This is a genomic window from Pseudomonas sp. UBA4194 (genome assembly GCF_002379585.1).
Taxonomy (GTDB): domain Bacteria; phylum Pseudomonadota; class Gammaproteobacteria; order Pseudomonadales; family Pseudomonadaceae; genus Aquipseudomonas.
Window position 1 is genome coordinate 1 of the sequence record NZ_DFUE01000039.1, and the last position, 56,775, is coordinate 56,775.

Here is a 56,775-nt window from a genome sequence, read left to right on the forward strand (position 1 = left end):
TTCCGGTCTATACCCATTCCGGCCAGATGAACCGGGCGGTGTTGGAGCGGGTGCAGGGGCTGTTTTGATCGGGGTGGTTTGATGTGGGATTGGTGGTGGATGGTCCCCTCACCCCAGCCCTCTCCCTGAGGGAGAGGGGGCTAAAAGCGGATCGCCGCCAGCCGCCACACCACCGTCCGGCCCCTCTCTCGCTGGGGACCGGGGGCTAGAAGCGGATCGCTGCCAGCCGCAACACCACCGTCCGGCCCCCTCTCCCTCAGGGAGAGGGCTGGGGTGAGGGGACCATTCACCACCGATACCCCCCAACCCCCCAACTTTCCATCCACCCGCCCAACTAATCCCTGCTCCGCATCGGTGCACCCGTTCCCGAGCGAGCGGCCCGTCCCCCTCCCGCCCTTTGCACCCCGTGCCCTGCACACCCTGCACCAAACCAGCCCGGTTTCGCCCTCCAATGAAGCATTTAATTCATTTAATTTATCTGTTGAATTATATGATTCACCGTCCTACTCTCACCCTCGACACGCCTGATCAATCAAGCAGGCGGCCTTCTGGAATGACTTGAATCGGGGAGCTAGACGTGAACGTGAAAGTACTCTTGAGCATGGCCATCGCCACTGCGTTTTCAGCATCGACCCTGGCCGCCGACTGGACCGTGGGGGCGAACGTCGGCAACGTGCCGTGGGAGTTCCAGGATGCCAAGGGCGACATCGTCGGTTTCGAGGTCGATGTGGTCAAGGAAGTGGCCAAGCGCGCCGGCAAGAGCGTCGAGTTCGTCAACATTCCGTTCAATGGCCTGTTCAGTGCGGTGCAATCCAAGCGCGCCGATATTGCCATTTCCTCGATCACCATCACCCCCAAACGGCTTGAATCCGTAGGCTTCGCCCAGCCGTACTACGACAGCGATCAATCCCTCTCGGTGCTCACCAAGTCAGGTATCAAGGGCCTGGACGGCATGGCGGGCAAGGTGGTGGGGGTAGACACCGGTTCCACCGGCGACATGTGGGTAGGCGCGCACCAGGCCCAATACAAGTTCAAGGACGTGTCGCGTTACGAGGGCTTGTCTCCGGCCATGCTCGACCTGGCCTCGGGCCGCATGGACGGTTACATCAGCGACATCCCCGCAGTGCTCTATTACATCAAGGACAAGCCTCAGTACGCCGTGGTAGCGAAGATTCCCACCGGCGAAAAATACTCCCTGATGCACGCCAAGGGCTGGGACCAAAGTGCGCAGGTCAACGACATCATCACCGCCATGAAGAAGGAAGGCGTGATTGCCGACCTGCACAAGAAATGGTTCGGCGCCGACGCCGACCCAGAGTCCAGCACCGTCAAGGTGACTGAAGCGCCGAAGTAAGCAATCCCGACCCTCGTCCACCACCAAGGTATCGCCATGGAGCTGCTACAGACATTCTTCAACTGGAGCGTGTTCATCGACGCGCTGCCGCTGATGCTGCGCGGCCTTGGCGTGACCGTGCTGCTGGGCGTGGTGAGCATCATCCTGGGGCTGGTCGGCGGCTTGCTGCTGGCCATGCTGCGGCTCTATGGCTACACCCCGATTCGTTGGCTGGCGCGGGTCTACATCGACGTGCTGCGCTCCATACCCCTGTTGGTGCTGCTGGTCCTCATCTACTACGCCTTGCCGTTCGTGGGGATCCGCCTTTCATCCTTCGCCGCGGCCGCAGCGGCCCTGTCACTGGTGTCCTGCGCCTATTCGGCGGAAATCTTTCGCTCGGGGATCGAAGCCATCCCCCGTGGCCAGTTCGAGGCGGCGGCGTCTCAGGGCATGAGTTTCTTCAACACCATGCGTGACGTGATCCTGCCCCAGGCCATGCGCATCGTGTTGCCGCCGATGACCAGCAATTGCATCAACGTGATGAAAGACACTGCCCTGGCTTCGGTCGTGGCCATGCCCGACCTGCTCAAGCAGGCGACCCAGGCCCAGGCGCTGGCGGCTAACCCCACACCCCTGGTCGGCGCAGCGGTGATGTACCTGCTGCTGTTGCTGCCGCTGGTGCAACTGGTGAGCTGGGTCGAACGACGCAACGGCGCAGGAGGCAAGCGCGCATGAATACCGTGATCGAGATCGAGCACCTGGACAAGTTCTACGGCCGCTTCCAGGCCTTGAGCGACATCAACCTCAGGGTTGAACAGGGCGAGGTGGTGGTGATACTGGGGCCCTCTGGCTCGGGCAAATCCACCCTGATTCGCTGCATCAACTTGCTCGAACCCTACCAGGGCGGCGATATCCGCGTGGCCGGTCAGCGCGTCGAGACCGGTCCCAAGCTGGCCGGTATTCGCTGCGAAGTGGGCATGGTGTTTCAGAACTTCAATCTCTACCCGCACCTGACGGTGCTGGCCAACGTCGCGCTGGCGCCCGTGCGGGTGCGTGGCATGAACCGCCGCGACGCCCAGGAGCGCGCCCGCGGCTTGCTGGAGAAAGTCGGCATGGCTGGGCACGCCGACAAATACCCCAGCCAGTTGTCCGGCGGCCAGCAGCAGCGAGTGGCCATTGCCCGCACGATGGCCATGGAACCGCGGGTAATCCTGTTCGATGAGCCGACCTCGGCCCTCGACCCGGAAATGGTCGGCGAAGTGCTGGACGTCATGCAGAACCTGGCGCGTTCCGGCGTGACCATGATCGTCGTTACCCACGAGATGGGTTTCGCGCGCAAGGTCGCCGACCGAGTGATCTTCATGGAGACCGGCCGCATCATCGAACAGAACCCTCCGCAGGCGTTCTTCACCGCGCCACAGGAACCCAGAACCCAAGCTTTTCTGCAGGCCATCCTGCACCACTGATCAATTGGGAGACCGACCTTGACTGCCCTCGATATCGATTACGTTCGCCTTCAGTTCCCGGCCCTGGCCGACGGCTTCGCCTACCTGGACAACGCCGGCGGCTCGGCGGTGCTCAAACCCGTGGCCGAGCGTATCAGCCAGTACCTGCTCAACCATGCCGTGCAGTTGGGTGCGTCCTACGGCCCCTCCCAGCAGGCGGGCGCCAAAGTGCTGGAAGCACGGGCTTCGGTCGCGCAGTTGATCAACGCGGTTCATCCCGAAGAGTGCGTGATGGGCGGCTCGACCACCCACCTGTTGCAGATATTGGCGCGCGCCATTGCCCCCTCGATTCAGCCGGGCGATGAAATCATCGTCACCCACAGTGATCACGAAGCCAACATCGGCCCGTGGCAACGGCTGTGTGCCGAGCGCGGTGCCACCTTGAAAGTCTGGTCGGTGGACGTCGACAGTCTGGAGCTCGAGCTGGCCGATCTGGACACCTTGCTCAGCGCCAACACACGGGTGCTCGCCATGACCCATGCCTCGAACATCCTGGGCAGCGTCAACCCGGTGGCCGAAGTGGCGCGGCGGGTTCATGCCGTGGGTGGCAAGCTGGTGGTCGATGCCGTCGCCTACGCGCCCCATCGCCTGGTGGACGTCCAGGCCAGCGGCGCCGACTACTACGTGTTCAGCTTCTACAAAGTCTTCGGTCCGCATTTCGCCGTGCTGTGGGGCAAACGCGAGCTGTTGCTGGCACTGCCCAGCCTCAATCATTTTTTCATCGGCCAGGACGTCATTCCCTACAAGTTGCAACCGGGTAATCTCAACTACGAGCTGTCCTATGGCTGCATCGGCATCAGCGACTACCTGCAGGATATCGGCACCCGGCTCGGCAGCCAGGGCACTGCGAGGCAGGTCATGCAAGCCGCGTTCGACGCTTTCGAGGTGCAGGAAAACCTGCTGGCCGAAACGCTGTTGGCCTATCTGCGCGAGGCCCACGGGGTGCGCATCATCGGCAAACCGCGGGTAACGGCGGGGGATCGGGTGCCCACCATCAGCTTCGTGGTCGACGGTGTGCAGTCGGAGGCGATCGTGCGGCAGGTCGATACAGCCCGTATCGGCATCCGTTTCGGTGACTTCTACGCGCGTCACCTGATCGAAGCATTGGGCCTTGCGCCTCAGGGTGGCGTAGTGCGGGTTTCCATTGCCCACTACAACACCCTAGATGAGATGACGCGGCTGGTCGACTGCCTGGACCGCGCCATCGCCCAGCTGCGTCGCAGCTGACTTTGACCGAGCCTCTACCTATGTCACTACCCCACACCCTGCAGGAGCTGCGCAGCGCCATTGCGCTGGGTCAGGACAAACTGACCGCGCGCATGCGCGACGCCGCCCAGTACGTCATCGAGCATCCCCACGACGTGGCGCTCAACACCGTTGCTGCACTGGCGGCACGCTCGCAGATTCCGGCCTCGGCGTTCATCCGTCTGGCCCAGGCCTTGGGCTATGGCGGCTTCAGCGATCTGCAGCGGGTTTGCAAAAGCCCCTTGGAAAACGCCGGCCAGGGCAGCTTCAAGGAGCGCATTCGGCACTATCGCGGCGAGCAATTGCTGGACGATCCCACGGATATCGGTGCCATGCTCGGCGCCTTCAGCCGGGCCAATATCATCTCCCTGGAACACCTGGCCGAAGGTCAGCAGGTGCAGGCACTGGAGCAGGCCATTGCCCTGCTGCAGCAGGCACGCACCACGTTCGTGGTCGGCATGCGCCGTTCCTTTCCCATGGCCGCCTACCTCAGTTATGCGCTGAGCCGGGTAGGGCGCCGCGCGGTGCATATCAGTGGCCTGGGCGGCAGCCTGCGCGAGCAGGTCGGTGCGCTGCACGGCGATGACGTGCTGGTGGCGGTGAGCTTTCCGCCCTATGCCCAGGAAACCATCGACGCCTGCAACCAGGCGGTTGCAGTCGGCACGCCGATCGTGGCCATCAGCGACAGCGTACTCAGCCCTATTGGCCAGTGCGCTTCGGTGATGATCGAAGTCAACGATGCCGAGTTGCTGGGCTTTCGCTCGCTGACCGCGGCCTTCTGTATCGCCCAGACCCTGGCCATGGGCCTGGCTTTCGGCGACAGCGCCGGTACACCCGATCACGAAGCCTTGAAGAACATCGACTGCTGAGGCTCCGTGCCCGGCGCTTAGCCCCACTTGCAGGAGAGTATTGGCATGACGTTACCCCTCAGAGAACTGGTCGGCTATGGCCAGCAACGTCCGCAAGGCACCTGGCCCAACGGCGCGCGACTGGCCATCAGCGTGGTGATCAACTACGAGGAAGGCTCCGAGCGTTCCCTGGCCATGGGCGATCCGGATCAGGAAAGCATGACCGAATGGGGCAGCTACCAGTTCCCCGAGGGCGTGCGTAACCTGGCCATGGAATCGATGTACGAATACGGCTCGCGGGTCGGTATCTGGCGCATCCTGGACATTCTGCAGAAGGCGGGGGTGCCGGCGACCTTTCATGCCTGCGCGGTGGCCTTCGAGCAGAACCCCGACGTGGCCAGGGCCGCGGTTGCCTTGGGACACGAGATCTGCAGCCACGGCTACCGTTGGGAAGAGGTCTTTCGCCTCACCGAAGAACAGGAGCGCGAACACATCCGCCTGGCCATCGAGTCCTTCCAGCGCACCTGCGGCAAGCGCCCGGTGGGTTGGTACTGCCGCTACGGCGCCAGCGTGCGCACGCGGCGGCTGGTGGTGGAAGAGGGCGGCTTCCTCTACGACTCCGATGCCTATAACGACGACGTGCCCTATTTCGTCGAGGTCCAGGGCAAGCAACACCTGGTAGTGCCTTACACCAGTGACGTGAATGACTTCCGCTACTGGAACTCGCCGGGTCTGTCACAAGCGTCGGACTTTCTGGAATACATGAAGGAAAGCTTCGAAGTGCTCTACGAGGAAGCCGCCGATGGCCTGCGCATGATGTCCATCGGCTTGCACCCGCGCATGGTCGGCCGCCCAGGACGGATCCGCGCGCTGAAGAAGTTCATCGAGTATGCGCAAGGCCACGAAGGCGTCTGGTTCGCCACCCGCGAACAGATCGCCCAAGCCTGGCTAACCCGCGTAGCAGCGGCGTAAGCCGCGTCCCCGCCGCCCACCCCACCAGCGAGGCCCGATATGCAACCCTTCGACACGGTCATCCGCAACGCTCGTGTGGTCACCGCCGCAGACATCTTCACCAGCGACATCGGCATCCGCGACGGCCGTATCGCAGCGCTGGGGCTGGACTTGCCCCAGGGGCTCAGGGAGATCGATGCCGGCGGGCGCCATGTCACCCCCGGTGGCATCGACAGCCATGTGCACTTGGATCAACCCACCGGCGACGGCTCGGTAATGGCCGATGACTTCTTCAGCGGCACCCTGTCCGCGGCCTGTGGCGGCACCACCACCGTCATCCCGTTTGCCTGCCAGCAGAAGGGCCAGACCCTGCGCGCGGCAGTGGACGATTACCATCGCCGGGCCGGCAGCAAGCCGGTGATCGATTACGCTTTTCATCTGATCGTCACCGATCCCACCCCGCAGATCCTGCGTGATGAATTGCCGGCGTTGATCGCCGAGGGTTATACCTCGTTCAAGATCTACATGACCTACGACGCGTTGAAACTCGATGATCGGGAAATTCTGGAGACCCTTTCCGTGGCGCGCCGCGAAGGCGCGATGGTGATGCTGCATGCCGAGAACAGCGACTGCATCGCCTGGCTCACCGAGCGCCTGTTGGCGGCCGGGCTGAGTGCGCCGCGCTACCACGCCACCTCGCGGCCCATGTTGGTGGAGCGCGAGGCGACTCACCGCGCCATTGCCTTGGCGGAGCTGGTCGATGTGCCGATTCTGATCGTGCATGTGTCGGGTCGCGAGGCCGTGGAGCAGATCCGCTGGGCCCAGAGCCAGGGCCTGAAGGTGTACGCCGAAACCTGCCCGCAGTACCTGTTTCTGACCGCCGATTCGCTGGGCTGCGATGACAGCTTCGAGGGCGCCAAATGCATCTGCAGCCCCCCGCCACGGGATGCCGCCAACCAGCAGGTGATCTGGGACGGGCTGGAGAATGGCGCATTCGAAATTTTTTCGTCTGACCATGCGCCGTTTCGTTTCGATGGCCCTGATGGCAAGAAAGCCCACGGCGAGCACGTGGCCTTCGACCAGATCGCCAATGGCATTCCCGGGGTGGAAACCCGCATGGCGCTGCTCTGGTCCGAGGGGGTGCGCACCGGGCGCATTACCCCGCAAAGCTTCGTTGCGCTGACCGCTACCAACGCTGCCAAACTCTATGGCCTCTACCCGCGCAAGGGCAGCATCGCCATCGGCGGCGATGCCGATCTGGTGATCTGGGACGAAGGCCAGCCACTGACCCTCAGCAACGACAAGCTGCACCATAACGTCGACTACACCCCCTATGCCGGGATGCAATTGACCGCCTGGCCAGCCATGACCCTGTCCCGTGGTGACGTGGTGTGGGACGGCCAGCCTCGCGGTGAAGCGGGTCGCGGCCGGTTTTTGCAGTGCGAACGGCCCGCCCCTGCCCAGGCACGTCGGCGCCAGACCGAGCTGCCGTTGTGAATGCCGTGGAGCAGGTGGCGGCCCGCCTGCTTCGTGCCCGGCGCGACGGGCAGCGTCAGTCCACCGAGGGCTTGCGCTTGGACAGCGAGGCCCAGGCCTACGAGGTGCAGGCGCGCGTGGCTGCGGCCATGGGCTGGTTTGCTCGGGCCCCCGCCCGGGCATGGAAACTGGGCGGCGCGCCAGGGGGCTTGGTCAGTGCCGCAGGGGTACCGGCCGATGCTGTTCACACCTCAGGTTGGCAGATACCGCCAGGCCACTGCCATTGCGTCGGCATCGAAGGCGAGGTGTTTGCGCGGCTATCCCGAGACCTGGACGAGCACACCGACCTGGCCTCAGCCTACGCCGCGATCGATACCTGGATGTGCGGCATCGAACTGTGCGACACGCGCTGGGTGGATGGGGATCGCGCCGACCCGCTGTTGCGCCTGGCCGACCAACAGCTCAATCGCGGCCTTATTGTGGGAGAGGCGGTGTCGCTGGCTTCGCGGCCGCACTGGTTTGCGCAGACGGTTCAGTTGACGGTCGATGGTGAATCAGTGGCGTCGGGCATCGGCAGTCATCCGTTCACCGACCCCTTGAGCTCACTGCCGTGGTTGGCCCGACATGCAGCAGCATCGGGTAACCCATTGCGAGCGGGTGATCTGATTGCCACGGGGAGCTGGACGGGGATCCATTGGGTACCCGTGGGCGCGCGGGTAGAGGTGGTGTTTGCAGGGTTGGGGGCGGTGCAGGTGTTGACGTGATTCAACGTCCGTCACGACCCGGAGTCTGGCTTGAGGTCAGCGGTGAATGGTCCCCTCACCCCAGCCCTCTCCCTGAGGGAGAGGGGGCCGTACGGTGGTGCTGCGGCTAGCGGCGATCCGCTTCTAGCTCCCTCTCCCTGAGGGAGAGGGGGCCGTACGGTGGTGTTGCGGCTAGCGGCGGTCCGCTTCCAGCTCCCTCTCCTTGAGGGAGAGGGGGCCGTACGGTGGTGTTGTGGCTAGCGGCGATCCGCTTCTAGCTCCCTCTCCCTCAGGGAGAGGGCTGGGGTGAGGGGACCATTCACCACCGATCCCCAACCCCACCCCCAAACCTGAACACCACCCGTCACCCCCCAAGCATTCCCGGAAAAAAAAGAGTACAGTGGCGCGCTTTTCCGCTATGCCCAAAGTTTTACATGAAAACCTCCCCACCCGCCGCACCCAAGCGCTTCACCCTCAAAGTCGCCCTCTGGCTGCTCGACAGCCCCCGCCTGGGCCACAAGGCGAACGTCAAACACCTGGCCGGCCGCCTGCTCAAACAACCCGCACGCGAAGGCGTCGTCATCGCGCAAAGTCGCCTTGGCCAACTGATGTGCCGGGACTGCGGCAACTCCCGCGACCAGCGTATCGGCCAGGAGCTGCTGCGTCAGGCCGCCCGCGCCGGCGACCCGGGTGCCCAGACTGCATTGAGCCACCTGCGCCGCGACTGACAGCCCGGTTTGCCCCCAGCGGCCAATGGCCTCAGACTGCCCAGCATTGAAACCGCAAGAGTGAGCATTCCATGGCGTTGGACATGACCAGCCTGATGATCGGCCTGCTGGCGGCCGGCCTGCCGTGTCTGGGACTGGCCTGGCAACTGCAGCGCAAAGCCGCTTGCGCCCAGGCCGAAGCGACGTTGCTGGACGAACGCCTGGCCATGGCGCAATTGGCCCAGGACGGCCTCAACGCCCAGCTGGATGCCAGCCGCGATGAGATCAGCGACCTGAGCCAGGCCAATTCCGCCAAACAGGCCGAACTGGCCGGGTTTCGCCGGGAGGTCGAGCTGCTGCAGATGGACCGTGACAACGCCCGGGATGCAGCCCATGCCTGGAATATCGAACGCACCGCCCGCGAGGCCGAACTGCGGCGCCTTGACGCCCAGTGCGCCGGTCTCAACGCCGAGTTGCGCGAGCAGCAGGACAGCCACCAGCAGCGCCTTACCGACCTGCAAGGCTCGCGCGACGAGTTGCGCGCACAGTTCGCCGAACTCGCGGGCAAGATCTTCGACGAGCGCGAGCAGCGCTTCGCCGAAACCAGCCAGCAGCGCCTGGGTCAGTTGCTCGACCCGCTGAAGGAGCGCATCCAGTCGTTCGAGAAACGCGTCGAAGAGAGCTACCAGACCGAAGCCCGCGAACGCTTTTCCCTGGGCAAGGAGTTGGAGCGCCTGCAACAACTCAACCAGCGCCTGAGTACCGAAGCCACCAACCTGACCCAGGCCTTGAAAGGCCAGAAGACCCAAGGCAACTGGGGCGAGCTGATTCTGGAACGGGTGCTGGAGCACGCCGGGCTGGAGAAGGGTCGCGAATACCAGACGCAGGTCAGCCTGAAGGGCCCCGATGGCGAGCGTTTTCAACCCGACGTGCTGATCATGCTGCCGGGTGACAAGCAGGTGGTGGTCGACTCCAAGGTCAGCCTGACCGCCTACCAGCAATACGTGGCTGCCGACGACACGGCCATTGCCCAGGCCGCGCTCAAGCAGCACGTGCTGTCCCTGCGCAACCACGTCAAAGGCTTGTCCGGCAAGGACTACAACCGTCTCGATGGCCTGCACAGCCTGGACTTCGTATTGCTGTTCGTGCCCATCGAAGCGGCATTTTCGGCGGCTTTGCAGGCCGAGCCCAACCTGTTTCAGGAAGCATTCGATCGGCAGATCGTCATCGTCAGCCCTACCACGCTGCTGGCCACCCTGCGGGTCATCGACAGTCTCTGGAAGCAGGAGCGGCAAAGCCAGAACGCCCGGGAAATTGCCGAGCGGGCAGGGTGGCTTTACGACAAGTTCGTGTTGTTCATCCAGGATCTGGACGAGGTGGGCAATCGCCTGCAGCAGTTGGACAAAGCCTACAGCGCGGCACGCAACAAGCTCACCGAAGGCCGCGGCAACCTGGTCAGCCGCAGCGAGCAACTCAAGTTGCTGGGCGCCCGGGCCAGCAAGAGCCTGGCTCCGGACCTGCTGGAGCGGGCCATGAGCGAGAGCCCGGACAGCGCCAACGCCCAGGCCGATGCCGATGGCGTGTCAGTGCCGGCCGAGGTGCCGGTTGAGTAGGGCGCGCAAGGCCGCCGGTTTGACCGGTTTGGCCAGGTAGTCCAGACCCACCGCGTGCACCTGGGCCAGGGTCTGCGCGCGGCCATCGGCGCTGATCACGACGCCCGGTACCGGTTCCGCCAGTTCTGTGCGTAACCAGGCCATCAGCTCGGTACCGGTGTCGCCCTGATCCAGGTGATAGTCCACCAGTACCAGCTGCGGGCGTTTGCCCTCTGCCAGTAACGCGGCGCACTCCTGGCGGTTGCGCGCGGTCCAGACCTCGCAACCCCAACGGCTCAGCAAACTGTGCATGCCGAGCAGGATGCTGTCTTCGTTGTCGATGCAGAGCACGCGAGCGCCGCTCAATGGCAGGCTTGCCGGCGCACTGACAGGTGCCGGTGCCTGGCTTTGGGCGCCAGCCAGCGGCACGCTCACGCTGAACACGCTGCCCTTGCCTGGCCAGGAACGGACATTCAACGGATGGCCCAGGACCCGGCACAACCCGTCGGCGATCGCCAGGCCCAGACCCATGCCTTTCTCGGCGCGGGTCTGGTGACTGTCCAGCCGTTTGAACTCCTCGAAAATCACCTGCAGTTTGTCGCTGGCGATACCAGGCCCGCAGTCCCACACCTCCAGACTCAAGGCGTCGGGCTTGCGCCGCACCCCCAGCAGGATCGGGCCCTTGCCATAGCGAAAGGCATTGGTCAGGAAATTCTGCAAGACCCGTCGCAACAGTTTGATGTCGCTGTCCACGCGCAACTCGCTGCCGCGCAAGCGGAAACGCAAGCCTTGCTCCTGCGCCTGGGCCTTGAATTCCGGGCCCAGGCCGTCGAACAGCTCGTTGAGGGCGAAGGGCCGGCGGTCGGGGCTGATCTTGCCGTTTTCCAGCCGTGAGATATCCAGCAGGTCGCTGATCAGGTCTTCAGCCGAGCGCAGCGAGCTGTCCATGTGCTGCACCAGCTGACCAGCCTCGCTGGACAAGCCTTCAGCCTGATGGGAGAGGGCGGCGGAGAACAACCGCGCGGCGTTCAACGGCTGCATCAGGTCGTGGCTGACGGCGGCGAGGAAACGGGTCTTGGACTGGTTGGCCGCTTCCGCGTGAGCCTTGGCTTCGGTCAGTGCCAGGTTCAGTTGCGACAGCTCATGAGTGCGCTCTGCGACCCGCTGCTCGAGGCCCTCGTTGTACTCCTTGAGGGCCTGGGCGGCTTCGCGGTAGGCGGTGATGTCGGTGAAACTCATGACGAAACCGCCGCCGGGCATGGGGTTGCCGATCAGTTCGATGACTCGACCGTTGGGGAACAGCCGTTCGGAGGTGTGGGCACGGCCCTGACGCATCCAGTGCAGGCGGCGCGCCACGTGTACTTCCGCTTCGCCTGGCCCGCACAGGCCACGCTCGGCGTTGTAGCGGATGATGTCGGCGATGGGCCGACCCACGCTGATCAAGCCTTCGGGGTAATTGAACAGTTCCAGGTAGCGCCGGTTCCAGGCCACCAGGCGCAGCGACTGGTCGACCACACTGATGCCCTGGGTGATGTTCTCGATCGCGCCTTGCAGCAGTGCCCGGTTGAACTGCAACACTTCGCTGGCTTCGTCGGCGATGCGCACCACGTCCTCGAGCTGCATGTCGCGGCCCTCGATGGCGGCCTTCACCACCGCGCGGGTGGACGAACTGCCCAGTACGCCGGCCAGCAAGCGCTCGGTGTGGGCGATCCATTCGCTGTCAGCGTTCTGATTGGGGTTGAAGGCTTTGCCCTGGCGGTAGGCGAAACGGGTGAAGCTTTGTAGCGCCCGCTCCTCACCGACGAAACGTGCGGCGAGGCTGAGCAGGTCGTCGATCTGTACCGCCAGCAGCGAGCGGCTGTTGGGTCGCGGGCTGATTTCCTGACCAATGAAACGACCGGCCTGCCAGTGCTCGCTGACCCGGGTACGTGACAACACCGACACCCAGGCAAACAGGATGAAGTTGCCCGCCAGGGACAACACCACGCCTTGAGTCAGGGGGGTGATGGGCAGGCCGAGCGGGTTGCCGTGCAACCAGGCCAAGCCGGGAAAGGTGCTGACGGGCAGGTTCAGGCCGTGGGCGGCGACCGGCAGCACCAGGGTGTAGAACCACAGGAATGTGCCCACGGCCAGGCCGGCAAACACGCCGCGACGGTTGGCCTGTTTCCAGTAAAGGGCGCCGAGCATGGCTGGGGTTAGTTGGGTGACGGCGGCAAAAGCAATCTGGCCGATGGTGGCCAGGCTGGCCGTGGAGCCCAGCAGCCGGTAGCTGACGTAGGCCAACAGCAGGATGACCACGATGCTGACGCGGCGCACGCTGAGCATCCACTGACGGAACACCTCGAACGGGCGCTCCGCACTCTGGCGCCTGAGCAACCAGGGCAGCAGCATGTCGTTGGAGACCATGGTCGACAGCGCGACGCTGGCGACGATGACCATGCCGGTGGCTGCCGAGGCGCCGCCGATGAACGCCAGCAGCGCCAGTGCAGGGTGGGCTTCGGCCAGGGGCAGGCTGATGACGAAGGAGTCCGGGATCACCGAGCTGGGCAGCAGCATCTGCCCCGCCAGGGCGATGGGCACCACGAACAGCCCGGCCAGGATCAGGTAGGCAGGAAACACCCAGCGTGCCAGGCGCAGGTCTTGCGGGTCGGTGTTTTCCACCACGGTGACGTGGAACTGCCGGGGCAGGCAGATGATCGCCATCATCGCCACGCCAGTCTGCACCACCAACGAGGGCCAATTGACGGTCTCTTTCCAGTACTCCTCCAGCCGCGGTGCAAGCATGGCCTGGCTGAGCAGGTCATCGAAGCCGTCGTACAGGCCGAAGGTGACGAATGCGCCCACGGCCAGGAAGGCGAACAGTTTGACCAGCGCCTCGAAGGCGATGGCCAGCACCATGCCGCGGTGGTGCTCGGTGACGTCCAGGGTGCGGGTGCCGAACAGAATGGTAAACAGCGCCAGCACCAGCGTGACCACCATGGCGGTATCCTGGACACGGGTGCCAGTGGCGTCGGCGCTGGCACCAATCAACAGGTTGACGCCCAGCACGATGCCTTTGAGTTGCAGGGCGATATAGGGCAGTACGCCGACCAGGCAGATCAGTGCGACGACGATCGCCAGGCTTTGCGATTTGCCATAGCGGGCGGCGATGAAGTCGGCGATGGAAGTGATGTTTTCCTGTTTGCTGATCAACACCATCTTTTCCTGGACCCAGGGCGCCAATAGCATCAGCAGCACCGGGCCCAGGTAGATCGGCAGGAATGCCCACAGCTGTTCGGCGGCCTGGCCGACAGCGCCGAAGAATGTCCAACTGGTGCAGTAGACGGCTAGCGAGAGGCTATAGACCCACGCCCGCAACCGAGGCGGCAAGGGCTTGGCGCGCCGGTCGCCGTAGAAGGCGATGGCGAACATCACGGCCATGTAGGCCAGGGCAACGGCGGCGATCAGCCCGCTGGACAGCGACATCGAGAACTCCGAATTGGGGTACAGAGATGAACCGCGGCGCCCCCATCGCGGGTAGAACCCGCTCCCACATGATCGGCTTCTGCCATGAGGTCCGCGCACATCCGCATCTGTGGGAGCGGGTTCTACCCGCGATAGCCGCACCGCAGTCTCACCTGTTGCTGCATCAGATCCTGTGGGAGCGGGTTCTACCCGCGATGGCCGCACCGCAGTCTCACCTGTTGCCGCCAGTCTCGCACGCCACGCCCTGTCCCGTCAGCGCCGACCAAGGTCTAGCTGGTCAGCGACCGATGTACCCCTTCCTGCATCTGCTCGCGCAGCGCACACTCTCGCAACGTTTTCTCAGCTTTTACCGGGACCCCGCCCATGACTCCGAAATTCCCCCCGCGCGCCAGCCTGATCTTCCTGGCCGCGGTACTGCTCAGTTTTCTGGCCGCCTCCAGCGCCCCCACGCCGCTGTATCACCTGTATCAGGAGACCTGGCACTTCTCCCCCGCAACCCTGACGCTGGTGTTCGGCGTGTATGCGCTGAGCTTGCTGGCGGCGCTGCTGGTGGTAGGCTCGCTGTCGGATCATCTGGGTCGCAAGCCGGTGATCTTCGCCGCGTTGCTGCTCGAAATGGGCGCCATGCTGCTGTTCATCTACGCCAGCGATGTACGCTGGCTGCTGGCCGCGCGGGTGCTGCAGGGATTTGCCACCGGCATGGCCACCAGCGTTCTGGGTGCGGCCTTGCTCGACACCAGCCGTACTCAGGGCGCACTGGTCAACAGTCTCGCACCGCTATTGGGCATGGCGGTGGGTGCCTTGGGCACCAGTGTGCTGGTGGATTACGCACCGCAACCGCTGCACCTGGCGTACTGGGTACTGCTGGCGGTGTTCGCGCTGCAACTGCTGCTGCTGGCGTTGCTGGGCGAAAGTGTCAGCCCACAGCCGGGTGCCTGGGCTTCCCTGCGTCCGGCGTTGAGTATCCCGGTACAAGCGCGCTCGGCCCTGTGGCGCATGCTGCCAGTGGACGTGGCGGTATGGATGACTGGCGGCTTTTTCCTGTCCCTGGCGCCCTCGCTGCTGCGGGTCGCCACCGGTTCCACGTCCAACCTGTTGGGCGGAGCGCTGGTGGCTACCCTGACGCTCAGCGGTGCGGCGGCCATCTACACCTTGCGCAACGCTCAGGCCGAACAGACCTTGCGTTTGGGCACGATGCTTCTGGCGCTGGGCGTAGGGTTGGTGCTGGTGGCCAGCAACAACGGCTTGCTGGCGTTGTTCTTCATCGGGACGGTGGTGGCCGGCTGCGGATTCGGCGCGGGCTTTTTAGGTGCTGTGCGCAGTGTCATGCCACTGGCCCATGCCCATGAGCGGGCGGGCCTGATGGCAACGTTCTACGTGCTCAGCTATCTGGCGTTCTGCGTGCCGGCCATCGGCGCCGGTTTCATGGTGCGCGAGTTCGGCCTGATCGCCACCAGCAACGGCTATGTCGCGGTGCAACTGGCGCTGTGCGGCCTGGCGCTGCTGGGCATGTGGCGCCGCCGCGGCGTGCAGCCTTCCCGGGCGTAGGAGGGCGGCGTTACACCTCGAACCGGCGCCGCCTCACGCTCGGCGCCGCGCCTGGCACATGTGGTTGCAAAAGATCGCGCGCTATCTCCCCCGTCTCCGTTGGCTATCCATTAGAGTGCATGGACTCTGAACAAAGCCATAACAACACGGAGCGTTATCCATGCCATCGATCAACCGTAAAGCCATTATCGCTGCGGTCTCCAGTCTGTTGATCAGCGTGCCGGCCCATGCATCGCCTGCATTCATAAACATACTTACCGGTGGCACCAGCGGTGTCTATTACCCCCTGGGTGTGGCGCTGTCGCAGATCTATAGCGAGAACATCCCTTCGGTCAGAACCTCGGTTCAGGCCACCAAGGCCTCGGTCGAGAACCTCAACCTGCTGCAGGCCGGGCGCGGCGAGCTCGCCTTCGCCCTCGGCGACTCGGTGGCCGACGCCAGGCTGGGTGTGGAGGAGGCCGGGTTCAAGGCCCCGATGACCAGACTCAGGGCCATCGGCGGGGCCTATCCCAACTACATCCAGATCGTCGCCAGCCAAGCGTCGGGTATCAAGACCCTGGCCGACCTCAAGGGCAAGTCCATCTCCGTCGGCGCGCCCAAGTCCGGCACCGAGCTCAACGCACGGGCGATCTTCAAGGCGGCCGGATTGACCTATCAGGACATGGGCAAGGTGCAATACCTGCCCTACGCCGAGTCCGTGGAGCTGATCAAGAACCGCCAGCTCGACGCCACCCTGCAATCCTCCGGGCTGGGCATGGCAGCGATACGCGATCTGGCCTCGGTGATGCCGCTGAACTACGTGTCGATCCCGGTCGAGGTGGTCCGCGGCATCGGCAACCCGGCTTACCAAAGCGGGGTTATCCCGGCCAATACCTACGATGGACAAGTCGAGGACATCCCCACCGTGGCGATCACCAATATCCTGGTAACCCATGACGGGGTGCCGGAAGAAACGGCCTATCAGATGACGCGCCTGATCTACGAAAACCTGCCGCGCCTGAGCAATGCCCACTCGGCGGCCAACGACATCACCCTGGAAGATGCGCCCCGCCATCTGCCGATTCCGCTGCATCCCGGCGCCGAGCGTTATTACCGGGAAAAAGGCCTGCTCTGAAGCCCAGCGCAGCGCCATAACTGCGCTGCGCCCCCCCCCCGCGCTCCCATTCAGCCCAAAGGCAGACCGCCCATGAGTGATCAGCTCCACGGTATTCCCGCGAACCCGCAGGCGTGGCCAAAAACCTTGTTCTTCGTAGCCTTGGCGTTCGCGATCTTCCAGATCGTCACCGCCGCGTTCGCGCCGCTGTCCAGCCAGGTCCTGCGCGCAGTGCACGTGGGCTTTCTGTTATGGGTAGTACTGCTCAGCTACCCGGCCTGGGGGCAGACGCGTCCGTGGCAGCCGCTGGCCTGGCTGCTGAGCCTGGCGGCCGTGGCCACCGCGCTGTACCAGTGGATCTTCGAGGCCGATCTGATCCAGCGCTCGGGTGACCTGACCCTGGCTGACGGCGTGGTTGGCCTGGTGTTGATCGTGCTGGTGTTCGAAGCTGCCAGACGGGTGATGGGCATTGCCCTGCCGCTGATCTGCGGCCTGTTCCTGGCCTACGCTCTGCTCGGTGAGCACTTGCCCGGCGCCCTGGCCCACCGCGGCTATGGCCTGGACCAGGTCATCAACCAGCTGGCCTTTGGTACCGAGGGGCTCTACGGCACGCCCACCTACGTGTCCGCGACCTATATCTTCCTGTTCATCCTGTTCGGCGCGTTTCTGGAGCAGGCCGGCATGATCAAGCTGTTCACCGACTTTGCCATGGGCCTGTTCGGGCACAAGACGGGCGGGCCGGCGAAAGTGTCGGTGGCCTCGTCGGCGCTGATGGGCACCATCACCGGTTCAGGCGTCGCCAACGTGGTGACCACGGGGCAATTCACCATTCCCCTGATGAAACGCTTTGGCTATCGAGCCGAGTTCGCCGGCGGCGTGGAGGCCACGTCCAGCATGGGCAGTCAGTTGATGCCGCCGGTCATGGGGGCCGTGGCGTTCATCATGGCCGAAACCATCAACGTGCCCTTCGTCGAAATCGCCAAGGCCGCCCTGATCCCGGCGCTGCTCTATTTCGCCTCGGTGTTCTGGATGGTGCATCTGGAGGCCATGCGCTCCAACCTCAAGGGGCTGCCCAAGGATCAGTGCCCCAGCGCACTGGGGGCGGTGCGCGAGAGGTGGTACCTGCTGCTGCCATTGGCCGTGTTGATCTACCTGCTGTTCTCTGGCCGCACGCCGCTGTTTTCCGGCATGGTGGGCCTGGCATTGACCGCGATCGTGGTCCTGGGCTCGGCGATCATCCTGCGGTTTTCCGGCGTGGCCCTGCGCTGCGCCTTCTGGGTCGCTCTGGGCCTGTCATGCGCTGGCTTCTTTCAGCTGGGTATCGGCGTGATCTTCGCGGTGATCGCCGTGCTGGTGGCGGTGAGCGGGTGCATCAAGGGTGGTCGCGACACGCTTGCCCTGTGCCTGCATGCGCTGGTCAATGGCGCGCGGCATGCCGTGCCGGTGGGCATTGCCTGCGCGTTGGTAGGGGTGATCATCGGCGTGGTCTCATTGACAGGAGTGGCCTCGACCTTCGCCGGCTATATATTGGCCATAGGCCGGGACAATCTGCTGCTGTCGCTGATCCTGACCATGCTGACCTGCCTGGTGTTGGGCATGGGAATTCCCACCATCCCCAATTACATCATCACCAGCTCCATCGCAGCGCCAGCCTTGCTCGAACTGGGCGTGCCGCTGATCGTCTCGCATATGTTCGTGTTCTATTTCGGCATCCTGGCGGACCTGACCCCACCCGTGGCCCTGGCCTGCTTCGCTGCCGCCCCCATCGCCCGAGCCAGTGGCTTGAAAATCAGCCTGTGGGCGGTCCGGATTGCCCTGGCCGGGTTCGTCATTCCCTTCATGGCGGTGTACAACCCGGCGCTGATGCTGCAGGGCGACAGCCTGTGGCTGAGCGCCTACATGCTGGTCAAGACGCTTCTGGCCGTGGGCCTGTGGGGCATGGCGGCCACGGGCTTCCTGCAACGTCCGATGCCTTGGTGGGAGCGCCTGCTGGCCGCCGCATCCGGGGCGCTGCTGGTGGTTGCCTGGCCGCTGACCGACGAAATGGGCTTCGCAGCCGGAGGCTTGATCATCGCCGCCCATCTGTGGCGCTCCCGCCACGTGGGGCTGGCCAGGACATGATGGGCCTGTGCATGGGCCTGGCCGGGGTGATCGGGGCGCAATTGCCGGTGACCGACTTTACCTTGGCATGGGACCACAGTGTCGAGAAGGTCCGCTGGGAAGAAGACTACAGCGTCACGTGGCAAGGCTTGCAGCTGGGTGAGGCGCGTGTTCGCGGCAGCGGCGCGGGCATGGAAATCCCCGCGCACGCCCTGTTCAGCAACGGCAGTTGGCGCTATCGGCGGCCACTGCCGCCGCTACTGCCGTTGCTGCTGGCGCGCGTCCCCCAGGCCGGCGATTACGACCTGTGTTCCGACGACCAATGCCTGCCCTTGGGCCACTGGCTGGGCCCGCCCGATCCCCACCAGCCCTCCCTCCAACTATGGCCCTGCGACCTCCAACCTGTAGCAGCGGATTCATCCGCGTCCGCCCATTCCAGCCCTATCAATAATGCCTACACCCCCTTGGGCATTTGCCAAGCAATGGCTATCCTGTGCCGCGCCAAGCCCCGTCCTAGCGTGGGCGTCATCAAGGTACACGGACGATGAGTCACCCTTCGCAATTCGCTCTGCTGGACAAGCGCCGTTTCTTGCCGTTCTTCGTGACCCAGGCCCTGGGCGCTTTCAACGACAACATCTTCAAGCAGTCGCTAATCCTGGCCATCCTCTACAAGCTGGGCATCGAAGGCGATCGCAGCATCTGGGTCAACCTCTGCGCCTTGCTGTTCATCCTGCCGTTCTTCCTGTTCTCGGCGCTGGCCGGCCAGTTCGGCGAGAAGTTCGCCAAGGACCGGCTGATCCGGGTGATCAAGCTGGCTGAGATCGTCATCATGGCGGTCGGGGCAGCGGGCTTCATGTTCAATCATCTGTGGATGATGCTCGCGGCGCTGTTTGCCATGGGTACCCACTCGGCGTTGTTCGGCCCGGTGAAGTACTCGATCCTGCCCCAGGCGCTGCGCCCCGAGGAACTGGTGGGCGGCAACGGCCTGGTGGAGATGGGCACGTTTCTGGCCATCCTGGCAGGGACCATCGGCGCGGGGGTCATGATGTCTTCGGCCGAGTACGCGCCGGTGGTGGCCTGCGCGATCCTGACTGTGGCCGTACTGGGTTATCTGGCCAGCCGTGGCATTCCCGCCGCGCCGGCTTCGGCGCCAGGCATGGTGATCGACTGGAACATCGCCCGGCAATCCTGGGCCACGCTGCGCATGGGGCTGGGGCAGACCAAGGCGGTGTCGCGCTCGATCGTTGGCAACTCGTGGTTCTGGTTCGTCGGCGCCATCTACCTGACCCAGATTCCGGCCTATGCCAAGGAGTGGCTGCACGGCGATGAAACCGTGGTCACCCTGATTCTTACCGTGTTTTCGGTAGGCATCGCGCTGGGCTCGATGCTCTGCGAACGGCTGTCCGGGCGTAAGGTGGAGATCGGCCTGGTACCCTTTGGCTCGTTCGGCTTGACCTTGTTCGGCCTGTTGCTGTGGTGGCACTCGGGCGGTTTTCCCGAGCCGGGCGTGGCGCATAGCTGGCTGGCGGTGCTGGGCTACGCCCAGGCCTGGTGGGTATTGCTCGATATCCTCGGGCTGGGGGTGTTCGGCGGCTTCTATATCGTGCCGCTGTATGCCCTGATCCAGTCCCGCACGCCGCAAGGCCAGCGAGCCCGGGTGATCGCGGCGAACAACATCCTCAATGCGCTGTTCATGGTGGTTTCGGCGATTGCCTCGATCCTGCTGCTCAGCGTGGCCAAGCTGAGCATTCCGGAGCTGTTCCTGGTGGTATCGCTGATGAACATCGCGGTGAACACCTACATCTTCAAGATCGTCCCCGAATTCACCATGCGCTTCCTCATATGGCTGCTCAGCCACTCGCTGTACCGGGTCGAGCATCGTGGTCTGCAGCATATTCCGGACGAGGGCGCCGCGCTGCTGGTGTGCAACCACGTGTCGTTCGTCGACGCCCTGCTGATCGGCGGCGCGGTGCGTCGGCCGATCCGTTTCGTGATGTATTACAAGATCTACCGCCTGCCCGTGTTGAACTTCATTTTCCGTACGGCCGGGACCATCCCCATCGCGGGGCGCAAGGAAGATCCGCTGATCTACGAGCAAGCATTCGCCCGTGTGGCCCAGTATCTGGCCGCAGGTGAGCTGGTGTGCATCTTCCCCGAGGGCAAGCTGACTACCGATGGGCAGATCGATGCGTTCAGGAGCGGGGTGAGCACCGTGCTGGAGCAGACCCCGGTACCTGTGATCCCCCTGGCGTTGCAGGGGTTGTGGGGGAGTTTCTTCAGCCGTGATCCGAACAAGGGTTTCTTCAAGCGGTTCTGGTCGCGAGTGACATTGGTGGCGGGCGCGCCCGTGAGTGGCGAGGCCGCGTTGCCGGAGCGGTTGCGGACCTTGGTGCAGGGCTTGCGGGGGGAAGTGCAGTAGGCGAGGGCTTCAACTCCCTCTCCCTCAGGGAGAGGGCCGGGGTGAGGCGACCATCCGACACAAACCCCAAGCCAAGCCATATCCGCCATTCACCATCTGATTTACAAATCATAACGTAACTCCAATTGTCAGCACTTTCCCCGCCCCTATAGGATAGGCGCAGCCCGCAAGCCGCTCTGCCTTGCTGGTTTCGCCCGTCCTAAAACAACAACAGGGGTAAGCGCGGTATGACACAAGCGTGCGCAGCAACAGGCATGTTGGGTGGCTGGGCGTTGGGGTTGGCCTTGCTCGGCGTGTTGGGCACGCCCTTGGCAACCGCCGCCATGGCCGATTCATTCGCCATCGAATCGAACAAGGCCGCGCGTACCTTGCTGCTCGACGTCACTCACGCCGGCCCGCGCCTGGTCACGGTGGGCGACCGCGGTCACATCCTCTATTCCGACGACCAGGGCGTCAGTTGGACGCAAGCGCGGGTGCCTACTCGACAACTGCTCACCGCCGTGTACTTCGCCGACGCCCAGCATGGCTGGGCTGTAGGCCATGACGCGCAGATTCTTGCCAGTGCTGACGGCGGGGTCACCTGGACCAAGCAGTTCGAAGACACTGCCCGCGAGGCACCGCTATTGGATGTCTGGTTCCAGGATGCCACCACCGGCTTTGCCATCGGCGCGTACGGCATGCTTCTGGAGACCACCGATGGCGGTCAGCAGTGGCAGGATGTCAGCGATCGCCTTGATAACCCGGAGCAGTACCACCTCAACGCCATCGCGAAGGTCAAGGACGCTGGCCTGTTCATCGTCGGCGAGCAGGGCAGCCTGTTCCGTTCCTCTGACCAGGGCGCAAGCTGGGAGGCTGTGCAGGGCCCCTACGAGGGTTCGCTGTTCGGCGCCATCGGCACGGCCCAGGCCGGTACGCTGCTGGTGTATGGGCTGCGCGGCAACCTCTATCGCTCCACCGATTTCGGCGATCACTGGCAGCGTATCGAGGTCCAGGGCCCGCGCGGCCCCATGGAGTTCGGTCTGGCCGGCGCGACCCTGCTCGACAGCGGTGAACTGGTGCTGGTGGGCAATGGTGGCACGGTGTTGCGCAGCGACGATGACGGGCAAAGCTTCAGCGTCTACAGCCGCCCGGACCGTATTGCCCTGGCTGCAGTAGCGGGCGATGCCCGCGACGGCTTGATCCTCGCAGGGCAGGGCGGCGTGCGGGTCACGGCGGCCAATGGCGCGCAGGTGACACCATGAGCCGGCCGGCCGGAGTGGGCACCCGCCCGCAGGAGAAACCCACGTGGCTGGAGCGGCTGATCTTCGATCACCGCCCGGCGGTGATCGGCCTGTGCCTGTTGGTCAGCCTGGTGCTGTTCTGGCAGGCCACCCTGATCCGACCGTCCACCAGCTTCGAGAAAATGATCCCGCTCAAGCACCCCTTCATCGAGAAGATGCTGGAGCATCGCAACGATCTGGCCAACCTGGGCAATACCGTGCGCATCTCGGTGCAGGCCACCGATGGCGATATCTTCAGTCAGGCGTACATGGAAACCTTGCGCCAGGTGCATGACGAGGTGTTCTACATTCCGGGGGTCGACCGCTCGGCGCTGAAATCGCTGTGGAGCCCCAGCGTGCGCTGGACTGAAGTGACGGAGGAGGGCTTCGCCGGCGGCGAGGTGATTCCGCAGAGTTACGATGGTTCGGCGGACAGCCTCGATCAACTGCGCAACAACGTGCTCAAGTCCGGCCAGGTAGGCCGCTTGGTAGCCAACGACTTCCGCTCTTCAATCGTCGATGTGCCCTTGCTGGAGTCCTATCCCGATCCCCAGGACCAGAGTCGGCTGCTCAAGCTCGACTACCGGCAGTTTTCCCACCAGCTCGAAGAAAAGATTCGCGACAAGTTCCAGGCGCAGAACCCCAATATCCAGGTGCACATCGTCGGCTTTGCCAAGAAGGTAGGGGACCTGATCGATGGCCTGATCATGGTGGTGCTGTTCTTCGGCATTGCCTTCGCCATTACCCTGGTGTTGCTGTACTGGTTCACGCACTGCCTGCGCAGCACCGTCGCTGTGCTCTGTACCACGTTGGTGGCGGTGGTGTGGCAACTGGGGCTGATGCACGCCATCGGCTTCGGGCTGGACCCGTACTCGATGCTGGTGCCGTTTCTGATCTTCGCCATCGGCATTTCCCATGGTGTGCAGAAGATCAACGGCATCGCCCTGCAATCCAGTGATGCCGACAATCCCCTGACCGCCGCCCGGCGTACTTTCCGCCAGTTGTTCCTGCCCGGCATGATCGCGATTCTGGCCGACGCGGTGGGCTTCATCACCCTGCTGATCATCGATATCGGGGTGATCCGCGAGCTGGCCATTGGTGCCTCCATCGGCGTGGCGGTGATCGTGTTCACCAACCTGATCCTGTTGCCGGTGGCCATTTCCTACGTGGGCATCAGCAAGCGCGCCGTGGACATCAGCAAGCGTGACGCCGTACGCGAGCACCCGTTCTGGCGCACCCTGGCTCGGTTCGCCAGCCCCAGGGTGGCACCTGTGTCGATTGCGCTGGCATTGCTGGCCTTCGGTGGCGGGCTTTGGTACAGCCAGAACCTGAAGATCGGCGACCTTGACCAGGGGGCGCCGGAACTGCGGCCCGACTCGCGTTACAACAAGGACAACAGCTTCATCATCGAGCACTACTCCACCAGTTCGGACGTGCTGGTGGTGATGGTCAAGACCGCAGCCGAGGGCTGTTCGACGTACAAGGCCATGGCGCCCATCGACCAGCTGATGTGGAAGATGGACAACACCCCCGGTGTGCAGTCGACGATCTCCCTGGTGACCGTGTCGCGGCAAATGATCAAGGGCATGAACGAGGGCAACCTGAAATGGGAAACCTTGAGCCGCAACCCGGATGTGCTGAACAGCTCCATCGCTCGGGCTGACGGTCTCTACAACGCCGACTGTTCGTTGGCACCGGTGCTGGTGTTCCTCAACGACCACAAGGCCGAGACCCTGGATCGGGTGGTCAAGGCGGTGCAGGACTTTGCCGCCGAGAACAACCAGCCAGGGCTGGAATTCATGCTGGCGGCGGGCAACGCCGGTATCGAGGCGGCCACCAACGAGGTGATCAAGACCAGTGAGCTGACCATTCTGGTGCTGGTGTACCTGTGTGTTGCCGTGATGTGCATGATCACCTTCCGCTCCTTTGCGGCCACCCTGTGCATCGTGCTGCCGCTGGTGCTGACCTCGGTGCTGGGCAATGCGCTGATGGCCTTCATGGGCATCGGTGTGAAGGTTGCGACCCTGCCGGTGGTAGCGCTGGGCGTAGGCATCGGCGTGGACTACGGGATCTACATCTACAGCCGGCTGGAGAGCTTCCTGCGCGCGGGCCTGCCGCTGCAGGAGGCCTATTACCAGACGCTGAAATCCACGGGCAAGGCAGTGCTGTTCACGGGGTTGTGCCTGGCGATCGGCGTCGCTACATGGATATTCTCGGCCATCAAGTTCCAGGCTGACATGGGCCTGATGCTGACCTTCATGCTGCTGTGGAACATGTTCGGAGCGCTGTGGTTGCTGCCGGCACTGGCACGCTTCCTGATTAAACCGGAAAAACTCGCCGGGCAAAAAGGCCACTCCCTACTCGCCCACTAACGTAGCAGCGGCGTAAGCCGCGTCCCGCCTCTACGAAGCGATCCAGGGAGCACGTCGTTCGCCACGCAAGCGCATCGATAGCGGACGCGGCTTACGCCGCTGCTACGGGCCGAGGACGGCGCTGAGGGCGTCTTTGGCGTCGTCGAGTTGCACCAGGGTCGCGTGGCGGGCGCCGAGGGCGTCGCGGTTTTCGATCGCGGTCAGAATCGCCTTGTGCCGGGGCAACGCCAGCTCATGCAGGTTGGGCCGCTGGTTGGAGTGGCGCAGCGCCTCGCGCAGTGCCAGCGAAAGCATGTTGCACAGGTGGGCGAGCAGGTCGTTGTGAGTGGCGTCGGCGATCCGGCTGTGAAAGTCCAGGTCCGGTTGCAGCACCTGCTCCGGCGTATCTGCCGCTTCCATGCGGCCATAGGCTTCGCCGATGGCCGCAATCTCCTCATCGCTGGCGTGTTGCGCGGCCAACGCTGCTGCGGCAGGTTCGATGATGGTTCGCACGCTGGTCAGCAATGCAAAGAACTCGTTCTGTGGCGTGCTCTGCATGACCCAGTGCAGCACGTCGGGGTCGAGCATGTGCCACTCGCGGCGCGGCTTGACCACCGAGCCAACACGCGGCTTGGAGTACACCAGCCCCTTGGCCACCAGCACCCGAGTCGCCTCACGCAGCACCGGCCGACTGACTGCATACTCTTCGCACAGCAACGCTTCTGCCGGGAGACGATCGTCAGGTTTGAAGCGCCCCGAGACGATCTGCATGCCCAAGTCCTGGACGATACGCGAGTGCATGCTTTTGCGGTCGGAAGGCTTGCGGTAATCCATGGGGCGCATTCGGTCCTGGCAGCGAGGGATGGGCGATCATAGCATCTGCCGCCGACAAAATCGGTCGTCAGCGCCAGTCGCTTTCACAGGCTGCCTTGCAAGTTCTTGCGCAGCTCCAGCAAATGGTTCTGCAAGGCCTGCAGATCTTTTTCGCCCTGGCCGCTGGCCCTCAGGATCGAATCGGGCACCGAACACGCCTGTTCACGTAGGGCGCGCCCTTGTTCGGTCAGCTGCACGATGACCACGCGTTCGTCGTCCTTGCTGCGCGTGCGGCTGAGCATACCTTCCGCTTCGAGGCGTTTGAGCAACGGGGTCAGCGAGCCGGGATCGGTCAACAGCCGGGTGCTGATTTCACCCACGGTCATGCCATCGCGCTCCCACAGCACCAGCATGGTCAGGTATTGCGGGTAGGTCAGCCCCAGTTCATGCAGCAGCGGCTTGTACACCTTGGTCATCAACAACGAGGTGGAATACAGGGCAAAGCACATCTGGTTGTCCAGCAGCAAACTGTCGTCGGAGCCAGCTGCCTTGTTCTTGTCGATTTCGGTGTCCATGCTGATCCTTTCTGGAAAGTGCGGGCGGATGACGGCGAGGGCATTTTCATTACGCCAGCTGATCCGCCGGTTCCGTCACGAAGCTCATGTTGATATCGAGCTACGAAGGCACTGCATAGTTCGTTCGACCTTCTGGGCGGGCGTTCTCAAGGCGCCGCGGGACAGCGCTTGGGGGAGGGGGCCTAGAGTTTGAAGCCTTCGGCAATGTGCTCGGCCAGGGACTCGGTGAGGGTGCTGCGGGTTGTCTGGTTGTGCAGCAGCATCACGCTGGCAATCGGCAGCACCGGCAGGCCTTCGGCTTCCCCTAGCACGCGCATGTCCGCGGTGATCAGGCTTTGCAGCTGCGCGGTGACCGCGAGCCCGGCGCTTACCGCCGCCATCAGGGCCGACAGGCTCGCACTGGAATAGGCCACGCGGTACGGCTTGCCCACGGCGTCCAGGGCGTTGCATGTCCAGTTGCGGCAAAAACAGTCACTGTTGAACAGCGCCAATGGCATGGGATTCTGTTCGTGGGGGCTGAAGCCCTGCGCCACCGCCCATACCAGACGCTCCTGACGCAGCGGCTGGCCCACTTCGTGGCCAGGTTCGCGAGTGACGATGGTCAGGTCCAGGTCGTGGCGCTGCATCAATTGCTTGGTGCTCTCGCAGTGGACTTCCACCTGCACCAGTGGGTAGGCCTGGGCAAAACGCGAAAGGATGCCGGGCAGATAGCGCATGGCGTAGTCATCCGGCGTGCCGATGCGCACGGTGCCGACCATGTGCGGCTCGCGCAGGGTGGTAAACACTTCGCTATGCAGCTTCAGGATACGTCGGGCATACCCCAGCAGCACCTGACCTTCGGCAGTGAGCCTGACCTGGCGCCCGTCTCGTTCGAACAGTCGGCGCTGAAGGATATCTTCCTCCAGTCGCTTCATCTGCATGCTCACCGCCGACTGGGTGCGGTTGACCATGTCGCCGGCCTTGGTAAAGCCCCCGTGATCGGCAATGGCAACGAAGGTGCGCAGGACTTCGGAGTCGATACTTTGATACTGGGACATTCATCAATCTCCGAGATGGGTTGCATAAGAAACATTCGTTGGATTGATCATAGCGCCGAGCAGAGACTTGAGCCATCCCAATCGGAGGGCTTGAAGATGAAAGGTCAAAAAGGGTTTGTAGGGGTGGCACGGGTTTCAGGGCAATCGTCGTTTTCCCTGCGCGAAGCGATAGGCAATGGGCTGCAGCGGGTGATGCGCTGGGTGGCGTTGGCGCAGCAGCGAAATCAGCTGTCGGCCATGAGTGATGCGGCGCTCAAGGATATTGGGTTGAGCCGAGCGGATATTTTGCAGGAGAGTGAGCGGCCGTTCTGGGATGATCCGTTGGGCAAATGATGAGTGTTCGGCGTGATGGCCTCTTCGCGGCTGTANNGTACGCCGCTCCTACAAAGGCTCCTCACCTCCTGTAGGAGCGGCGTGCAGCCGCGAAGGGGCCATCAGCCGCAGCGCCTATCTATCGCCGGACCTGCTTCAGCGTTTCGGCAATCATGAAGGCCAGCTCCAACGACTGATCCGCGTTCATCCGTGGGTCGCAATGGGTGTGATACCGGTCCGACAAGCCATCCTCGGTGATGGGGCGAGCGCCGCCGATGCACTCGGTGACGTTTTGTCCGGTCATCTCGATATGGATGCCGCCGGCATAGCTGCCTTCGGCCTGATGCACTTGGAAGAACTGCTTCACCTCACTGAGGATCTGCGCGAAATCGCGGGTCTTGTAGCCGCTGCTGGCCTTGATGGTGTTGCCGTGCATCGGGTCCGAACTCCACAGCACCTGCCGCCCCTCGCGTTCCACCGCGCGGATCAACGCTGGCAGATGCTCGCCGACCTTGCCCGCCCCCATGCGCACGATCAGGTTCAACCGGCCCGGATCGTTGCTGGGGTTGAGGATGTCGATCAGGCGCAGCAGGTCTTCAGTGTTCATGCTGGGCCCGACCTTGACCCCGATCGGGTTGTGCACGCCGCGCAGAAACTCCACATGAGCGCCGTCTAGTTGTCGCGTGCGGTCGCCGATCCACAGCATGTGCGCCGAGCAATCGTAGTAGTCGTTGGTCAGGCTGTCGCGGCGTACGAAGGCTTCTTCGTAATTGAGCAGCAGCGCTTCATGGGCGGTGAAGAAGCTGGTTTCACGCAGTTGCGGCGAACTGTCCATGCCGCAGGCACGCATGAATGCCAGGGTTTCGTCGATGCGGTCGGCCAACTGATGGTACTTCTGCGCCAGCGCGGAGTTGGCGATGAAGTCCAGGTTCCACTTGTGCACCTGATGCAGGTCGGCAAAGCCACCTTGGGCAAAGGCACGCAGCAGATTCAGGCTGGCCGTGGACTGGTGATAGGCCTGAACCAGGCGCTCAGGGTCGGGCGTGCGGCTTTTTTCATCGAAGCCGATGCCATTGACGATGTCGCCGCGGTAGGCCGGCAGGGTGACCAGCCCCTGGGTTTCATCACCGGTGGAGCGTGGCTTGGCGAACTGACCGGCCATGCGCCCGACCTTGACCACTGGGCAGCCGGCCGCGAAAGTCATGACGATCGCCATCTGCAACAGCACTTTGAAGGTGTCACGAATTTTCGCCGCCGAGAACTCCGCGAAGCTTTCCGCGCAATCGCCGCCCTGCAACAGGAACGCCCGGCCCTGGGTGACTTCACCGAACTGCCTGCGCAACTCGCGCGCCTCCCCCGCGAACACCAATGGCGGGTAGCTGGCCAGGCGCTGCTCCACTTGGGCCAGATGTTCGGCGTCAGGGTAAATGGGTTGCTGCTCGATGGGCAGGGCGCGCCAGCTGTCGGGGGTCCACGGGATGGTCATGGTGAGGCTCGGGTTTGTTGTTTGGATGTACGGCCGATGTTAGCAGCCCCGCCCTCATCGCGGGCAGAGCCTGTCACCCAGAGATCTCCAATACGACATGCATTCCTTGTAGGAGCGGGGTTGTCCGCGAAGGCGCCCGAACTGGCAATGCATGATCTGGATTGTGCAGAGGATTCACCAACCCCTTCGCGGGCAAGCCCGCTCCAACAGGAATCAATGCAGCCACCCAGCCTAGGCCCATTCCCTGTGGGAGCGGGCTCTGCCCGCGATGAGGCCGGCAAGGCTGGCCTCGAAGGCTGCTCCACCGGTCATTTAATGCCACAATCGCTTTTTTTCATTGCCTGTGACGAGTCCTCTGGTGGAAGACCAACCCAACGAAGCACCCCGCGAACGCGTTGAGCATGTCCTGGCCGAGGTGCATGACGCCTGGGGCATGATCCGTGTGCTGGAAGTGGAGGATTACCGGTTCCTCGAATTCGGCGATGCCATCGAGCAAAGCTGCACCTTCACCGCCGACCCCAGCTGGCTGGAGTACGACTACACCCGCGCCATGCTGATCGGCGCGCTGTGTCACCCGGAACCGGAAAGCGCCCTGTTCCTGGGGCTGGGCGCCGGCACCCTGACCCAGGCCTGTCTGAAATTCCTCGCCCTGGACGATGTCGAGTGCATCGAGCTGCGCCCTGACGTCCCACGCCTGGCCATCGAATATCTGGGGCTGGACGACGACCCGCGACTCTACATTCGTGTCGGCGATGCCCTGGAGCTCTTGCCCAGTGCCGAGAGTGCCGACCTGATCTTCGTCGACCTCTATACCGATCACGGACCGGCCCCCGCGCATCTGGCGTGGCGATTTCTGGAGCAATGCCAGCAGCGCCTCAACCCTGGCGGCTGGCTGATCATCAACCAATGGGCCAGTGACGATGGCAAACCTCTGGGCGCGGCATTGCTGCGCGGGTTGTACCATCGTCACTACTGGGAACTGCCGGTGAAGGAGGGCAACGTCATCCTGATGGTGCCCGCAGACCTGGAACAGAACCTGGACCTGCAGGGCCTGCGCGAACGAGCCGAAGCACTGGCGCCGCGGCTGGGGTATTCGTTGCAGGGACTGATCGACGTGGTCCGACCCGCCACCTAGGGTCGCTTCAAGCGCCTTTGAACTGGCCCGGTCGACGTTCCTGCAGGGCAAGCAGCCCTTCCCGGGCATCCTCGCTGGCAAACAGTTGTGCAGTGGTCGGCAGCAGCGCCTGACTGCTGGCGGTTTCGCCCTGCAGCACCGCCAGACGCGCCGACGCCAGTGTCGCCTGCACGCCCAGGGGGGCCTGTTCGGCGATGCGCTGCGCCAGTTTCAGGGCATTGGGCAGCAGATCTTCGCTGGCCATCACCTCCTGCACCAGGCCCAGGCGCAGCGCTTCATGGGCATCGAACTCGTCGCCGGTGAGCAACCAGCGCATGGCATTGCCCCAGCCGGCAATTCGTTGCAGGCGGATGGTGGCGCCGCCGAACGGAAACAGGCCGCGCTGCACCTCCATCTGAGCGAACCGGGTATTGCTGGCGCACAGGTTGATATCCGCGGCCAGCATCAGCTCGATGCCCACGGTCAGGCAGTAGCCGCGGGCGGCGACAATCACCGGCTTGCTGACGAAAGGCCCGGCGGACACCCGCCAGGGGTCGCAACCGCCGGCGGGTACCTGCCAGCCCTGGCTGAGTCGCTCACCGACCGCTGCCAGATCCAGGCCGGCGGTGAAATGCTCGCCGTGGCAGAACACCACGGCCACGCGGGCCAGCGGCTCACGTTCGAATTCGCCGTAGGCCAGGCTCAAGGCATCAAGCATCGACAGGTCGAAGGCATTGCGCTTGGCCGGACGGTCCAGGCCGATCAGCATGACATGGCCGCGCAATTCGCGGCTGACCTGACCGGGGCAGGAACGGGGCATGACGTCGATCCTCGATGGGGTCATAGGTGAAAGGTTTCAGCCATCGTGCCAACTCAGGCGCCTCTGCTAAAATAGACGCCACGCGGGATTCGCGCAAAGCCAAGATGCCAACGGCGTGCAGCCGTCCGAAAGGTCGAAAAAAGTCTCACGTACGCAGCGTTTTCAGGTATAGTGCGCGCCGGTCTTTAACCAGGCCACGTTTAGGTAGCGCAATCCCCCGAAGACAGCTTCGGCTGCATGTCCGTACCGCGGACTCTCCCTAACGATTCTTTCATTCAATCGTTTTCGCAAATCCCCGCCGACAAAGCTGCCAGGGTGACTCTCGAGTCTTACAAGGCATGCGCAGCTTTGGAGCATGGGTCTTTGCGGATGCACTTAGAGGCAGACCCATGACCCAGGAAACCGGCGGCTTCGCCGCTCTCGGACTTAACCCGAATATTGTTGCAGCCGTCATCGCGACTGGCTACGAAGAGCCTTCGGCCATTCAGCAGCAATCGATCCCAATCATCCTGGAAGGTCATGACATGATCGGCCAGGCGCAGACAGGTACCGGTAAGACCGCTGCCTTCGCACTGCCGATTCTGAATCGCATCGACCCGAGCAAGCGCGAGCCGCAAGCCCTGATCCTGGCGCCAACCCGTGAGTTGGCGCTGCAAGTAGCCACTGCATTCGAAACCTACGCCAAGCAAATGCCTGGCGTTACCGTAGTGGCCGTGTATGGCGGTGCCCCAATGGGCCCGCAGTTGAAAGCCATCCGCAACGGCGCGCAAATCGTCGTCGCTACCCCTGGCCGTCTGTGCGACCACCTGCGTCGTGACGAGAAGGTCCTGGCCACCGTGAACCACCTGGTTCTCGACGAAGCCGATGAAATGTTGAAGCTGGGCTTCATGGATGACCTGGAAGTGATCTTCAAGGCCATGCCGGAAACCCGCCAGACCGTGTTGTTCTCGGCCACCTTGCCGCAGTCGATCCGTGCGATCGCCGAGCGTCATCTGAAAGACCCGAAACACGTCAAGATCCAGAGCAAGACGCAAACCGTCACCGCGATCGAGCAGGCTCACCTGCTGGTTCACGCCGACCAGAAAACCTCCGCTGTACTGCGCCTGCTGGAAGTGGAAGAGTTCGACGCCCTGATCGCCTTCGTGCGTACCAAGCAAGCCACCCTGGACCTGGCCAGCGCCCTGGAAGCCAAAGGCTACAAGGCTGCCGCCCTGAACGGCGACATCGCCCAGAACCAGCGTGAGCGCGTCATCGACTCGCTCAAGGATGGCCGTCTGGACATCGTCGTCGCTACCGACGTCGCTGCCCGTGGTCTGGACGTTCCGCGCATCACTCACGTGTTCAACGTCGACATGCCGTACGATCCAGAGTCCTACGTTCACCGTATCGGTCGTACCGGCCGTGCCGGTCGTGAAGGCCGTGCGCTGCTGCTGGTGACGCCGCGCGAGCGCCGTATGCTGCAAGTGATCGAGCGCGTGACGGGTCAGAAGGTGGCCGAAGTTCGTCTGCCCAACGCCCAGGCCGTGCTCGACGCACGCATCAAGAAGCTGACCAACAGCCTGGCGCCGCTGGTTGCCGATGCCGAAGGCACTCATGGTGACCTGCTTGACCGCTTGACCGCCGACATCGGTTGCAGCCCGCGTGCCCTGGCCGCAGCCCTGCTGCGCAAGGCCACCAACGGCCAGGCGCTGACCTTGGACGCTGTCGAGAAAGAGCAGCCGTTGGTTCCGACCAGTGCACCGCGCGAGCGCACCAGTGGCGACCGTCCTGATCGTGGTGACCGTGAGCGCCGCGCGCCAATGCCTCTGGGCGAAGGCCGTGCACGCTGCCGTACCGCCCTGGGTGCTCGCGACGGTATCGCCGCGAAGAACCTGTTGGGTGCCATTCTCAACGAAGGCGGCCTGGCCCGCGAAGCGATCGGCCGCATCCAGGTGCGCGACAGCTTCAGCCTGGTCGAGCTGCCGGAAGATGGTCTGGAAAAACTGCTGACCAAGCTCAAGGACACCCGTGTCGCTGGCAAGCAGTTGAAGCTGCGTCGCTATCGCGAAGACTGATTTCGCATAGCTTCAAGGCATAAAAAATCCCCGACTGGTTCGGGGATTTTTTATGCCTGGGCGGGGCAGCGGTATGGCAACGCTACGCAGTGCAAGACCCTGTGGAAACGGGCTATGCCCGTGATGAATCTGCCACCGGTCCCAGGCGAGAACCTACATCAGTTCTTCGCTGGCGGCACCTGGGTATCAGGGGTCGCGCCTGGCGCTGCCGGCATGGCCGATTCAGGCTTGGAAGCTTCCTGGGCTGCAGCCTTGTTCGACTCAGCGGCCGCTTCGTTGGCCTTGGCATTTTCCTTGGCAGCGTCGTTCATCTTGTCTTGCGCCGAATCCATTTTCTCTTGGGCTTCTTCGCGGTGGGAAGCAGCGTCCTGGGCCTTGTCTTCGGACTTCTTATCGCAGGCAGCCAAACCAAGGGTGGCGGCCAGCATCAGGGAGTAGGCTAAAGTCTTGCGCATGGGATGTTTCTCCTTATTGATTATCTACGTGGCTAAGATCGACCGCTGCGGGCATAAGTTCCGTGTCATTGGTTATATATAAGTCTTGGATCCGTATGGATTTTTTCACGGCCATTTGCTGTAACGCTTAAGTGACGGGCAATCCGCGCTGGCCTCTGTGTAGGAAACTTCTGATTCCGGCTCCACCTGGCCAGGGTTTCATCACGGCCCTTGAAATCGTCCGGGCCGGCCCCATCTCCTTGTCATCCCGCCGCTCAATGGCGGCACCTGCCATCTGATTGGAGTTTGATGACCATGAGTGTGGAAACTCAAAAGGAAACCCTGGGCTTCCAGACCGAGGTGAAGCAACTGCTGCACCTCATGATCCATTCGCTGTATTCCAACAAGGAAATCTTCCTTCGCGAATTGATCTCGAACGCCTCCGACGCCGTCGATAAACTGCGTTTCGAAGCGCTGGCCAAGCCTGAGCTGCTCGAAGGCGGCGGCGAACTGAAGATCCGCGTGAGCTTCGACAAGGACGCCAAGACCGTCACTCTCGAAGACAACGGCATCGGCATGAATCGCGATGACGTGATCGCCCACCTGGGTACGATCGCCAAGTCCGGTACCGCCGACTTCATGAAGAACCTGTCTGGCGACCAGAAGAAGGATTCGCACTTGATTGGCCAGTTTGGCGTGGGCTTCTATTCCGCGTTCATCGTTGCCGACCAGGTCGAAGTGTTCAGCCGTCGCGCCGGCACCGCCGCCAGTGAAGGCGTGCACTGGTCGTCCAAAGGCGAAGGCGAGTTCGAAGTCGCTACCGTCGACAAGGCCGAGCGCGGCACGCGTATCGTCCTGCACCTGAAAAGCGGTGAAGACGAGTTTGCCGACGGCTACCGCCTGCGCAACATCATCAAGAAGTACTCCGACCACATTGCCTTGCCGATCGAACTGCCCAAGGAATCGACGGCGGCCGAAGGTGAGCAAGCGCCGGCCGAGGAATGGGAAACCGTCAACCGTGCCAGCGCCCTGTGGACCCGTCCTCGTACCGAGATCAAGGACGAGGAATACCAGGAGTTCTACAAGCACGTCGGTCACGACTACGAAAATCCGCTGAGCTGGAGCCACAACAAGGTCGAAGGCAAGCTGGAATACTCCTCGCTGTTGTACGTCCCGGCCCGTGCGCCGTTCGACCTGTACCAGCGTGAGGCGCCGCGTGGCCTGAAGCTGTACGTTCAGCGTGTGTTCGTGATGGACCAGGCCGAGTCGTTCCTGCCGTTGTACCTGCGCTTCATCAAGGGCGTAGTGGACTCCAACGACCTGTCCTTGAACGTGTCGCGGGAAATCCTGCAGAAAGACCCGATCATCGACTCCATGAAATCCGCGCTCACCAAGCGTGTGCTGGACATGCTCGAGAAGCTGGCCAAGAACGAACCCGAGCAATACAAGGGCTTCTGGAAGAACTTCGGTCAGGTATTGAAAGAAGGCCCGGCTGAAGACTTCGCCAACAAGGAGAAGATTGCCGGCCTGCTGCGCTTCGCGTCCACCAGCGATGACAGCGGCGAGCAGAGCGTTGGCCTGGCCGACTACCTGAGCCGCGTGAAGGAAGGGCAAGACAAGATCTACTTCCTCAGCGGCGAATCCTACGCTCAGGTCAAGAACAGCCCGCACCTGGAAGTCTTCCGCAAGAAAGGCATCGAAGTGCTGCTGCTGACCGACCGTATCGACGAGTGGCTGATGAGCTACCTGACCGATTTCGACGGCAAGAGCTTCGTCGACGTCGCCCGCGGTGACCTGGACCTGGGCAATCTGGACTCCGAAGAGGACAAGAAGGCCCAGGAAGAAGTCGCCAAGGACAAGGAAGGTCTGGTCGAGCGTCTGAAGGCTGCCTTGGGTGATGCCGTCAGCGAAGTGCGCGTATCCCATCGCCTGACCGACTCCCCGGCAATCCTGGCCATTGGCGAGCAGGACCTGGGCTTGCAGATGCGCCAGATCCTGGAGGCGAGTGGGCAGAAGGTGCCGGATTCCAAGCCGATCTTCGAATTCAACCCTGGCCATCCGCTCATCGAGAAGCTGGACGTGGAGCAGAGCGAAGACCGTTTCGCCGACCTTTCTCACATCCTCTTCGACCAGGCGGCGCTGGCAGCCGGTGACAGCTTGAAGGACCCGGCGGCGTACGTCCGCCGCCTGAACAAGCTGCTGGTAGAGTTGTCCGTTTAAGCAGTTGCAGGAAAGCCCGCTTCGGCGGGCTTTTTCTTTGTATGTCGCAACCTTTTCCTGAAATCAAGAGCATGGGGATGCAAAGTATGAGCACAGTGACCGTTGAAGCCCTGACCTACACAGTCGATGGCAAGGCTTACGAGAGCCGCCTGGTGTACGACACCGGTATTCTCTCGCCGCGTCCCGGCCTGGTGATGGCGCCGAACTGGATGGGTGTCAGCGAAGGCGCCGAGCGCATCGCCCAGGCGGTGGCCTCCAAGGGCTACGTGGTGCTGCTGGCCGACCTCTACGGTCAGGGCGTGCGTCCTGGCAACAACGATGAGGCCGCTGCGGCGATGACCCCGCTCAAGGATGATCGCGCCCTGCTGCGCACACTCATGCAGGCGGCCCTGGAACAACTGAAAAGCCAGGACCGCGCGTCAGTCGACAAGGAACAACTGGCGGCCTTCGGTTTCTGCTTTGGCGGCTGCTGCGCCCTCGAGCTGGCCCGCACCGGCGCGCCACTCAAGGCGGCGGTGTCCTTCCATGGCACACTGGATACACCGAACCCCGAGGATGGCAAGAACATCAAGGGCGCGGTACTGGTGCTGCATGGCGACGCCGATCCGCTGGTGCCGAAGGAGCAACTGCCAGCCTTCGCGGCCGAGATGAATGCTGCAGGTGTTGATTGGCAGCTGACCAGCTACGGTGGCGCGTACCATTCGTTCACCGATACCGAAGCCAACAACCCCGGTGTGCAGATGTACGACGCCAAGGTCGCAGCGCGGGCTTTCCAGTCGATGCATAACCTGTTGGAAGAAGTGTTCCAGGCCTGATCGCCGCGGGCCTCGTAGAACCTATCGCGGGCAGAGCCCGCTCCCACAGGGTGTGGGAGCGGGTTCTACCCGCGATGGGGCCCGCATGGCCACTCCATCATTCCGCCAGATAAGTCTCTATCTCGATCTCTGCCGTGGTCATCAACTTGTGCACCGGGCAGTGATCCGCGACCCGGTCCAGGTCGTGTCGCTGCGCCTCGGTCAGGTTTCCATGCAGGGTCAGCTTCACATTCAAGCTGTACTTGCCCGTCGGTTCCTGGCTGTTATCCCGTCTGACTTCCACCTCGACGCCGGTCAGCGGAATGTGCTTCTTCTGCGCGTAGAGCTTGAGCGTCAACGCCTTGCACGCGCCCAGTGCGGCATCGAAGTAGTCGTGGGGGGAGGGCGCCGAGTCCGACCCGCCCAGGGATTCCGGAAGGTCGGCAACCAGCGTGTGGCGACCATCGAAATCGATGCTGTGACGAAATCCTTCGCTTGATTCGGTTTTGACGGTGATGGTCATGGAAATCCCTTCGCTCGGTAAATGAGTCCTGCCTGGTCAGTAGAGACGCGGCAGCGGGCAGGGGTTCAACCCGTCTGCGATTAAACCGGCAGCTTGGCCGGCGTCACGCATATAAAAAAACGGCGCCCTGAGGCGCCGTTCCTTTGTCGCAAGGGTAGCCCCTTACTTGCCCTGCCAGCGCTTGAGCACCAGCGTGGCGTTGGTGCCACCGAAACCGAAGCTGTTGCTCATGACCGTGTTCAACTCGACGTTCTCGCGAGTCTTGGTCAGGATCGGCAGGTCGGCAACTGCCGGGTCCAGCTCGTCGATGTTGGCGGAACCGGCAATGAAGTTGCCTTCCATCATCAGCATGCAGTAGATGGCTTCGTGAACGCCAGCGGCGCCCAGCGAGTGACCGGACAGGCTCTTGGTCGAGCTGATGGCTGGCGCCTTGTCGGCGAACACTTCGCGCACACCTTTGATTTCCGCGACGTCGCCGACCGGAGTCGAGGTGCCGTGGGTGTTCAGGTAGTCGATCGGGGTGTCGACAGTGGACAGCGCCTGCTGCATGCAGCGAATGGCGCCTTCGCCGCTCGGCGCGACCATGTCGTAGCCATCGGAGGTTGCACCGTAGCCGACGATCTCGGCGTAGATCTTGGCGCCACGGGCCAGGGCATGCTCCAGTTCTTCGACCACCACCATGCCGCCACCGCCCGCGATGACGAAGCCATCACGGTCGTTGTCGTAGGCGCGCGAAGCTTGTTCCGGCGTGTCGTTTCGCTTGCTGGACAGTGCGCCCATGGCGTCGAACAGGAACGATTGGCTCCAGTGCTCTTCCTCGCCACCACCGGCGAAGACCACATCCTGCTTGCCCATCTGGATCTGTTCCATGGCCGTACCGATGCAGTGGGCACTGGTGGCGCAGGCAGAAGCGATGGAGTAGTTCAGGCCCTTGATCTTGAACGGGGTCGCCAGACAGGCCGATACCGTGCTGCTCATGGTACGGGTTACACGGTAAGGGCCCACGCGCTTGACGCCTTTCTCGCGCAGGATGTCCAGGGCTTCCATCTGGTTGAGCGTGGAGGCGCCGCCGGAGCCGGCAATCAGACCGGTGCGAGGGTTGGATACCTGCTCCTCGGTAAGGCCCGAATCCTTGATGGCGTCCTGCATGGCCAGGTAGGCGTAGGCCGCGGCGTGACCGACGAAGCGATAGACCTTGCGATCGATCAGTTCTTCCAGGTTGAGGTCGATGGAACCGGAAACCTGGCTACGCAGGCCCATTTCGGCATATTCCGGGTTGAAGCGGATGCCAGGGCGGCTTGCACGCAGGTTTGCGGAGACGGTGTCTTTGTCATTGCCCAGGCACGAAACGATGCCCAGACCAGTGATAACAACGCGGCGCATGCGGATAACCCTTAAAAATTGTCGGTGGATGTAAAGACGCCAACCCGAAGGCCGTCGGCGGTGTAGATCTCACGGCCGTCGACGCTGACCGAGCCATCGGCGATGGCCATGTTCAGCTTGCCCTTGAGGACGCGCTTGATATGGATGTTGTAGGTGACCTTCTTGGCCGTCGGCAGTACTTGACCGAAGAACTTCACTTCGCCCGAACCCAGGGCGCGGCCGCGGCCCGGCAGACCTTGCCAGCCCAGGAAGAAGCCTACCAGCTGCCACATGGCATCCAGGCCCAGGCAGCCTGGCATCACCGGGTCGCCTTCGAAATGGCAAGCGAAAAACCACAGGTCTGGAGTGATATCCAGCTCGGCGACCAATTCACCCTTGCCGTACTTGCCACCTTCAGCGCTGATGTGGGTAATGCGATCCACCATCAGCATGTTCGGGGCGGGCAGTTGCGCGTTACCTGGGCCGAACAGCTCACCGCGACTGCAGCGCAGCAGGTCTTCCCGGGTAAAGGCGTTTTGTTTGGTCATGCGAGCTCCTCAATAGTCCCTGGTGGCAGGGGGCAAACTTCCCGGCCGACCAGAAGGATCAAAGCCTGGGTCGGCAGCCTACACATAGACTATTGCGTTGTAGTGAAAGTCACAGCACAAAGGACACGATGTACACTTGTGCACTGAAATTATAAGGCCAGACAGCAGGCTTTGTCCGAATGGATGTACAAGACTGCCGCATTTTAGCATTTCTTGCCAGAAACGGCTGCTATTGAGGGGATATCTGGCAGGGATTTGCCCCTGCCAGTCAGCCCATCCAGCGCAGCAGCACCTGTTGCAGCTCGGCGCGTTTGAACGGCTTGGCTAGGTAATCGTTCATTCCGGCGCTCAGGCAAGCGTCGCGGTCGCCCAACAGGGCGTTGGCAGTCAGTGCGATGATCGGCAGATCCGCCCGGCCAGGCAGCCGACGGATCTGCCGGGAAGCGTCGTAGCCGTCCAGGACCGGCAACCGACAATCCATGAGCACAGCGCAGTAGAGGGTGTCGCGGACGCTGGCGACCGCTTCGGCACCGTCGCCCACCACGCTGACGTCGTAGCCCAGGCTGCGCAACATGGCTTCGATGACGGTCTGGTTGACCGGGTTGTCTTCCACCAGCAGCACCGAGCGCCCCAGCCCCTCCTGACTGCCGGGCTTGCTCAGCGGGGCAGGGCGGGCCAGGCTTTGCTGGCTCAAGGCGAGAGGCATTTCCAGGGTAAACAGTGAGCCAAGCCCCTCTTCGCTCTGCGCCCGCAAGGTGCCGCCCATGCGTTCGGCCAGCGTGCGTGCGATAGGCAGGCCCAGCCCGGTGCCGCCGTAGCGGCGGGAGATGGAGCTGTCGGCCTGTTCGAAGGCGACGAACATGCTTTCCAGTCGATCCGGGCCGATGCCGATCCCGCTGTCTTGCACCGTACAGGTCAGCCAGATCAACTGATGATCGAGCACCTGCCATTGCGCACGAATGTGCACCCCGCCTTCATCGGTGAATTTCAGCGCGTTACCGATCAGGTTCACCAGAATCTGCCGGATTCGGGTCGGATCGCCCTCCACCTGCAACTGCTCCAGGCCAGGGGGCATCTCCAGTTCTAGCTTGAGCTGGCGTTGCCGCGCTGCATGCTGGAAGGCCTGTACGCAACTGCTGATCAGTTCATGCAGGTTGAACGAAATGTGTTCCAGGTCCATCGCCGCGCGTTCGATGCGGGAGAAGTCGAGGATGTCGTTGATGACCTTGAGCAGGTGTTCGGTGGACTCGGTGGCCAGTGCTGCATACTCGCTCTGCTCTTCGTTCAGCGGCGTGGTTTCCAGCAACTGCAGCATGCCCAGCACCCCATTCATCGGCGTGCGCAGTTCGTGGCTCATCATGGCCAGAAAATCGGACTTGGCGCTGTTGGCCCGCTCGGCTTCCTCGCGAGTGCGGATCAGTTGCTGCATGGCCGTCTGCTGTTCGCTGCTGGCTTGCGCCAGGCCGCTGGCCAGATTGTTGATGTGACCGGCCAGGTGGCCCAGCTCGCTATCGTCGACGATCGGCAGCGGCTTGTTGAACTGCCCTTGCTGGATGGCCTTGACCGCCTGGCTCATCGCGCTGATGGGTTCGGCCAGGCTCTGGGCCAGCCGACGTGCCAGCAGGTAGGTGAACAACAGGGTGAACAGCGCCAGGATAGCGGCCTTGAGCACGATCTCCTGCTGGCGCTGGTTGAACGCGTCGTCGGACATGCCCACGACCACGCGGCCCAGGTAGCCGTCGGCCTGGCCCCGCTCATCGCCGCCGACATTGGGCATGGCGCCCTGCATCTTGATCGGCGCCTGGAACACTTCCACCCGTTGTGAATGGCCATGCGCTTCGCCTGGCTGTTCGACGTGCACCAGAATGCGGTCCGATTCGTCCTGGACTTCCAGGAAGCGCACATGGGGGATTGCAAGGGTTGCCCTGAGAAGGCCGTCGAGTACGTCCTTGTTATCCACGATCACGCCGTACTCGGCCGCCGGGGCGAGTTGATTGGCGATCAACTGGCCGGTGTGATTGAGTTCCTGGCGCAGGTCCTGCAAACGTACGAAGGTGAAGAAACTGATCAACAGCAGGGTCAGCAGCAGCGCCGGGCCCAGGCTGATGATCTGGGTCCGCGTATGAATGTCACGGTTCAGGCGCAGATTCATCGCAATGCCCCGACCAGCATCGGCGCACGGTACAGTGGGTCTTGAATGTTGAGCACGACAGGGCCTGAATCGAATTGAACAGTGCTGCATGTTAACCGGTCACAGCGACAATTCCATTCGCAATGTTACAAGGCCATGGTCCGGGGCTGGTCGCGCTGCGGCGGCTCCGTATAATGCCCGCATCGTCACTGAATTCACTGAACGGATTGGATATGACTGAACAGCAGCCGGTTGCAGTGCTGGGGGGTGGTAGTTTCGGCACCGCCGTGGCCAATCTGTTGGCGGAAAACGGCCATCAGGTGCGCCAGTGGATGCGCGATCCTGAACAGGCTCGGGCGATTCGCCTGAACCGCGAGAACCCACGCTACCTCAAGGGCATCAAGATCCTGCCGGCCGTGGAGCCGGTCACCGACCTGCTGGCGACACTGCAAGGCAGTGCCCTTATTTTCGTCGCGTTGCCTTCCAGCGCGCTGCGCAGCGTACTGGCACCCCATGCCCAGCTACTGGCCGGCAAGATGCTGGTGAGCCTGACCAAGGGCATCGAGGCGCAGACCTTTAAGTTGATGAGCGAGATCCTCGAAGACGTGGCGCCCGCCGCGCGCATCGGTGTGCTGTCCGGGCCCAACCTGGCCCGGGAGATCGCCGAGCACGCGCTGACCGCGACCGTCGTTGCCAGCGCCGATGAGGCATTGTGCCAACAGGTCCAGACGGCGCTGCACGGTCGCACCTTTCGCGTCTACGCCAGCAGCGACCGTTTCGGTGTGGAACTGGGCGGCGCCTTGAAGAACGTCTACGCGATCATTGCCGGCATGGCGGCCGCGTTGGGTATGGGTGAGAACACCAAGAGCATGTTGATCACTCGGGCGCTGGCGGAGATGACCCGTTTCGCGGTCAGCCAGGGTGCCAACCCGATGACGTTCCTGGGGCTGGCGGGGGTGGGCGACCTGATCGTCACCTGCTCTTCGCCAAAAAGCCGCAACTACCAAGTGGGCTTCGCCCTGGGCGAAGGGCTAAGCCTGGAAGAGGCCGTGTCACGCCTGGGCGAAGTGGCCGAGGGCGTCAATACGCTCAAGGTGCTCAAGGTCAAGGCTCAGGAACTGCAGGTCTATATGCCGTTGGTAGCAGGTTTGCACGCCATCCTGTTCGAAGGGCGTACTCTGAACCAGGTCATCGAGGTGTTGATGCGGGCCGAACCCAAGACCGACGTCGACTTCATTTCCACCAGCGGCTTCAACTGAGGAACGCAGCATGAACGATTTTTCCCGAGACCCCGAGCGTGAGTCTATTCTGTTGCGCGCGCTATGGATGGTGGTGTTCGTATTGGTCTGGCAGGTCGCACAGTTCCTGCTTGGCGCGCTGGTACTGGCGCAGCTGATCTATCGCCTGATCTACGGCGCCCCGAATGCCAGCCTCATGAACTTCGGTGACAGCCTGAGCCAGTACCTGGCGCAGATCGGTCGCTTCGGCAGTTTTCACACCGAGCAGAAGCCGTGGCCCTTCGCCGACTGGCCGACCCCGCGTCCGGCCGACGGCGAAGTTGCCCACAGCGTGCCGCCGGCTGCGCATCCGGTACGCGACGAGGAGCCCAAGCTGTGAAGCTGTGGGTATTGCGCCACGGCGAAGCCGCCAACAAGGCACCCACCGACGACCAACGCCCCTTGACCCGAAAGGGTGAAGGCGAAGCACTGACCAGCGCAGCGCATCTGGTTGGACAGCCACTGGACGCTATCCTGGCCAGTCCGTATCTGCGGGCTCAGCAAACGGCTACGCTGGTTCACGAGGCGCTGCGGTTCTCAGCCGCTGTGCGGACCGTGCCCTGGCTGACCCCCGAAAGCGATCCGCTGGCGGTGGCTGGCCATCTGGAACGGCTGGGCCTTGAGCATGTGCTGCTGGTGAGTCACCAGCCGCTGGTAGGCAATCTCGTCGGCCTGCTCCAGCACGGTAATCTGAGCGAGCCGGAGCCGATGAGTACCGCGAGCCTGGCCGAACTGGAAGGTGATTGGCCCCTGGCGGGGCTGATGAAACTCAAGGCTGTCCGTCACCCCTGACACCGACGTGCAGGGGCTTGGTCCAAAAGGGGATACACATGAGCCTGTGGCGCACCGAACCCGATGTCGAACGTCTCAACGCCGCGCAGAAGAACACCGTTGGTGAGCTTCTGGACATCCGCTTCGAAAGCTTCGACGATCAATCGCTGACCGCCAGCATGGTGGTCGATTCACGTACTCATCAACCATTCGGCCTGCTGCACGGCGGCGCCTCGGTGGTACTGGCCGAGAGTCTGGGCTCGATGGCCAGCTTTCTGTGCATCGATACGCAGAAATTCTATTGTGTAGGCATCGAGGTCAACGCCAACCATCTGCGCGGCGTGCGCAGCGGTCGAGTGACCGGTGTGGTTCGCCCGGTTCACATCGGCCGCACCACCCACGTATGGGACATCCGCCTGCACGACGAGAACGGCAAGCCCAGCTGCATCTCTCGGCTGACCGTGGCAGTGGTGCCCTTGGGCGAGACACCACCGGCCAGGTGACGTGTGTCCTGAATACCCCAGCCAATGGCGTATGCGCGCGTTGTCCCGGCCTGTCAGGCTGGTCACAATCGCCAACACGCCACCGAACGGCCGCCCTCTCCCGAGAGGGAGCGCTGGGGTGAGGGGACCCTCCACCACCAATCCCGGACCCATCCATGTCGGCACCCGTCTTCTTCGCCCACGCCAACGGCTTCCCTTCGGGTACCTACGGCAAATTGTTCCGCGCACTGGAGCCCGACTACAGCGTCAGCTACCTGATGCAGCACGCCCACGATCCGCAATTTCCAGTGGAAGACAACTGGGAGCGGCTGGTCGACGAATTGATCCATCACCTGCAGGCTCTGCCGGGCCCGGTGTATGGCGTCGGCCATTCCCTGGGCGGTGTCTTGCATCTGCATGCCGCCCTGCGCCACCCGGCGTTGTACCGCGGGGTGGTGATGCTTGATTCGCCGCTGCTGACCCGCACCGATCGATGGCTTATCCGCACCGCCAAACAGTGGGGCTTCATTGATCGCATCACCCCGGCGGGGCGAACCCTAGGGCGTCGGGCGCAATTCGAGAATCGCGAAGCGGCGCGGTTGTACTTTGCGGGCAAGTCGTTGTTTCGCAGCTTCGATCCGGACTGTTTCGAGGCTTACCTGGAGCATGGTCTGAGCCCGCAGGACGGCAGCCTGCGCCTGAGTTTCGATCCGCATACCGAGATCAGCATCTACCGCAGCGTGCCCCATAGCAGCCCCGGTCGCCCCCAGTGCCTTGGCGTGCCGTTGGCGCTGGTCCAGGGCAGCCACAGCGATGTGGTCCGCCGCCATCATGGCAACTGGGTGCGCCGCCTTCCCGGCGGCGAGCACCATGTGCTGCCCGGCGGGCACATGTTTCCACTGGAGCGACCGCAACAGACCGCGCAACTGCTGCGCGACATTTTCAGTCGTTGGGACCACCCTTCGGCCACGCGGGCGAGTGCATGATGCGTGATGTCGAAGAAATCCGCCTGACCCTTCCCCATATCGAACTGGCGGCCCATCTCTACGGGCCGGCGGACGGTCTGCCAGTGATTGCCCTGCACGGTTGGCTGGACAACGCCAACAGCTTCGCTCGCCTGGCGCCCAAGCTGGAAGGTCTGCGCATCGTTGCCCTGGACATGGCCGGACACGGCTTCTCCGACCACCGCCCGGCGGGTGCGGGCTACGCGTTATGGGATTATGCCTACGACGTCCTGCAAGTGGCCGAACAGTTGGGCTGGCAGCGCTTTTCGCTGCTGGGGCATTCTCTGGGCGGCATCATCGCTACCTTGCTCGCCGGTGCCTTGCCGCAACGCATCGCGCGGCTGGCCTTGATCGATGGCGTGGTGCCGCTGTTGGGCGAGGCCGAGGGTTCGGCGCAGCGGCTCGGCGAAGCGTTGCAGGCGCAGCTGGCGTTGGCCGGCAAACGCAAGTCGGTGTACCCGAGCATGGACCGGGCGGTGGAAGCTCGCATGCGCGGGCACGTCGCGGTCAGTCGCGAAGCGGCCGAATGGCTGGCGTTGCGTGGGCTGGCTCCCGTGCCGGGTGGCTACAGTTGGCGCAGCGACAGCCGCCTGACCCTGCCGTCCCCGACGCGGTTGGTGGAGGCACAGGCCATGGCCTATGTGCGCGCGGTGAACTGCCCCAACCTGCTGGTGGTGGCCGCCGAAGGAATGCTGGCGCGCAACCAGGCGCTGCTTTCCCAGCTACCCTTGCAGCAGGAACAGCTGCCGGGCGGCCACCATCTGCACTTGAACGATGAAGCCGGGGCCGATCTTGTCGCAGACTGTTTCAATCGCTTCTTTGCCATTCCTTGACTTGCGGCGGGCAACTGTCGAGGCTTGGCGGGTTGAAACAGGAGATGACCTTGATGGAACTCGTTGCAGCCCTTTCGTTCGGCCCTGTGGGCCTTCATTCTGCCTTGCGCTCATGAACGCCTGGAAAGGCGTTGCCTTCGTGCTGGCGGTTCTACCGGCTTCGCTGGCTCTGGCCGCCGAGGTCCCGGTACCGGCCGACGCCAAGGTGGTCGACCAACGGCCGGCGGTCGACAAGGAGCGCATCTACCCCTTGGGCGCACTGCGCAAGATCAGCGGCAAGCTGCGCATGGATGGCCAGGTCAGTGCGCGCGGCCAGGTCAGCGCCGTGACCTACGAACTGCCTGAGGCGCAGAGCGCCAATCAGGCCTTCACCAGTGCCCGCGAAGCGTTGCAGGCGGGTGGCGCGCACACGCTGTACTGGTGTCAGGCGCGGGACTGTGGCGAAAGCAGCCTGTGGGTCAATGATATTTTCGACGGCGCCAGGCTTTCCGGTGCCGACGACCAGCAAGCCTTCGTGCTGCTGCGTCAGGCAGCGCCCGACGACAACACCCTGACGGCGGTCTACGCGATCACTCGGGGCAATCGTCGCGGCTATCTGCACGTCGAGACCTTTGTCGCCGACGCGCCGCTGGGCGACGTCCAGCCTACGCCCGCCACGGTGCTGCGTGAGCTGCGCAGCACGGGTGACCTGGATTACCCAGCGGCAGCCGAGCCGAGCGAGCCCTGGGTAACGCTGCTGGCCCGCAGCCTGAACCTGGACAGCTCCATCCGGGTCAGTATCAGCGGGGCTACGGCGGCAGCATGGCGCGATGCGCTGATCGCCAAGGGCGTGCGCGCGGCGCGGCTGGAAACCGGCGACAAGTCCGTCAAAGGCGTGCACCTGGAGATCATTCGTTGAATCCGGGTTGCCAAGGGAGGCCCGATGCTCAGTAACGATCGCTTGCTGGTGCAGATCCTGCTACTGGCCTTGCTCGGCGCCTGCCTGTGGGTCATGGCGCCTTTTTGTTCGGCCCTGCTCTGGGGCGCCATCCTCGCCTATGCCAGCTGGCCGTTGATGCGCCTGCTGACGCGCTGGCTCAAAGGCCGCGAATCCCTGGCCGCGGGCATTCTGACCGGCTGCTGGATGCTGCTCGTGGTGCTGCCTTTGGTGTGGTTGGGCTTCAACCTGGCCGACCACGTGCGCGATGCCACGGCGTTCATTCGCGACGTACAGGTCGATGGCCTTCCGGACGCTCCGGCGTGGATGGCCGGCATCCCCCTGGTGGGGGAGCGGCTGGTCGGCATCTGGAACACCATCGACCAGCAAGGCGCGGCGTTGATGGCCAGCGTACGGCCCTATCTGGGGCAGGTCGGCAATTTCCTGCTGGCGCGCAGTGCGCAGATCGGCGGCGGGATTCTGGAACTGACCCTGAGCCTGGTGTTCGTGTTCTTCTTCTATCGTGACGGTCCGCGCCTGGCGGCTTTCGTGCTGAGTTTGCTGCAGCGGCTGATTGGCGACCGCGCCGGCTACTACCTCGATCTGGTGGCGGCCACTGTGCAGCGCGTGGTCAATGGCGTGATCGGCACCGCGGCGGCGCAGGCGATTCTGGCGCTGATCGGCTTCATGATCGCCGGTGTTCCCGGGGCGTTGGTGCTGGGCATCTTCACCTTCCTGCTCAGCCTGATTCCCATGGGCCCACCGCTGGCCTGGATTCCGGCCACAGCCTGGCTGGTGTGGCAAGGTGATTATGGCTACGCGATCTTTCTGGGGATCTGGGGCACCTTCGTCATCAGTGGCGTGGATAACGTGCTCAAGCCTTATCTGATCAGCCGTGGCGGGAACCTGCCATTGGTGATCGTGCTGCTGGGGGTGTTCGGTGGCCTGCTGGCGTTTGGTTTCATCGGCTTGTTCATCGGCCCGACGTTGCTGGCGGTGGCGTATAGCCTGCTGTTGGATTGGACGCGCACCGACAAGGTGGATCTGAACAAGGCTTAGGTGGGTGGTGGTTGGGTCTTGTGGCGGTCGGGCGGGCCTCTTCGCGGCTTTACGCCGCTCCTACAGGGGCGTGGGGGGGCGCAGCGGCCATACACGCCTCAGACCCTGGGACCTAAACTCGCGGCAACCGCACGACCGCTGTCAGCCCACCGCCAGGCGTTTCTTCCAGGCTCAGGTGCCCACCCAGGCGCTGCGCCGCTTCCCGGGCGATGGTCATGCCCAGGCCCACACCGCCAGAGTTGCGATTGCGCGAACCCTCCAGGCGGAAGAACGGTTCGAACACGGCCTCGCGCTTGTCGGCGCTGATGCCCGGCCCGTGATCGATGATCCGCACCACAACCTGGTCGCGGCTGTCCTGAATGTTCACCTCGGTAGCGCCGCCGTAGCGCAAGGCATTGTCCAGCAGATTGCCGATGCAGGAACGCAGTGCCATGGGCTGCGTTTGCAGGGGCGCGCACTGACCGATGGCTTCGACCACGGCGCCGTGATCCTGGGCGTTCTCGCACAGCGATTCCACCAGGGCCTGCAAGTCATAGCGCTGCAGCGCCTCGCTGGTACGTTGTTCGTGCAGGTAAGTCAGCGTGGCGTCGAGCATGCCGATCATGTCGTCCAGATCCTGGCGCATCTGGTTCTGCAGCTTTTCGTTGTCGATCTGTTCGAGCCGCAGCTTGAGTCGCGACAGGGGTGTGCGCAGGTCGTGTGATACCGCGCCCAACATGCGCGCACGCTGCTGCACCTGCTCGCGGATGCGCTGCTGCATGCGGTTGAAGGTGCGTGCGGCTTGCTGGGCTTCCCGCGGGCCGGTCTCTTCCAGTGGCGGGCTGTCGAGGTTTTCCGCCAGGCGCTCGGCGGCGCTGCCGAAGCGTTGGATTGGCCGCGACAGCGCCTTGCTGCCGTACCAGGCCGCTACCACCAAGGTGCTGAGTTGGAAAAACAGCGGCACCATCGGCCCGCCGAACCACGGCCGAGGCGGGGGCGGCTGCTCGGCTTGCGCCGCTGCTCCCTGGTGTTGCTGGTGTGCTTGCGGGGCGTGCGGGGGTGGCGGCGGAAAGCCGTACTGCTGGAACCAGAGGAATGCCAGCAGGTGCGCGAACACGATGGCCAGCAGCGATACGCCGAACAGCCTGGCGAACAACGTATCGCCGCGCATCAGCCAATGTCCCGCGCGTCGAACAGATAGCCTTCGCCACGCACGGTCTTGATCAGTTGGGGGGCTTTGGGGTCGTCACCGAGTTTCTGCCGCAGACGTGACACCAGCAGGTCGATGCTGCGGTCGAACGCTTCGATGGAACGGCCGCGGGCGGCGTCCAGCAGTTGCTCGCGACTGAGCACCCGGCGCGGGCGCTCGAGGAATACCCAGAGCAGGCGGAATTCGGCATTGGACAGCGGCACCACCAGGCCATCGGCAGAGATCAGCTGGCGCAGCACGCTGTTCAGGCGCCAATTGTCGAAGCGGATGTTGGAGCGTTGTTCGGTTCGATCGTCGCGCACCCGACGCAAGATGGTCTGGATCCGTGCCACCAGTTCCCGCGGCTCGAAAGGCTTGGCCATATAGTCGTCGGCGCCCAGTTCCAGGCCGATGATGCGGTCGGTGGGCTCGCAGCGCGCGGTCAGCATCAGGATCGGGATGTCGGATTCGGTGCGTAACCAGCGGCACAGGGACAGGCCATCTTCGCCCGGAAGCATGAGGTCCAGCACCACCACGTCGAAGTTGTCTTCCTGCAGCGCCTGACGCATGGCTTCGCCATCGGTAACGCCGGTGGCATGAATACCGAAACGCGCGAGGTAGTCGATCAACAGTTCGCGGATGGGTACGTCGTCGTCCACGATCAGGGCGCGAGTGTTCCAGCGCTTGTCATCATCGATCAGGGTTTTGCTGGCATCGCCAGAGAAGGGCGGGGTGTTGGGCATACGTGCGGTCATCTGCTTGGGTTATTGCAGGATAGGCCATCGGCGATGGGGGGACGCGCCGGGGCAGGCGTTGAGGTGAGGGTAGCGATCGATCGTGTTGGACGGATTTCCGCAATGTATCGGCGTTGATACAAATGGTAAAGACTTTGCCGGGCGCGCACATCTCCGTAGACGCCCGCGAAGGGGCCGGCAGTGACAACCGATTACTTCGGATACAGCGGCGGCAACCCGCCGTTCTCCGCCGTGGGTGCCAGTACCCGGTCGGTGGCGGGAATGGTGCCGATGGCGCGCCACAGGTCTTCGCCTTGCCAATACTGCCCGGTCTCGCTGTAAAGCGCGCCATTCAACCCATCCAGCGCATCGGACAATGGCACGAAGCGCGCCGCCATGTCGGCCAAGGTTTCCGGCTGCTGGCGGGCCCAGGCATCCAGCGCCTGACGCGTGGCCTGGGTATCGTTGGCCTGGCAGGCACGCTTGAGGTCGTCCAGCAGCGTGCGGGGGCTGGGCCCGGTTTGGGCGGCGCGCAGCACTGCCGGTTGCGAGCGGGCACGCCACCACAGACCAAAACCCAGCAGGGTGGTGCACAACAGGATCATGCAGGCCAGCTTCCAGGGCCACAGCAATCCCGGGCCGCTGTCGGGCGTGCCGGCCGGCGTGTCCACTACCAGACCAGGGTTCTCGGCCACCTGCAGGGTCCGCGCCGGGAGGCTGGTGCGTTCCAGATGATCTTCGTGGGTGTTCCACCACACCACCTCGACAGTGGGTAGTTCCAGGTTGCCGCCCTGGGCAGGTACCAGCGCTTCGCGTTCCTCACGGCTGCCGATCAGGCCTCGCTCGCTGTTCTGGTTGTTCAGTTGTGGCTGATCGGGATAGCGCCGCAGCCCCTCGACCGTGGTATCCGGCAAGGGCGGCAACTGGGCGCTGGACAGGCCCTCGGCCTTGAGCGTCAGGGTGCGGGTCAGGGAGTCACCGACCTGGCCATTGGGAGGGTCGGGGTTCCAGCTCTCGCTCAAGCTCAGGCTGCGCGCCGGTAGCCACGGGGTGTCCGCAGGGTAGGCGGTGGGCATGGCACGCACGTTCAGCGGGATCTGCGCCGACGTCACCCGGGTCAGCTTGCCGGGCCGGGGGGTATTGTTGTCGCCGGGCGCCGCAGGCTCCACGGTGGTCGCGCTGAACACCAAAGCCGGGATGGTCAGCGTCCCGCTGCGCTGGGGATAGATCGCATAGCGCATCTCGATCACGCCGTGGCGGACGCCGTTGATGATCTTCTCGAAGGTGCGCGATTCACCCAGTTGCTCGATGTGCGCTTCGGGCAATTGCAGCGGTGTCAGGCTGCTGTCGTCGTACAGCGGCACCGAATGGTAAATGCGCAGGGTCAGCACCACTTGCGCCTGCACATAGACACTGTCGGCGTCCAGGCTGGCATCGATGAACACCGGGGCCATGTTGTTGTTCAGGGTCTGGTCACTGTGCAGCACCTGCAGGGTAATCGACTGGCTGTGCAGCTCGCCCAGCTGCAACGCGGGAATGACCACGCTGCCGGTCTGGCGCGGCAGCAGCGTGATGATCCAGCGAGTGGCCGCCTGACGGTCGCCGTCCAAGGTGGTCAAGCGGTTGACCTGGCGCGTGTCGCGCACCTCGAATGCTGCTTCGAGGGGGGCCAGCTCGGGCTTGCCGAACTGGGTCACATCGGTGGTTTCCAGGGTCAGTTCGACGGTCTCGCCCGAATTGAGCCGCGCGCGGTCGACGCTGGCCACCAGCGTGGCGGCTTGCACGCCTTGCACTAGCACACTCATGGCCAGGCTAATGAAAAAGACGCTGAGGCGGCTCATCGAATCTTGTCCTGATGCTGTTGTTGTTCGTACCAGAATTTGCGCCGCAGCAGTTCCGAGGGGTCGTCGGGGATCTGCCGCAACCATTGTTCCAGGGCCTGACGCTGTTCGGCGTTCAAATTGGCGTCGGCGGGCCGTTGCGGGGGACGGGTGGTCTGCTCGTCGGTCGGGGGCTCGTTGTCGGCGGGCTGCCCGGTGCTGGCCTGGCCTGTCTGCTCGGGGCTCGCGTTCGCGGTGGCGTCCTGGCCTTGCTGCTGCGGGTTGCTGGCAGACTGTTCGTTGGCTTGCGCAGGGTCGCCGCCGGCTTCGGACTGGGCATTGTGCCTGATCGTGTTCTGGTCCGGGGGCTTGTCTTGATCGCTTTGTGGCGTGCCCTGGGCGGGGTTGCCGGCACCCTGGCGAATCAGTTGCTCGACCAGGGCACGGTTCTTCAAGGCTGGCGCCAGGTCGGGTTGTTGTTCGAGCGCTTGGTCATAGGCGTCCAGCGCCGCCTCCAGCTCGCCGCTGCGGGCCAGCGCATTGCCGCGGTTGTAGTGATCGCTGGCGCTGTTGCCCTGCGCGAATTTTCTGGCAGCGCCGGCATAGTCGCCGGCCTCGTACAACGCCGTGCCCTGCCATTGCGGGTCAGTGAAACGACGCGCTGCCTGCGCTGGGCGCTGTTGCTCCAGCAGGCGCTGGCCTTGCTGGTCGGGGCGCAGCCACAGATCTTCGAAGTCCAGGGCATAGCTGGGTTGGGGCGCACCCAGCAGCAACAGTGGCAGACAGAACAACCAGCCACGACGGCCCGCGACTGCCGCCAGCAGCAACAGCGGCAGCAGCAGCCAGTAGCCCTGATCGGCCCAGCTGTCGAGTTGCACGGTCTTGCCGTTGTCGCGCAGGCTGCGAGGCCCGTCCAGCAGGCCCAGGTTGCGCAGGTCGAGGTCGTCCATGCGGGCCTGGCGGTACAGGCCGCCCACCGAGCCTGCAAACTGGCGCAACGCTGCACTGTCCAGGCGCGGCAGCAGAATGCCGCCCTGAGCATCCTTGAGAAATTCACCGTTCTCCTGTTTTACCGGCGCGCCGTCACGGGTGCCGATGCCCAGGATCAGTAATTGCGGTGACTGACTTTCCAGACGCTTGGCAATGCCCTGGCGTTCGGCATCGTCAAGCTGCGAGGTCATCAGCAGTATGCGGCCCTGGCCTTGGCCGGCCTGATCGAGCAACGTCAGCGCGCGCCGCACGCCCAAGTCCGCGCGCTGGCCAACAAGGGGCATGATCGAGGGCTTGAGCGCCTCGAGCAGATTGCGACTGGTGCCCAGGTCGTCCGACAGCGGCACCAGTACATGGGCGCTGCCGGCGTACACGACAATGGCCGTCTGCGCGTCGCGGCGTATCTCGAGCAGATCCAGCAGCTTGCGCCGCGCCTGCTCCAGGCGATTGGGGGCGACGTCGGTGGCAAGCATTTCGGGCGTCAGTTCTACCACCACCACCAACGGATCGATGGGCGTGTGTCCCGCCTGTTCCAGCCGCTGCCAACTTGGCCCGAGCAGGGCCAGTACCGCCAACAGCCAGCCCAGGCCCAGAACGACCCACGGCAACTTGCTGGCCCGGCCGCTGCCACCACTCAACAGTACCCCATGAAATGCCGGTGGCAGTAATAGCTGCCAGCGGCCGGCACGCTTCTGCCGATGCCACAGGCGCCACAGCAGCCAGGCCAGCACGGGCAGGGCCAGCAGCCACCCAGGGCGGAACCAGTACGGCCACCACTCGATCATTTGCGCCTCCGCAGGCGCAGCCGTTCCAGGCGCTGGCGCCACTCGGGCGCGCTGGGCAAGAAATGGGGCTTGCGCAGAAAGCGTTGCAGAGGGAGGGTGGGTAAGCTTTCGCGCATGACCAGCAGCACGCTGAGCAGCAGCGCAGCACCCAGTGGCCAGTCATACAGCGCCTGGATCGGGCGCGCCTGGGTCGGCTTCTGATTGACCGGTTCGAGGGTATCCAGGGCCTCGCCGATGGCCTGTAACTGGTTGCCGTCACGGGCACGGAAATAGCGACCCCCCGTGATCTGGGCAATCTCTTGCAGCGTCGGCTCGTCCAGATCCAGGCTCGGATTGAGCCCCAGCATCCCCAATGCGCCATCGGCACTGGGGTCGGCACCGATGCCGATGGTGTAGATCTTGACGTTTTCCTGGGCCGCCAGGCGCGCCGCAGTAAGGGGATGGATCTCGCCGCCGTTGTTGGCACCGTCCGTGACCAGAATCAGCACCCGACTCTGCGCGGGCCGCAAGCGCAGGCGCTTGAGGGCCAGGCCGATGGCGTCACCGATGGCGGTGTTCTTGCCGGCAATGCCGATCCGCGCTTCGTCGAGCCAAGTGCGCACCGTGGGCCGGTCGAAGGTCAGCGGCGCCTGCAGATAGGCCTTGCTGCCAAACAGGATCAAGCCCACACGGTCGCCCTGGCGATGCTCGAGAAAGTCTCCCAGCAGGTTCTTCACCAGGCTCAAGCGGCTGATGTCATCGTTCTGCCAGCGCATGTCGGGGTAGTCCATCGAGCCCGATACATCCACGGCCACCAACAGGTCACGGCCACTGGCAGCGATGGGGAGGGGCTCGCCCAGCCATTGCGGGCGCGCCGCTGCGATCAGCAACAGCAGCCACAACAGCACGAAGGGCGCCTGGTGCCGCCAGGTCGGCAGGTTGATCCGCGCCCGGCGCCCGGCCAGGCCTTCGAGTTCGTCCAGAAAGCTGATTTTCAGCGCTGGTTCGCCACTGTCGGCAGCCGGCAGCACCCACCGCGTCAACCACGGCAGTGGCAGCAGGGCAAAAATCCACGGCCAGGCGAACTCAAACATGTTTGCGAATCCAGGTCTCGACCGCCTGGTTCAAGCCGGCGATGGCCTTGTCGTCCAGTCTGCACTCCGGCTTGTAGACGCCTTCGACCAGCACCATCCAGCGGGTCAGCCCCGCTGCCGGGCAACGGTTGTCCAGAAAGGCCAGCCATTGCCGGCCATTGAGGGTATGACTGTTAGCCGTGGGATAGTGGTTGCGGCACAAGCGCTTGAGCAGCCCATTGATCTGCTGCAGCCAGGCACCGGCGGGCGCCCCGTCGTACGGCCTGGGCAGCCGCGCCAGTTCTTCCAGCGCACCCTGGCGCACCGGGTCCAGCGGTTGCTCGGCACGGGGCACGGGCACCGCCTTGCGCGGCAGGCGGTGACGCCAGTGCCACAGCGCCCAGGCGCCCAACGGCAGCAGTACCGCCAGCAACCACCAGCCTGGCGCAGGTGGCCAGAACCCGACGGCGGGTGGCGGGATCAGAGGTTGCAGCTGTTCCAGGGCACTCATTTGCGTTGCCCTGGCCGCTGTGGATTGAGGTACTCGCGCAGTTGCTCGATCATCTCGCTCTGAGTGCTCAAGGGCATCAACAGCACCCGCAGCTTCTGCGCGAGCAGTTCCCAACGGGCGATTCGTGCGTCGCTTTGCGCCCGATAAGCCAGACGCAGCTCGGGGTTCAACGTGTCGAGTTCCAGCTGTCTGCCGCGCTGGCCGAAGCGCAACTGGCCCGCCGCCGGCAGGGCGTGATCGAGGGGGTCGGACACGGGCAGCAACAGCAGGTCGCAATGGCGCGACAGCAAGCTGAGTTGCTGTTCGGCGCCGTCCACCAGCGCCCGTTCGTCACAGATGACAATGGCCAGGCTGCCCGGCCTCAGCACTTCGCGGGCTCGGCGCAGGGCCATGCCCAGGGCATCGCTTTCCGGCAGGGCTTCGGTGTGCAGCGACTGGTTGACCCGCACCAGACGGTTGAGCAATTGCAGCAGGCTCTGCTTGCTGCGTCGTGGCTTGATCTCGTAGTGCTCGCCGTCGCCGAACACCAGGCCACCGACCCGATCGTTGTGCCCCAGTGCTGCCCACCCGATCAATGCGGCGGCCTGGGCTGCCAGCACCGACTTGAACATCTGCCCGGAACCGAAAAACAGCCGTCGGCTCTGCTCCACCAGAATGAAGATGGGCCGCTCGCGTTCTTCGTGAAACAGCTTGGTATGGGGTTCCTGGGTTCGTGCGGTGACCCGCCAGTCGATGCTGCGCACGTCATCGCCCGCCTGGTAGACCCGCACCTGGTCGAAGTCCACGCCGCGCCCGCGCAGCTTGGAGTGGTGCAGGCCGATCAGCGGGCTGCGCTGGGCCGGAGTGGAAAACAGCTGTACCTCGCGCACGCGATGGCGCATCTCGATCAGCTCGGACAGGCTGATGCGAATGCCGGGCGCCGATGCCAGGTCGGTGGCCATGGGGCTAGGCGACGGCCACGACGTCAAGAATGCGTTGGATCACCCGATCCTGGTCGACACCCGCCGCTTCGGCTTCGAACGACAGGATGATGCGGTGGCGCAGTACATCGAACAGCACCGCCTGGATATCTTCGGGGCTGACGAAGTCGCGCCCGGCCAGCCAGGCATGGGCGCGGGCACACCGGTCCAAGGATATGGAACCGCGCGGGCTGGCACCGTAGGCCAGCCATTCGCCCAGTTCGGCATCGAATTTGGCCGGGGTGCGGGTGGCCATGACCAACTGCACCAGGTATTCCTCCACGGCATCGGCCATGTACAGGCCGAGGATCTCCTTGCGCGCGGCAAAGATCGCCTGTTGGCTGACCCGGCGTTCCGGCTTGGTCTCGCCGTTGAGCGCTTCGCCTCGGGCCTGCTGGAGAATGCGCCGCTCGACGGCGGCGTCGGGGAAACCGATCTTGACGTGCATCAGGAACCGGTCGAGCTGGGCTTCGGGCAGCGGGTAGGTGCCTTCCTGCTCGATCGGGTTCTGCGTGGCCATCACCAGGAACAGCGGTGACAGGTCGTAAGTGCTGCGGCCGACGCTGACCTGACGTTCGGCCATGGCTTCCAGCAACGCCGACTGCACCTTGGCCGGGGCGCGGTTTATTTCGTCGGCCAGTACCAGATTGTGGAAGATCGGACCCTGCTGAAACACGAAGCTGCCGGTTTCCGGGCGATAGATCTCGGTGCCGGTGATGTCGGCCGGCAGCAGGTCAGGGGTGAACTGGATACGGTGGAACTGCGCTTCGACACCTTCGGCCAACTCTTTGATGGCCTTGGTCTTGGCCAGGCCCGGTGCGCCTTCGACCAGCATGTGACCGTCGGCGAGCAGGACGATCAGCAACCGTTCGACCAGTTTCTCCTGACCGAGAATCTGCGTGGAGAGAAAGGTTCGCAGCGCAATGAGCGCTTCACGATGTTCCATCGGTGACGGTTCCTGGAAGAAGGGACCGAGTACGCGAATAAGGGCGTCTTGGCCGGGGGCCACTACTTTAATGCATTGGAGGGTGGGAGAGGAATCGGTTACTGGGCAAGTTTGAGGGGGCCATCCACCTCGCCTACCATCCTCACACCACCAGCGTTCCCAAGCCATCCAGCAGAATCCGCAGAGTCTGCTCGACCTCCGCCAGTTCCTGCGCATCACTGGCGTGAGTGATCTCCAGCACATCGTCGCCGCCGAACACCTCGGCGTCCTGGGCAGCCACTTCCACCAGCACCCGATCGGCACTCAAGGTCACTTTCAGGTCGCGCAGCAGGTAGGGCTCCTCGCCCAGGGTGATTTCCAGCTCTTGCTCGTCGGGGAAGCGCGTCATCAGGAACATCTCGCCCTGCGCGCCATGGCAGCAGAACAACGCCATGTCGTCTTCTTCTTCGTCGCGAGGGTTGGCCATCAGCAGGGCGGCGGTGATGCGCATGCAGGGTGTCCTGTCATATGAAAGTGGCAGGATTATACCCATATCGTCCGCAAAGCGCTGGAACGCCCGTGCCAGGACCCTCGTACGACAACACAGGCCTGACCGAATATGTCGCCGCAC

The 56,775-nt window shown here is 63.5% G+C and carries 47 protein-coding genes and 4 pseudogenes; 30 read left to right on the plus strand and 21 right to left on the minus strand.

The genetic code is table 11. The features are described 5' to 3' along the window. Positions 1 to 577: 577 nt before the first annotated feature. The 10 genes from B3397_RS09790 to rmuC all read left to right on the plus strand — a co-directional run bounded on the left by B3397_RS09790 (position 578) and on the right by rmuC (position 10,421). Positions 578 to 1,354 (plus strand): transporter substrate-binding domain-containing protein, encoded by a 777-nt coding sequence (locus tag B3397_RS09790; RefSeq protein WP_296249485.1) that lies wholly within the window; start codon positions 578 to 580, stop codon positions 1,352 to 1,354. Between the two features lie 36 nt (positions 1,355 to 1,390). Beyond that, the gene (locus tag B3397_RS09795) at positions 1,391 to 2,068 is read left to right on the plus strand and encodes an amino acid ABC transporter permease (protein WP_296249487.1); all 678 of its coding nucleotides are present in this window, start codon (positions 1,391 to 1,393) and stop codon (positions 2,066 to 2,068) included. Further along, positions 2,065 to 2,799 (plus strand): amino acid ABC transporter ATP-binding protein, encoded by a 735-nt coding sequence (locus B3397_RS09800; RefSeq protein WP_296249489.1) that lies wholly within the window; start codon positions 2,065 to 2,067, stop codon positions 2,797 to 2,799. The genes B3397_RS09795 and B3397_RS09800 overlap by 4 nt, the downstream gene beginning before the upstream one ends. A gap of 18 nt (positions 2,800 to 2,817) precedes the next feature. Then, on the plus strand, positions 2,818 to 4,065 hold the full coding sequence (locus B3397_RS09805; RefSeq protein WP_296249491.1) for a cysteine desulfurase-like protein: 1,248 nt from the start codon (positions 2,818 to 2,820) through the stop codon (positions 4,063 to 4,065). A gap of 20 nt (positions 4,066 to 4,085) precedes the next feature. Next, complete coding sequence (locus B3397_RS09810; protein WP_296249493.1) at positions 4,086 to 4,952, plus strand: MurR/RpiR family transcriptional regulator; 867 nt, start codon at positions 4,086 to 4,088, stop codon at positions 4,950 to 4,952. Positions 4,953 to 4,997: 45 nt separating this feature from the next. Then, entirely contained in the window at positions 4,998 to 5,903 is a 906-nt protein-coding gene (locus tag B3397_RS09815; protein ID WP_296249495.1) for an allantoinase PuuE, read from the plus strand. A gap of 39 nt (positions 5,904 to 5,942) precedes the next feature. Beyond that, positions 5,943 to 7,379 (plus strand): dihydropyrimidinase, encoded by a 1,437-nt coding sequence (hydA, locus tag B3397_RS09820; protein WP_296249497.1) that lies wholly within the window; start codon positions 5,943 to 5,945, stop codon positions 7,377 to 7,379. Next, positions 7,376 to 8,122, plus strand: a complete 747-nt coding sequence (locus B3397_RS09825; RefSeq protein ID WP_296249498.1) for a 2-keto-4-pentenoate hydratase — start codon at positions 7,376 to 7,378, stop codon at positions 8,120 to 8,122. Before hydA ends, B3397_RS09825 begins: the two co-directional genes overlap by 4 nt. Before the next feature lie 413 nt (positions 8,123 to 8,535). Continuing rightward, positions 8,536 to 8,829: a sel1 repeat family protein gene (locus B3397_RS09830; protein WP_296249500.1), complete on the plus strand. Its 294-nt coding sequence runs from the start codon at positions 8,536 to 8,538 to the stop codon at positions 8,827 to 8,829. Positions 8,830 to 9,014: 185 nt separating this feature from the next. Next, on the plus strand, positions 9,015 to 10,421 hold the full coding sequence (gene rmuC / locus B3397_RS09835) for a DNA recombination protein RmuC (RefSeq protein WP_296249719.1): 1,407 nt from the start codon (positions 9,015 to 9,017) through the stop codon (positions 10,419 to 10,421). Here rmuC and B3397_RS09840 read toward each other — a convergent pair. Then, positions 10,392 to 13,865 (minus strand): hybrid sensor histidine kinase/response regulator, encoded by a 3,474-nt coding sequence (locus tag B3397_RS09840; protein ID WP_296249502.1) that lies wholly within the window; start codon positions 13,863 to 13,865, stop codon positions 10,392 to 10,394. The two genes, rmuC and B3397_RS09840, sit on opposite strands and share 30 nt — an antisense overlap. A 363-nt stretch (positions 13,866 to 14,228) precedes the next feature. Between B3397_RS09840 and B3397_RS09845 the strand changes: the two genes are divergently transcribed. The 7 genes and pseudogenes from B3397_RS09845 to B3397_RS09875 all read left to right on the plus strand — a co-directional run bounded on the left by B3397_RS09845 (position 14,229) and on the right by B3397_RS09875 (position 24,656). Continuing rightward, a complete protein-coding gene (locus B3397_RS09845) occupies positions 14,229 to 15,413 on the plus strand; it encodes an MFS transporter (RefSeq protein WP_296249504.1) in 1,185 nt (394 codons plus the stop codon). A gap of 160 nt (positions 15,414 to 15,573) precedes the next feature. Continuing rightward, complete coding sequence (locus B3397_RS09850; protein WP_296249506.1) at positions 15,574 to 16,527, plus strand: TAXI family TRAP transporter solute-binding subunit; 954 nt, start codon at positions 15,574 to 15,576, stop codon at positions 16,525 to 16,527. Between the two features lie 72 nt (positions 16,528 to 16,599). After that, positions 16,600 to 18,627 carry a TRAP transporter permease gene (locus B3397_RS09855; RefSeq protein ID WP_296249508.1) on the plus strand — a complete coding sequence of 676 codons (2,028 nt, stop codon included), beginning with the start codon at positions 16,600 to 16,602 and terminating at the stop codon, positions 18,625 to 18,627. After that, a pseudogene (locus B3397_RS09860) lies at positions 18,624 to 19,001 on the plus strand (DUF1850 domain-containing protein); the annotation flags it as partial. The gene B3397_RS09855 and the pseudogene B3397_RS09860, both read left to right, overlap by 4 nt. Before the next feature lie 149 nt (positions 19,002 to 19,150). Continuing rightward, positions 19,151 to 21,025 carry an MFS transporter gene (locus B3397_RS09865; RefSeq protein WP_296249510.1) on the plus strand — a complete coding sequence of 625 codons (1,875 nt, stop codon included), beginning with the start codon at positions 19,151 to 19,153 and terminating at the stop codon, positions 21,023 to 21,025. Positions 21,026 to 21,279: 254 nt separating this feature from the next. Next, complete coding sequence (locus tag B3397_RS09870; protein ID WP_296249513.1) at positions 21,280 to 22,266, plus strand: WD40/YVTN/BNR-like repeat-containing protein; 987 nt, start codon at positions 21,280 to 21,282, stop codon at positions 22,264 to 22,266. Next, positions 22,263 to 24,656: an efflux RND transporter permease subunit gene (locus B3397_RS09875; RefSeq protein WP_296249516.1), complete on the plus strand. Its 2,394-nt coding sequence runs from the start codon at positions 22,263 to 22,265 to the stop codon at positions 24,654 to 24,656. The genes B3397_RS09870 and B3397_RS09875 overlap by 4 nt, the downstream gene beginning before the upstream one ends. 102 nt (positions 24,657 to 24,758) lie before the next feature. Here B3397_RS09875 and B3397_RS09880 read toward each other — a convergent pair whose 3' ends face one another. From B3397_RS09880 to B3397_RS09890, 3 genes are all read right to left on the minus strand, one after another. Continuing rightward, the gene (locus tag B3397_RS09880; protein WP_296249518.1) at positions 24,759 to 25,469 is read right to left on the minus strand and encodes a FadR/GntR family transcriptional regulator; all 711 of its coding nucleotides are present in this window, start codon (positions 25,467 to 25,469) and stop codon (positions 24,759 to 24,761) included. Between the two features lie 83 nt (positions 25,470 to 25,552). Further along, on the minus strand, positions 25,553 to 26,023 hold the full coding sequence (locus B3397_RS09885; RefSeq protein ID WP_296249520.1) for a MarR family winged helix-turn-helix transcriptional regulator: 471 nt from the start codon (positions 26,021 to 26,023) through the stop codon (positions 25,553 to 25,555). Between the two features lie 182 nt (positions 26,024 to 26,205). Next, positions 26,206 to 27,060, minus strand: a complete 855-nt coding sequence (locus B3397_RS09890) for a LysR substrate-binding domain-containing protein (protein WP_296249522.1) — start codon at positions 27,058 to 27,060, stop codon at positions 26,206 to 26,208. A 96-nt stretch (positions 27,061 to 27,156) separates the two neighbouring features. On the opposite strand from B3397_RS09890, the gene B3397_RS09895 reads away from it, so the two are divergent. Then, on the plus strand, positions 27,157 to 27,393 hold the full coding sequence (locus tag B3397_RS09895; RefSeq protein ID WP_296249721.1) for a DUF1127 domain-containing protein: 237 nt from the start codon (positions 27,157 to 27,159) through the stop codon (positions 27,391 to 27,393). A gap of 118 nt (positions 27,394 to 27,511) precedes the next feature. Here B3397_RS09895 and B3397_RS09900 read toward each other — a convergent pair whose 3' ends face one another. Then, positions 27,512 to 28,858 (minus strand): class II 3-deoxy-7-phosphoheptulonate synthase, encoded by a 1,347-nt coding sequence (locus B3397_RS09900; RefSeq protein ID WP_296249524.1) that lies wholly within the window; start codon positions 28,856 to 28,858, stop codon positions 27,512 to 27,514. A gap of 433 nt (positions 28,859 to 29,291) precedes the next feature. On the opposite strand from B3397_RS09900, the gene B3397_RS09905 reads away from it, so the two are divergent. After that, the gene (locus B3397_RS09905) at positions 29,292 to 29,993 is read left to right on the plus strand and encodes a spermidine synthase (RefSeq protein WP_296249722.1); all 702 of its coding nucleotides are present in this window, start codon (positions 29,292 to 29,294) and stop codon (positions 29,991 to 29,993) included. Positions 29,994 to 30,000: 7 nt separating this feature from the next. Here the strand turns inward: B3397_RS09905 and B3397_RS09910 are convergent, their stop codons facing one another. After that, positions 30,001 to 30,792, minus strand: a complete 792-nt coding sequence (locus tag B3397_RS09910) for a crotonase/enoyl-CoA hydratase family protein (RefSeq protein WP_296249525.1) — start codon at positions 30,790 to 30,792, stop codon at positions 30,001 to 30,003. Between the two features lie 355 nt (positions 30,793 to 31,147). Here B3397_RS09910 and B3397_RS09915 point away from each other — a divergent pair. Beyond that, a pseudogene (locus B3397_RS09915) lies at positions 31,148 to 32,846 on the plus strand (DEAD/DEAH box helicase). A 158-nt stretch (positions 32,847 to 33,004) separates the two neighbouring features. On the opposite strand, the gene B3397_RS09920 reads toward B3397_RS09915, so the two are convergent. After that, complete coding sequence (locus B3397_RS09920; RefSeq protein WP_296249527.1) at positions 33,005 to 33,301, minus strand: hypothetical protein; 297 nt, start codon at positions 33,299 to 33,301, stop codon at positions 33,005 to 33,007. Positions 33,302 to 33,595: 294 nt separating this feature from the next. Here B3397_RS09920 and htpG point away from each other — a divergent pair, with 294 nt between their 5' ends. Then, positions 33,596 to 35,500, plus strand: a complete 1,905-nt coding sequence (gene htpG / locus B3397_RS09925) for a molecular chaperone HtpG (protein ID WP_296249529.1) — start codon at positions 33,596 to 33,598, stop codon at positions 35,498 to 35,500. Positions 35,501 to 35,586: 86 nt separating this feature from the next. Beyond that, a complete protein-coding gene (locus B3397_RS09930; RefSeq protein WP_296249531.1) occupies positions 35,587 to 36,315 on the plus strand; it encodes a dienelactone hydrolase family protein in 729 nt (242 codons plus the stop codon). A 97-nt stretch (positions 36,316 to 36,412) separates the two neighbouring features. Here B3397_RS09930 and B3397_RS09935 read toward each other — a convergent pair whose 3' ends face one another. From B3397_RS09935 to B3397_RS22550, 5 genes and pseudogenes are all read right to left on the minus strand, one after another. Beyond that, the gene (locus B3397_RS09935; RefSeq protein WP_296249533.1) at positions 36,413 to 36,817 is read right to left on the minus strand and encodes an OsmC family protein; all 405 of its coding nucleotides are present in this window, start codon (positions 36,815 to 36,817) and stop codon (positions 36,413 to 36,415) included. A 162-nt stretch (positions 36,818 to 36,979) separates the two neighbouring features. Then, a complete protein-coding gene (gene fabB / locus B3397_RS09940) occupies positions 36,980 to 38,200 on the minus strand; it encodes a beta-ketoacyl-ACP synthase I (RefSeq protein ID WP_296249535.1) in 1,221 nt (406 codons plus the stop codon). 11 nt (positions 38,201 to 38,211) lie between these two features. Further along, entirely contained in the window at positions 38,212 to 38,727 is a 516-nt protein-coding gene (gene fabA / locus B3397_RS09945) for a 3-hydroxyacyl-[acyl-carrier-protein] dehydratase FabA (protein ID WP_296249537.1), read from the minus strand. 268 nt (positions 38,728 to 38,995) lie between these two features. After that, positions 38,996 to 40,465, minus strand: a pseudogene (locus B3397_RS09950) (ATP-binding protein); the annotation flags it as partial. 50 nt (positions 40,466 to 40,515) lie between these two features. Next, positions 40,516 to 40,879: pseudogene (locus tag B3397_RS22550) on the minus strand (hybrid sensor histidine kinase/response regulator); the annotation flags it as partial. A 212-nt stretch (positions 40,880 to 41,091) separates the two neighbouring features. On the opposite strand from B3397_RS22550, the gene B3397_RS09955 reads away from it, so the two are divergent. The 8 genes from B3397_RS09955 (at position 41,092) to B3397_RS09990 (ending at position 47,200) form a co-directional block, all read left to right on the plus strand. Then, complete coding sequence (locus B3397_RS09955) at positions 41,092 to 42,117, plus strand: NAD(P)H-dependent glycerol-3-phosphate dehydrogenase (RefSeq protein ID WP_296249540.1); 1,026 nt, start codon at positions 41,092 to 41,094, stop codon at positions 42,115 to 42,117. Positions 42,118 to 42,127: 10 nt separating this feature from the next. Next, the gene (locus B3397_RS09960; protein WP_296249541.1) at positions 42,128 to 42,475 is read left to right on the plus strand and encodes a DUF4389 domain-containing protein; all 348 of its coding nucleotides are present in this window, start codon (positions 42,128 to 42,130) and stop codon (positions 42,473 to 42,475) included. Then, complete coding sequence (gene sixA / locus B3397_RS09965; protein ID WP_296249543.1) at positions 42,472 to 42,927, plus strand: phosphohistidine phosphatase SixA; 456 nt, start codon at positions 42,472 to 42,474, stop codon at positions 42,925 to 42,927. Before B3397_RS09960 ends, sixA begins: the two co-directional genes overlap by 4 nt. Before the next feature lie 38 nt (positions 42,928 to 42,965). Further along, positions 42,966 to 43,409, plus strand: a complete 444-nt coding sequence (locus tag B3397_RS09970) for a hotdog fold thioesterase (RefSeq protein WP_296249545.1) — start codon at positions 42,966 to 42,968, stop codon at positions 43,407 to 43,409. A gap of 155 nt (positions 43,410 to 43,564) precedes the next feature. Then, complete coding sequence (locus B3397_RS09975; protein ID WP_296249547.1) at positions 43,565 to 44,374, plus strand: alpha/beta fold hydrolase; 810 nt, start codon at positions 43,565 to 43,567, stop codon at positions 44,372 to 44,374. Next, positions 44,371 to 45,225, plus strand: coding sequence for an alpha/beta fold hydrolase (locus B3397_RS09980; protein ID WP_296249549.1), 855 nt, complete (start codon positions 44,371 to 44,373; stop codon positions 45,223 to 45,225). The genes B3397_RS09975 and B3397_RS09980 overlap by 4 nt, the downstream gene beginning before the upstream one ends. 112 nt (positions 45,226 to 45,337) lie before the next feature. Beyond that, the gene (locus B3397_RS09985) at positions 45,338 to 46,123 is read left to right on the plus strand and encodes a DUF4892 domain-containing protein (protein WP_296249551.1); all 786 of its coding nucleotides are present in this window, start codon (positions 45,338 to 45,340) and stop codon (positions 46,121 to 46,123) included. Positions 46,124 to 46,147: 24 nt separating this feature from the next. Beyond that, positions 46,148 to 47,200, plus strand: coding sequence for an AI-2E family transporter (locus B3397_RS09990; RefSeq protein WP_296249552.1), 1,053 nt, complete (start codon positions 46,148 to 46,150; stop codon positions 47,198 to 47,200). Positions 47,201 to 47,312: 112 nt separating this feature from the next. Here B3397_RS09990 and B3397_RS09995 read toward each other — a convergent pair whose 3' ends face one another. The 9 genes from B3397_RS09995 to B3397_RS10035 form a co-directional block, all read right to left on the minus strand. Continuing rightward, a complete protein-coding gene (locus tag B3397_RS09995; protein ID WP_296249554.1) occupies positions 47,313 to 48,350 on the minus strand; it encodes a sensor histidine kinase in 1,038 nt (345 codons plus the stop codon). After that, a complete protein-coding gene (locus tag B3397_RS10000; protein WP_296249555.1) occupies positions 48,350 to 49,111 on the minus strand; it encodes a response regulator in 762 nt (253 codons plus the stop codon). The genes B3397_RS09995 and B3397_RS10000 overlap by 1 nt, the downstream gene beginning before the upstream one ends. Positions 49,112 to 49,314: 203 nt before the next feature. Continuing rightward, a complete protein-coding gene (locus B3397_RS10005) occupies positions 49,315 to 50,943 on the minus strand; it encodes a BatD family protein (RefSeq protein ID WP_296249558.1) in 1,629 nt (542 codons plus the stop codon). Next, on the minus strand, positions 50,940 to 52,697 hold the full coding sequence (locus B3397_RS10010; protein ID WP_296249560.1) for a VWA domain-containing protein: 1,758 nt from the start codon (positions 52,695 to 52,697) through the stop codon (positions 50,940 to 50,942). The genes B3397_RS10005 and B3397_RS10010 overlap by 4 nt, the downstream gene beginning before the upstream one ends. After that, on the minus strand, positions 52,694 to 53,770 hold the full coding sequence (locus B3397_RS10015) for a vWA domain-containing protein (protein ID WP_296249563.1): 1,077 nt from the start codon (positions 53,768 to 53,770) through the stop codon (positions 52,694 to 52,696). Before B3397_RS10015 ends, B3397_RS10010 begins: the two co-directional genes overlap by 4 nt. Then, positions 53,763 to 54,260 (minus strand): DUF4381 domain-containing protein, encoded by a 498-nt coding sequence (locus B3397_RS10020; RefSeq protein WP_296249566.1) that lies wholly within the window; start codon positions 54,258 to 54,260, stop codon positions 53,763 to 53,765. Before B3397_RS10020 ends, B3397_RS10015 begins: the two co-directional genes overlap by 8 nt. After that, positions 54,257 to 55,201 carry a DUF58 domain-containing protein gene (locus B3397_RS10025; RefSeq protein ID WP_296249568.1) on the minus strand — a complete coding sequence of 315 codons (945 nt, stop codon included), beginning with the start codon at positions 55,199 to 55,201 and terminating at the stop codon, positions 54,257 to 54,259. The genes B3397_RS10020 and B3397_RS10025 overlap by 4 nt, the downstream gene beginning before the upstream one ends. Before the next feature lie 4 nt (positions 55,202 to 55,205). Then, a complete protein-coding gene (locus B3397_RS10030; protein ID WP_296249569.1) occupies positions 55,206 to 56,165 on the minus strand; it encodes an AAA family ATPase in 960 nt (319 codons plus the stop codon). A 142-nt stretch (positions 56,166 to 56,307) separates the two neighbouring features. After that, complete coding sequence (locus tag B3397_RS10035) at positions 56,308 to 56,655, minus strand: hypothetical protein (protein WP_296249572.1); 348 nt, start codon at positions 56,653 to 56,655, stop codon at positions 56,308 to 56,310. Between the last annotated feature and the right edge of the window lie 120 nt (positions 56,656 to 56,775).

What these genes read in the sequence shown, in the direction of transcription:
- B3397_RS09795 (WP_296249487.1), top strand. Translation starts at nt 1,391, where the DNA reads ATGGAGCTGCTACAGACATTCTTCAACTGGAGCGTGTTCATCGACGCG.
- B3397_RS09800 (WP_296249489.1), top strand. Translation starts at nt 2,065, where the DNA reads ATGAATACCGTGATCGAGATCGAGCACCTGGACAAGTTCTACGGCCGC.
- B3397_RS09810 (WP_296249493.1), top strand. Translation starts at nt 4,086, where the DNA reads ATGTCACTACCCCACACCCTGCAGGAGCTGCGCAGCGCCATTGCGCTG.
- B3397_RS09815 (WP_296249495.1), top strand. Translation starts at nt 4,998, where the DNA reads ATGACGTTACCCCTCAGAGAACTGGTCGGCTATGGCCAGCAACGTCCG.
- hydA (WP_296249497.1), top strand. Translation starts at nt 5,943, where the DNA reads ATGCAACCCTTCGACACGGTCATCCGCAACGCTCGTGTGGTCACCGCC.
- B3397_RS09830 (WP_296249500.1), top strand. Translation starts at nt 8,536, where the DNA reads ATGAAAACCTCCCCACCCGCCGCACCCAAGCGCTTCACCCTCAAAGTC.
- B3397_RS09840 (WP_296249502.1), bottom strand. Translation starts at nt 13,865, where the DNA reads ATGTCGCTGTCCAGCGGGCTGATCGCCGCCGTTGCCCTGGCCTACATG.
- B3397_RS09845 (WP_296249504.1), top strand. Translation starts at nt 14,229, where the DNA reads ATGACTCCGAAATTCCCCCCGCGCGCCAGCCTGATCTTCCTGGCCGCG.
- B3397_RS09850 (WP_296249506.1), top strand. Translation starts at nt 15,574, where the DNA reads ATGCCATCGATCAACCGTAAAGCCATTATCGCTGCGGTCTCCAGTCTG.
- B3397_RS09855 (WP_296249508.1), top strand. Translation starts at nt 16,600, where the DNA reads ATGAGTGATCAGCTCCACGGTATTCCCGCGAACCCGCAGGCGTGGCCA.
- B3397_RS09865 (WP_296249510.1), top strand. Translation starts at nt 19,151, where the DNA reads ATGAGTCACCCTTCGCAATTCGCTCTGCTGGACAAGCGCCGTTTCTTG.
- B3397_RS09870 (WP_296249513.1), top strand. Translation starts at nt 21,280, where the DNA reads ATGTTGGGTGGCTGGGCGTTGGGGTTGGCCTTGCTCGGCGTGTTGGGC.
- B3397_RS09875 (WP_296249516.1), top strand. Translation starts at nt 22,263, where the DNA reads ATGAGCCGGCCGGCCGGAGTGGGCACCCGCCCGCAGGAGAAACCCACG.
- B3397_RS09880 (WP_296249518.1), bottom strand. Translation starts at nt 25,469, where the DNA reads ATGGATTACCGCAAGCCTTCCGACCGCAAAAGCATGCACTCGCGTATC.
- B3397_RS09885 (WP_296249520.1), bottom strand. Translation starts at nt 26,023, where the DNA reads ATGGACACCGAAATCGACAAGAACAAGGCAGCTGGCTCCGACGACAGT.
- B3397_RS09890 (WP_296249522.1), bottom strand. Translation starts at nt 27,060, where the DNA reads ATGTCCCAGTATCAAAGTATCGACTCCGAAGTCCTGCGCACCTTCGTT.
- B3397_RS09895 (WP_296249721.1), top strand. Translation starts at nt 27,157, where the DNA reads ATGAAAGGTCAAAAAGGGTTTGTAGGGGTGGCACGGGTTTCAGGGCAA.
- B3397_RS09900 (WP_296249524.1), bottom strand. Translation starts at nt 28,858, where the DNA reads ATGACCATCCCGTGGACCCCCGACAGCTGGCGCGCCCTGCCCATCGAG.
- B3397_RS09905 (WP_296249722.1), top strand. Translation starts at nt 29,292, where the DNA reads ATGATCCGTGTGCTGGAAGTGGAGGATTACCGGTTCCTCGAATTCGGC.
- B3397_RS09910 (WP_296249525.1), bottom strand. Translation starts at nt 30,792, where the DNA reads ATGCCCCGTTCCTGCCCCGGTCAGGTCAGCCGCGAATTGCGCGGCCAT.
- B3397_RS09920 (WP_296249527.1), bottom strand. Translation starts at nt 33,301, where the DNA reads ATGCGCAAGACTTTAGCCTACTCCCTGATGCTGGCCGCCACCCTTGGT.
- htpG (WP_296249529.1), top strand. Translation starts at nt 33,596, where the DNA reads ATGAGTGTGGAAACTCAAAAGGAAACCCTGGGCTTCCAGACCGAGGTG.
- B3397_RS09930 (WP_296249531.1), top strand. Translation starts at nt 35,587, where the DNA reads ATGAGCACAGTGACCGTTGAAGCCCTGACCTACACAGTCGATGGCAAG.
- B3397_RS09935 (WP_296249533.1), bottom strand. Translation starts at nt 36,817, where the DNA reads ATGACCATCACCGTCAAAACCGAATCAAGCGAAGGATTTCGTCACAGC.
- fabB (WP_296249535.1), bottom strand. Translation starts at nt 38,200, where the DNA reads ATGCGCCGCGTTGTTATCACTGGTCTGGGCATCGTTTCGTGCCTGGGC.
- fabA (WP_296249537.1), bottom strand. Translation starts at nt 38,727, where the DNA reads ATGACCAAACAAAACGCCTTTACCCGGGAAGACCTGCTGCGCTGCAGT.
- B3397_RS09955 (WP_296249540.1), top strand. Translation starts at nt 41,092, where the DNA reads ATGACTGAACAGCAGCCGGTTGCAGTGCTGGGGGGTGGTAGTTTCGGC.
- B3397_RS09960 (WP_296249541.1), top strand. Translation starts at nt 42,128, where the DNA reads ATGAACGATTTTTCCCGAGACCCCGAGCGTGAGTCTATTCTGTTGCGC.
- B3397_RS09970 (WP_296249545.1), top strand. Translation starts at nt 42,966, where the DNA reads ATGAGCCTGTGGCGCACCGAACCCGATGTCGAACGTCTCAACGCCGCG.
- B3397_RS09975 (WP_296249547.1), top strand. Translation starts at nt 43,565, where the DNA reads ATGTCGGCACCCGTCTTCTTCGCCCACGCCAACGGCTTCCCTTCGGGT.
- B3397_RS09980 (WP_296249549.1), top strand. Translation starts at nt 44,371, where the DNA reads ATGATGCGTGATGTCGAAGAAATCCGCCTGACCCTTCCCCATATCGAA.
- B3397_RS09985 (WP_296249551.1), top strand. Translation starts at nt 45,338, where the DNA reads ATGAACGCCTGGAAAGGCGTTGCCTTCGTGCTGGCGGTTCTACCGGCT.
- B3397_RS09990 (WP_296249552.1), top strand. Translation starts at nt 46,148, where the DNA reads ATGCTCAGTAACGATCGCTTGCTGGTGCAGATCCTGCTACTGGCCTTG.
- B3397_RS09995 (WP_296249554.1), bottom strand. Translation starts at nt 48,350, where the DNA reads ATGCGCGGCGATACGTTGTTCGCCAGGCTGTTCGGCGTATCGCTGCTG.
- B3397_RS10000 (WP_296249555.1), bottom strand. Translation starts at nt 49,111, where the DNA reads ATGCCCAACACCCCGCCCTTCTCTGGCGATGCCAGCAAAACCCTGATC.
- B3397_RS10005 (WP_296249558.1), bottom strand. Translation starts at nt 50,943, where the DNA reads ATGAGCCGCCTCAGCGTCTTTTTCATTAGCCTGGCCATGAGTGTGCTA.
- B3397_RS10010 (WP_296249560.1), bottom strand. Translation starts at nt 52,697, where the DNA reads ATGATCGAGTGGTGGCCGTACTGGTTCCGCCCTGGGTGGCTGCTGGCC.
- B3397_RS10015 (WP_296249563.1), bottom strand. Translation starts at nt 53,770, where the DNA reads ATGTTTGAGTTCGCCTGGCCGTGGATTTTTGCCCTGCTGCCACTGCCG.
- B3397_RS10020 (WP_296249566.1), bottom strand. Translation starts at nt 54,260, where the DNA reads ATGAGTGCCCTGGAACAGCTGCAACCTCTGATCCCGCCACCCGCCGTC.
- B3397_RS10025 (WP_296249568.1), bottom strand. Translation starts at nt 55,201, where the DNA reads ATGGCCACCGACCTGGCATCGGCGCCCGGCATTCGCATCAGCCTGTCC.
- B3397_RS10030 (WP_296249569.1), bottom strand. Translation starts at nt 56,165, where the DNA reads ATGGAACATCGTGAAGCGCTCATTGCGCTGCGAACCTTTCTCTCCACG.
- B3397_RS10035 (WP_296249572.1), bottom strand. Translation starts at nt 56,655, where the DNA reads ATGCGCATCACCGCCGCCCTGCTGATGGCCAACCCTCGCGACGAAGAA.